Here is a 57,671-nt window from a genome sequence, read left to right on the forward strand (position 1 = left end):
GCCAGCGGCAGCGGTTCGCCGCCCTCCAGCATGCGCGTCCACATCGGCAGCTCGGCCTCCAGCGCCGGATCCACGGCGCGCTCCCGGAGTCGCTCCGACCAGCGGCGGAACGACGTCTCGACCGGCGGCGGCGAAGGCGTCCCGCCCGCCGCTACGTCCCTCCAGGCGGCGGCGAGGTCGGGCAGCAGGACGCGCCAGGACACCCCGTCGACGACCAGGTGGTTGACCATCAGCAGCAGGCGCCCCGGACGGTCGCGCCCGGCGTCGAACCAGACCGCGCGCACCATGACGCCCGCCTCCGGATCCAGGAGCGAGCGAGCCTGGAGCGCCTGCTCGACGTAGAGCGCCCGCAGCGCCTCCTCGTCGCCGGACGTCTCGACCCGCACGATCAGGGACGCCGCGTCCACCGTCCCGGGCGCGGCCACCCGCAAGGTCCACAGCCCGCCGTCGTCCTTGCCGGGGGCCCGTTCGAGGCGGGCTCGCAGCATGTCGTGGCGGTCGACGACGGACTGCAGCACCCGGCGCAGCCCGTCGAGGTCGAGGGAGGCGGGGGTCAGCACGAACGCGGCCTGGTGGAACCCCGCGATCGGCCCGCCGCGCTCCAGCGTGGCGCGCATGATCGGGGTCAGGGGAACCGTGCCGGTGCCGTCGTCGTGCGTCGCGGCCGCCGTCTCGGGGCCGGCCATGACGGCGACGGCGGCCAGGGCCGCGACCGTGCGGTGCCGGAACACCTGGCGCGGGCTGAACCGGACGCCCGCCGCGCGGGCCCGGGCGGCGAACCGGATCGCGACGATACTGTCCCCGCCGGAGGCGAAGAAGTCGTCGTCGGCACCGACCCGCGGCACGCCGAGCACCTCGGCGAAGACGGCCGCGAGGGCGCGCTCGGCCTCGCCGGAGGGTTCACGCCCGCCCCCGGTGCCATAGTCGGGCGCCGGGAGCGCCCTGCGGTCCAGCTTGCCGTTGGGCAGCAGCGGAAGCGCGTCGAGGACGACCACCGCCGCGGGGACCATGTAGTCCGGCAGCGCGGCGGCCACGAAGGCACGCAGCTCCGCCGGATCGGCGTCGAGACCGGTGACGGGGCCGGTGACGGGGCCGGTGACCGGGGCAGTGACCGGGCCGTCGACCGAGGCAGTGACGGCGACAGGGCCGGTCACAGGGCCGGGGGCGGGACCGGGGGCGGGAGTCGTGGTGGGGCCGGTGGTAGGGACGACGTAGGCGACCAGGCGGGTGACGTGGTCGTCCTCGCGCGGGGTGACGACGACGTGGGCCACCGACGGGTGCCGGTCCAGCACGGCCTCGATCTCGGCGGGCTCGACGCGGAACCCCCGGATCTTCACCTGGTCGTCGGCGCGCCCGCCGTACTCCAGCCGCCCGTCGCGGGTCCAGCGCGCCAGGTCGCCGGTCCGGTACATGCGCGTGCCGGGCGGGCCGTACGGGTCGGCGGTGAACCGTTCGGCGGTCTGACCCGGGCGGCGGAGGTACCCCCGGGCCAGGCCCGCACCCGCGAGATACAGCTCTCCCGTGACGCCCGGGGGCACGGGCCGCAGCCGGGCGTCGAGCACGTAGGCGCGGGCCCCGGCGACCGGACGTCCGACCAGCGGGCGCTCACTGTCGCCGACGCGGGCGACGAGGGCGTCCACGGTGGCCTCGGTGGGGCCGTAGAGGTTGAACGCCTCGGTGGAGCGGAGGGCGGCCAGTCGCCTCCACAGCGAGTCCGGCACCGCCTCGCCGCCGACCCCGACCACGGCGAGCGGGCCGTCGCCGTCCGCGAACAGGCCCGCCTCGGCCATCTGCGTGAGGAACGACGGCGTGACCTCGATGAAGTCGATCCCCTCGCGCCGCACGGCCTCGGCGGCGAGCTCGGCGTCGCGGCGCGTCTCGTCGTCCAGGATGTGCAGGGCGTGCCCGTCCAGCGACCAGAGCTGCGGCTGCCAGGAGGCGTCGAAGGAGAACGACCATGCGTGGCCGACGCGCAGGGCCCGGCGGCCGGTGGCGCGCTTGGCCGGGTCGTACAGGGTCGCGCGGTGGCTACGGAAGAGGTTGACGACGCCGCCGTGGCAGACCACGACGCCCTTGGGGCGGCCGGTGGAGCCGGAGGTGTAGATGACGTACGCCGGGTGCAGCGGGTCCGGTCCCGTGGCGAGGTCGTCCCCGGGCAGGGCGGCGAGCAGTGCGGCCGTCTCGGCGGTGTCCAGCCTGACCGTCGGCACCTCCGCGTCCGGCAGCCCGGCGGCGGCCTCTCCGGCGGTGACGGCGAGCAGGGGCCGGGCGTCGCCGAGCATGGCCCGCACCCGCTCGTCCGGCAGATCCGTGTCGACGGGCAGGTAAGCGGCGCCGGCCTTCATCACGGCGAGGATCGCGAGCACGAAGTCGGCCGAGCGGGGCAGCGCGAGGGCGACGACCCGCTCGGGCCCCGCGCCTCGGGCGGCGAGCAGACGGGCGAGCCGGTTGGCGCGCTCGTTCAGCTCGGCGAACGTCCAGCGGACCGCCCCCGAGACGACGGCGACGGCGTCCGGGGTCGCCGCCGCCTGAGCCTCGAACAGCGCGGGCACCGTGCCGGGCTCACCGCCGCGCTCGCCACCACGGACGGCGGCCGCGTCACGGGCGGCGGGGAGGGTGGTGTCGTTCCAGGTCGTGAGGATGGTGTCGCGTTCGGCGGCGCCGAGGACCTCGATGGCGCCGACGGGCAGCCCGGGGTCGGCGGCCACCTGTTCCAGCACGCGCACCAGCCTCTCGGCGAGCCGTTCGACGGTCTCGTGGTCGAACAGGTCGGCGCTGTACTCGATATAGCCCTCGATGCCCCGGCCCTCGCCCCGCTCGATGAAGTCGAAGCTGAGGTCGAACTTCGCCGACTCCTGGCCGAGCGGCTCGGGGCGGGCGGCGAGCCCCGGGAACGCCGGGCCCCCGTCGCCGCCGGTCAGGTAGGCGACCATCACCTGGAACAGGGGGTGCCTGGCCAGCGAGCGGGCGGGGTTCAGCACCTCCACCAGCCGCTCGAACGGCACCTCCTGGTGCTCATAGGCGGCCAGGTCCGCCTCCCTGACGCGGGCCAGCAGTTCGGCGAAGGTCGGGTCGCCGGACAGGTCGGTGCGCAGCACCAATGTGTTGATGAAGAACCCGACCAGGTCCTCCAGGCGCTCGTCGGCGCGGCCGGAGATGGGCGCGCCGAGCGGGATGTCGTCCCCCGCGCCGAGCCGGTGCAGCAGCGTCGCCACGGCGGCCTGGGCGACCATGAACATGCTGACGCCGTGCTCGCGGGCCAGGCGGCGCAGCCCGCGCTCCAGGCCGGGGCCGAGCGACAGGCCGACGGCGCCGCCACGGTGGCTGCTCTCGGCCGGGCGGGGACGGTCCGCGGGGAGCGCCAGTTCCTCGGGCAGCCCGGCCAGGGCCCGCTTCCAGTAGGCGATCTCGCGAGCCTGGCGGCTCCGCGGGTCGCCGGGGTCTCCGAGCCGGTCTCGCTGCCAGAGGGTGTAGTCCGCGTACTGCAGCGGGAGCGGCGCCCACGCGGGCGCGCGGCCGTCCAGCCGGGCCCGGTACGCGGCGGCCAGGTCACGCCACAGCGGCGCGTCGGACCACTCGTCCCCCGCGATGTGATGGACGACCAGCAGCAGCACATGCTCGTCCGGGCCGAGCCGGAACACCCGGGCGCGAAGCGGCGGCTCCCGGTCGAGCTCGAACCGGTACCCGGCCGCCTCGGCCAGCCGTCCGGGCAGCTCCCCCTCGGTGACAGGCTCGGGCGCGGCGGTGACCCGGACGGCTCCGTCCCCGGCGGCGCTGCTCCCGTCCCACTCGCGGCCTGCGGCGACGTGAACACGATCCGACCCGGGGACGCTTCGACCGTCATCAGAGCCCCTGCCCGCGGACGGCTGGACACGGTCCGACGCGGGGTGTCTCCGGCCGTTGCCGCGCTCGTGGCCGGGGATGGCGCCGATCCGCTCGGGGGTGAGGACGAGCTGGTACGGGTCGCCGTCCCGCTCGGGGAAGATCGTGCGCAGGCTCTCGTGCCGGACGGCCAGGTCGAGGACGGCCGCCTCCAGCGCCGCCGCGTCCAGGGGGCCGGTCAGGCGCCAGGCCATGGGGATGTTGTAGGTGTCGCTCGGCCCCTCCAGCCGGTACAGCACCCACAGCCGCCGCTGGGCGAACGACAGCGGAACCGGGTCCGGCCGTTCCGCGACGGCGGGAACGGACCCCCAACCGCCAGCCTCCCCCAGCCTGCGGGCGAGCCGGGCCACGGTAGGAGACTCGAAGACCTCGCGCAGGGTGAGCTCGGCGCCGAGTGCCGCGCGCACGCGGCTGACCAGCCGCATCGCCAGCAGCGAGTGCCCGCCGAGCGCGAAGAAGTCGTCCTCGACGCCGACGTGCCCGGTCCCCAGGACGGCCGCGAACAGCTCGGCCAGGATCTCCTCGCGCGCGTCGCGGGGCCGTCGTCCGGAGAGCGGAGCCGGAGAGCCGGGCGGAGCGGGCAGCGCGCGGCGATCCAGCTTGCCACCGGCCGACTTCGGCAGCGTGGAAAGCTCGACGTACACCACCGGGACCATGTGCTCGGGCAGCACCTCCGCGACGTACGCCCGCAACGCACGGTGGTCCAGCACCTCTACTGTGCCGGCCCCGCGGACGACGGCCCCCTCGACGATGCCTCCCTCGGCGCCGACCCCGGCAGCAGCGGAGGGCGAGTCCGCGCCGAAGGACGAAGCACCGCCGAAAGACGAACCGCTCCCGGAGGACGGACCACCGCTGGAGGGCGATTCGGACACGACGCCCCCCGGCGCACCCGAGCCGGACGCCGGGACCACGTAGGCCACGAGGCGGGGGGCGCCAGGGGTGTCCTCGCGGAGGGCGACGGCGGCGTGGGCGACGCCGGGGTGGGTCGCGAGGACCGTCTCGATCTCGCCCGGCTCGATGCGAAAGCCGCGCAGCTTGACCTGGTCGTCCGCGCGGCCGAGGAAGACGAGCGTGCCGTCGGGGCGGCGCCGTGCCAGGTCGCCGGTGCGGTACATGCGCGTGCCGGGCGGCCCGTACGGGTCGGCGACGAACCGCTCGGCGGTCAGCCCGGGACGGCCCAGGTAGCCCCGGGCCAGCCCCTCCCCCGCCAGGTACAGCTCGCCGGCCACACCCGCGGGCACCGGCTGGAGCACCGCGTCAAGCACATGCGCGCGAATATTGGCGACCGGCGCCGCCCACGAACCCCGTGCCCGACCGGACCTGGGGACGGCCCCGGCGGCGTGGTCGCCCGGCCTGTCCGGCACGGGTACCGGCCCTGGAAGGTGGTCGCCCGCGTGGCGGCCGTAGGCGTCCACCGTGCACTCGGTCGGGCCGTACAGGTCGTGGACGAGGGTGCCGGGGAGCGCGGTGAGCCGGTCCCACAGGGCGGCGGGGGCGGCCTCGCCGCCCACCGTGATGACGCCGGGCACGTACCCGCCGGGCGCGAGGAATCCGTGGTGGGTCAATTCCTGCACGTAGGTGGGGGTCAGGTCGACGTAGTCCAGACGCTCGTCCTCCACGTAGCGCAGCAGGGCGGCCGGGTCGGTCATCGTGGTCTCGTCGAGGACGTGCAGCTCGTGCCCGGCCAGCAGCCACAGCAGCGGCTCCCAGGAACCGTCGAAGCCGAACGACGCGGCGTGCAGCGCGCGCAACGTCTCGCGTCCTGAGGCCGACCGCGCGGGCTCGATGACGTCCTCGCGCTGCCCGCCGAACAGGTTGCTCAGACCGCCGTGGATCCCGACCACGCCCTTCGGCCTGCCGGTCGACCCGGAGGTGTAGATGACGTACGCGGCCGCCGACGCCGGCACGCGCTCGCCGGGCAGCGGAGGAACGCCGGGGGCCTCAGGTCGGATCGCGCCGGAGAGCGGCACGCCCCGGCGCCGGTCCCGACGTGCGTCCCGGCGCCGGTCGGAGAGCGCGTCTGCGATCGTGTCCGGGAGTGGGGCGGGGAGCGCGTCCGGGAGTGGGGCCGGGAGGGCGTCGGGCGTGCCGAGGGGCAGGGTCGGTGTGGCGGAGGGCAGGGCCGGGGTGAGGGTGGGGCTGGTGAGGACGACGGCGGGGGCGGCGTCGTCCAGCATGTACGCCAGCCGCTCGGCCGGGTACCCCGGGTCCAGCGGCAGGTAGGCGGCGCCGGTCGCGAGCACGCCGAGGATCGCGGGCACCATCTCGGCCCGGGGAAGGGCCAGCCCGACGACGTCCCCCTCGCCCACCCCGCGCCACAGCAGCAGCCCGGCGATGCCGTTCACCTTGGCGGACAGCTCGGCGAAGGTCAGCCTGCGGCCCCCGGCGACCAGGGCCACCCGCTCGCCGTACGCGCGGACGGTGTCGGCGAAGATCGCGGGCACGGTACGCGGCTCGACGGGCCGGGCGGTGTCGTTCCAGGCGCCGAGGGCGTCGCGGCGTTCCTCCTCGGTGAGGATCGGCAGCGCGCCGACGCGCCGATCAGGGTCGGCGGCGAGCAGGCCGCACACCGCGACGGTCCGCTCCAGCAGCGTGCGCGCGGTCGCCTCGTCGGCGAGGTCGGCGGCGTACTCCAGCAGGACGACGACGCGGTCCTCGCCGGTGTGGTCGACGAACGTGAAGTCGAGGTCGAACTTGGCCGTCTCGACGCGGGCCGGCAGCCATTCGGTGGGCATGCCGAGCACGTCGGGGTCGCCGTCGGGGCGGTGGTGGTAGCCGAGCATGACCTGGAAGAGCGGGTTGCGTCCGGGCACGCGCGGCGGGTTGACGGCCTCGACGATCCGCTCGAACGGCAGGTCCTGGTGTTCGAAGGCGGCGAGGTCCGCCTCCTTCACGCGCGCCAGCAGCTCGGCGAAGGTCGGGTCGCCGGACAGGTCGGCGCGCAGCACCAGCGTGTTCACGAAGAAGCCCACCAGGTCGTCCAGCGCGGTGTCCGTGCGTCCGGCGATCGGGGAGCCGAGCACGATGTCGGTGCCCGCGCCCATCCGATGCAGCAGGACGGCGACGACGGCCTGGAACAGCATGAACATGCTGGTCCCGGTCTCGGCGGACAGGGCGCGCAGCGCGCGGGCGGTGCCGGCCGGCAGCTCGGCGCGCACGGTGCCGCCCCGGCCGGTGGGCTCGGCGGGGCGGGGACGGTCGAGCGGCAGCGCCATCTCCTCGGGCAGACCGCTCAGCGCCGCCGTCCAGAAGGCGAGCTGACGCGCGCCCTCGGCGGCGGAGTCGGCGGGGTCCGCGGGGTCGCCGAGGAGGCTGCGCTGCCAGAGGGTAAATCGGCGTACTGGACGGGCAGCGGCGTCCACGCCGGCGCCCGGCCCTCGCGGCGGGCGTGGTAAGCGGTGGCGAGGTCGGCGAGGAAGGGGCGGTCGGACCACTCGTCGGTGGTGATGTGGTGCAGCACGATGGCCACGACATGGTCGTCCGGCGCGACCCGGAACACCTCGGCGCGCACCGGCAGCCCGGTGGCGAGGTCGAACGGCCGCGCCACGGCGGCGGCGACCCGGTCGTCCAGTTCCCCCGCCGGGCAGTCCACGACGGCGAACTCCGGCTCGGCCTCCTCCACGGGGACGACGAGCTGGTACGGCTCGCCCTCGTGCACGACGACCTCGAAGCGCGCCTCGCCCTCCTGAGGAGAGAAGGGGCCGGAGGACGCGGCGGACGTCGGGGAGACGGACGGCGTCGCGGATATGGCGAGCCGGGGGAAGCGGGTCCGGAGGGACTCGTGGCGGGCCACCACGTCGCGCAGCGCCTGGCGCAGGGAGTCGGTGTCCAGGGCTCCGCGCAGCCGGAAGACCAGCGGGAAGTGGTAGGCGTCGCCGCCGCTCAGCCGGTCGGCGAGCCACAGGCGGCGCTGCGCCGGGGACAGGGGAACGCGCTCGGGACGGTCGGCCACGGGCGCGACGGGGGGACGGGCGGGCCGTCCCGCACCGGCCCGCGCGGCCAGCAGAGCCGGGGTCGGGGCCTCGAACAGGTCGCGGATGGCCAGTTCCGCGCCCAACTCGGTACGGGCGCGGCTGACGAGCCGGGTGGCGAGCAGCGAGTGGCCGCCGAGGTCGAAGAAGTCGTCGTCCGCGCCGGCCTCGGGCAGTCCGAGCAGCTCCGCGAACAGGCGGCAGAGCACCACCTCCTCGGGGGTGCCCGGCTCGCGCCCGCCCGTGGCGGCGCGCGGCTCGGCGTCGGGCAGGGCGCGGACGTCGAGCTTGCCGTTGTCGTTCATCGGCAGCCGGTCCATGACGACCAGCGCGGCCGGGACCATGTAGTCGGGCAGCAGCCCGCGCAGGTCCTCGCGCACGCGCCGGGCGAAGTGGCCCGCGTCGCGCGCCGCCGCCGGGGCGTTGGCGTACGGCTGCGCGCCGCCGCCGGGGCCGTCCGCGCGTGGTGGACGAGGTTCGTCGCCGGGACGCCCGTGATCGCCTGCGAGCGGAGCCGGTCGATAGAGGCCGCCGGTCACCCGGAAGTCGCCGCGCAGGAAGACCGCGTCGAAGTGGCCCGGCTCGGCGGAGGGGGTGGTGAGCAGCCGGTATCCGTGCTCGGCCGCGAGCGCGTGCAGCGCCTCGGGCTCCACTCCCCCGAGAAGGGCCGAGCCCCGCTCGGACGCGGCCCGCGCGTCGGGCACACCGGTCACCCGCACCCGCTCGGGCCGGTGCTCCCGCAGATAACGGTCAAGCTCGGTCGGGTTCGAGGTGCTTTCTTCCTCGGCCGTCGGCTTGGCCATGGAGTCGCCGGTGTGGGCTGAAGGCCATCGCAGGGTCGGCTCGCCGGCGAGGTGGACGTCCGGGGCGTGCTTGTAGAGGACGACGTCGTAGCGGTGGCGGGTGAGTTCGTCGTGGTGGTGGCCGCGCTTGGTGCGCAGGTCGACGCCGTAGCCGAGCGTGGTGAAGAAGTCGGGGTGGACCAGCAGTTCCTTCTCCAGCGCGAGGCTACGGTCCACGGCCCGGCGCACGGCCTCGGGGTCGGCGTCGCCGAGCGGGACGGGGCCGGCGCCGGTGCGGGTGAGGTCGGCGGCGCCGTGGCCGGCTCGGGTGAGGTGGATGGCGGTGTGGAAGGCGCGGGCCGTTCTGAGGTCGCGTACGTCGCCGATGAACAGGGCGCCGCCGGGGGCCAGCAGGCGCATGGCCCCGTGGATCACCTGGGCGAGGTGGCCGGCGCTCGGGAAGTACTGGACGACCGAGTTGACGACGATCGTGTCGAAGTACCCCTCGGGGAGCCCGGTGGTGTCGTGGGCGGCCTGGCAGCGCAGCTCGACCCTGGCGGCCGGCTCCGGGGCGTGCGGCAGGTCCCGGCGGAGCTTGCGGATCACGGGGGCGGCGAAGTCGGTCGCCCAGTACGCCTCCGCGTCCGGGGCCAGGCGCGACAGCAGCAGCCCGGAGCCGACGCCGATCTCCAGGACGCGGCGCGGGCGCAGCTCGCGGATGCGGTCGACGGTCCGCTCGCGCCACTCGCGCATGTTCTCCAGCGGGATCGGCCGCCCGTCGTAGCTGCTGTCCCAGCCCGCGAAGTCCTCGGTGAGGACGGCGGTGCCGATGCGCTCGTACTCGTCGGAGTAGACGTCCCGCCATTCGCCGATCTGCTCCCGCTCCGCGGACTCCCGCGCCGCACCGGTCGGCTCGGCGGGCACCACGTACCCGACGAGGCGGCGGGTGCCGGGAGCCGACGGGTCGTCGCGGGCGACGACGGCGGCCGCCGCCACCTCGGGGTGGCGGGCCAGCGCGGACTCGACCTCGCCGGGCTCGACCCGGTACCCGCGGATCTTGACCTGGTCGTCCGTGCGGCCGAGGAAGTCCAGGTTGCCGTCGGCGCGGCGCCGCACCAGGTCGCCGGTTCGGTACATGCGCTCGCCCGGCCGGCCGAAGGGGTCGGCGACGAACCGCCCCGCGGTGAGGCCGGGCCGGTCGAGGTAGCCGCGGGCCAGGCCGACGCCCGCGATGTACAGCTCGCCGGGAACGCCGTCCGGGACGGGCCGCAGCCACGGGTCCAGGACGCGGACGCGGGTGGCGCGGATGGGACGGCCGACGGTGGGGGTCGCGCTGTCGCCCGTGCCGCCGCCGAGGGTGTTGATCGTGTACTCGGTGGGGCCGTACAGGTTGTACCCGTAGGTGCCCTCGGTGTCGCGCAGCCGGTTCCACACCGTCTCCGACACCGCCTCCCCGCCGAGCAGCACGAGCGGCGGGCGGTGCCCTTCGAGCAGGCCCTCCTCGATCAGCAGGTGGGCGTAGGTGGGGGTGACGTTGACGACGTCCACGCGGTGGGCCTCGCAGTAGGCGACCAGCGCCCGCGCGTCGCGCCGCAGCTCCTCGTCGCACACGTGCACCTCGTGGCCCTCGACCAGCCAGAGCAGCTCCTCCCAGGACATGTCGAAGGCGAAGGACACCGTGTGCGCGACGCGCAGCCGTCGTCCCCCGGCGGAGGCGACGGCCGGGGCGAAGATCTCCTTCTGGTGGTTGAGGCGCATGTTGGTCAGGCCCCGGTACGGCGTGACGACGCCCTTCGGCCGCCCGGTGGACCCGGAGGTGTAGATGACGTACGCCGGGTGGTCCAGGCTGAAGGCGGGACGGTCGGCGCCGGTGACCGGCCCGGCGGGCAGCGCGGCGAGCGCCCCGGCCACCACCGGGTCGTCGAGCATGACGCGCCGGTCGCCCGGGACGCCGCCGTCCAGCCGCGCCGAGACGGCCGAGGTGCACAGCATCAGCGCGGGACGGGCGTCGGCGAGCGTCGCCACCAGCCGGTCGGCGGGGTGGTCGAGTTCCAGGGGCAGGTAGGCGGCGCCGGTCCGCAGGACGGCGAACAGCGCGGCCACCATCTCGATCGAACGCGGCAGTCCCAGCGCGACGACCTTCTCCGGGGCCGCGCCGCGCGCGATCAGCAGCCGCGCGAGCCGGTTGACGCGGGCGTCCAGCTCGGCGTAGGTGACGGTCAGGCCACCGAAGACCAGGGCGGTCGCCTCGGGGGTGCGCGCGGCCTGGGCGGCGAGCAGGTCGGAGATGGTCTCGTCGGGGACGGGCACCCGGCTCGCGGCGTCCTCGCGCGCCAGCGCGGCGCGTTCCGCCGGCAGCAGCGGGTCGAGGCGGCCGGCCGGCGCGGCGAGGTCGTCCGCGAGCCGTCCGAGGAGGGCGGTGAAGCGGTCCAGCAGCGTGCGGGCCTCGGGGCCGCCGACGAGGTCGGGCCGGTGGGCGAGCGTGACCCGCACCCGCCTGCCGGGGGTGACGATGAGGGTCACGGGGTAGTGGGTCGCGTCCACGTTGGCCACGGCCGTGACGCCGTGGCGGGCGGACAGCTCGGCGAGGCGGTCGTCGGTGTCGGTGTCGCGCAGGACGAAGAGGGTGTCGAACAGCCGCCGGTGCCCGCTCTCGGCCTGCAGCACGCCCAGGCCCACGTACTCGTACGGCATCAGGTCCAGGCGCTCGCGCTGGACGCGGCGCAGCAGGCCCAGCACGGGTTCGGCGGGGTCGAAGGCGATGCGGGCGGGCACCGTGTTGAGGAACATGCCGATCACGTTCTCGACGTCCGGCACCTCGCTCGGCCGCCCGGCGACCGTCGTGCCGAAGACGACGTCGGCGCGGCCGGTCGCGGCGGCGAGCGTGAGCCCCCAGGCGGTGGTGAGCAGCGTGTAGAGGGTCAGGCCGTTGCTCCGGGCGAGGTCGCGCAGCCGCTCGCCCAGGGCGGCGGGCAGCTCGTCGTCCAGGCTCTCCGGGATGACGGGCTCCAGGTCCTGGGCGGCGTGCCCGGCGATCAGCGTGGGCTCCTCCAGGCCCGTGAGCGCGTCACGCCAGGCGCGCGTCGCCATCCCGGCGTCCTGGGACTCCAGCCAGGTCAGGTAGTCCCGGTAGGAGCCTGGGCGCGGGAGGTCGCGCGCGTCGCCGCCCGACTCGTACAGGGCGAACAGCCGGCCGAGGAACACCCAGGCGGACCAGCCGTCCCACAGCAGCAGGTGACGGCCGATGACGAGCCGGTCGCCGCGCCCCTCGCCGAGCCGGATCAGCAGCATGCGGAACAGCGGCGGCCTGGCCAGGTCGAACCCGCGGGTCCGCTCCTCGTCCATCAGCGCGCGCAGCCGCGCGTCCCGCTCGGGCTCGGGCAGCCCGGATAGGTCCGCCACCTCCAGTGGGACCTCCGGGCCGGCCGCGACGAACTGCACCGGGCGGCGCAGGCCGTCGCTGGTGAAGCCCGCGCGCAGGCTCGGGTTTTGGGCCATCAGCACCCGGACGGCGGCGCGCAGCCGTCCCGCGTCGAGCCCGGCGGCGACGTCGAATGACTCGTGGACGGTGTAGACGTCGAGGACGCCCTGGTCGTAGGTCGAGTGGAAGAACAGACCCTCCTGAAGCGGCGCCAGCGGCCAGATGTCCTCCACCGGGCCGCCGAGCCGGTGGACGCGGGCGGTCTCCTCCTCTGTCAGGTCGAGGGCCGGCCCCGCGCCGGTCCTCGCCGTCGCCGTGCCGGACCTGGCCGCGGCCGCGAGCGCGAGCGCGGCGGGGGTGCGGTGCTCGAAGACGTCGCGCGGGTCCAGCTCCAGGCCGGCGCGGCGGGCGCGGCTGGACACGCCGATCGAGCTGATGCTGTCGCCGCCGAGCATGAAGAAGTCGTCGTCGGGACCGGCGCCGTCGATGCGCAGCACCGCGGCGAAGATCTCGGTGAGGACGCGCTCGCGCTCGTCACGTGGCGCCCGCGCCTCGGCCCGCACGACGTCGGGAGCGGGCAGCGCGTCCCGGTCGAGCTTGCCGCTCGGCGTCAACGGCAGCGCGTCCAGCACGACGTACGCCCCGGGCACCATGGACGCGGGCAGCGTTTCGGCGAGCGCCGTCCGCACCGCGTCCGTGTCGAAGGCCACGCGCGCCGCGTCCGTGCCGGCCTCCGCACGGACCGCGCCCGCGTCCCGGAGCGCGGGGACGACGTAGGCGGCGAGCGTCGTCCCTCGGACGGCCACGGCCGCCTGGGCGACGGCGGGCAGCGCGGTCAGGGCCGCCTCGATCTCGCCGGGCTCGACGCGGATGCCGCGCAGCTTGACCTGCCGGTCGGTGCGGCCGAGGTACTCGACGGCGCCGTCCTCGCGGCGGCGGACCAGATCGCCGGTGCGGTACATGCGCGCGCCCGGCTCGCCGTACGGGTCGGCGACGAACCGCTCGGCGGTCAGGCCCGGCCGCGCGTGGTAGCCCCGGGCGAGCTGGACGCCGGTCAGGTACAGCTCGCCGGGCACGCCGGGCGGCGCGGGACGCAGGCAGGCGTCCAGGATGCGCAGGCCGGTGTTCCAGACCGGGCGGCCGATCGGCACGGTGGTGCCGGCCGAGCCGTCGCACGGGTGGTAGGTGACGTCGACCGCCGCCTCGGTGGGCCCGTAGAGGTTGTGCAGTGGCACACCGGTGAGCCCGTGCCAGCGCGCGGCCGCGGCGCCGGGCAGCGCCTCCCCGCTGCTGAAGACGCGGCGCAGCGACGCGGCCCACGACGGGTCGGCGGTGATCTCGCCCGCCGCGAGGAAGGCTTCGAGCATCGACGGCACGAAGTGCATGGTCGTGACGCGCCGCTCGCGGATCAGACCGGCCAGGTAGGCGGGGTCGCGATGCCCGTCGGGGCGCGCCAGCACGACCGCGGCCCCTTCGCACAGCGCCCAGAAGAACTCCCAGACGCTGACGTCGAAGCTGGACGGCGTCTTCTGCAGCACCCGGTCGCCGGCGCGCAGCCCGTACTCGCCCTGCATCCAGGCGAGCCGGTTGACGATGGCCCGGTGCGTGACGACGACCCCCTTGGGCCGGCCGGTCGAGCCGGAGGTGTAGATGAGGTACGCGGCGTCGTCCGGCCCCACGTCCCGGCCCTCCAGGGCACCCGTGTCCGGGGCGTCCGGCGGCTCGGCCCGCGTCGCCACCGGAGTGGAAACGGTCTCGTCGCGGCCGGCGGGAGTGTCGGGGAGGAAGAGGGTGAGTGCGCCGGTGGCGGGGAGGCGGGGCGCGGACGCGGGGGTGGTGACGACCGTGCTCGCGCCGGAGTCGGTGAGCATGTACGCGATGCGGTCGGCCGGGTAGTCCAGGTCCACGGGCAGGTAGGCGGCACCGGACTTCAGGACGCCGAGCAGGGCGACCATCAGCTCCGCCGAGCGCGGCACGGCGACGGCGACGATCCGCCCGGCGCCGGACGCGCGCAGGCGGGCGGCCAGGGTCTCGGCGCGGGCGTCCAGCTCGCGGTAGGTCAGGGTCTCGCCTTCGTGGACGACCGCCGTGGCGTCGGGGGTCCTGGTCACCCGGGCCTCGAAGGCGGCGGCCAGCGTGGTCTCTCGGACGTCCACGGTGTCCCCGGCCAGGACGGAGGCCGCCAGATCCTCACCCGACGGCGGGTCGACGCGTGCGGCCGTCCGTCCCGGGGCCTCGGCGATGGTCTGGAGGATGCGGGTCAGCCGGTCGGCGACGCTTTGGACGGTCCGCCGGTCGAGCTTCTCGGCGTGGTGCTTGAGGCGCAGGTCCAGGCGGCGGCCCGGCTTGACGATCAGGGCGAGCGGGTAGTGGACGGCGTCGTGGAACTCGTGGCCGGTGATCCGCACCGTGCCGGTGGCGTCGGTGAGACCGGCGGCGGACGGGTAGTTCTCGACGACGACCAGGGTGTCGAACAGCTCGCCGCCGCCCGCGAACCCGGCGACGCGCTGGATCTCGGCGAGCCCGAGGTGCTGGTGGTCCAGCAGGCGGGTCTGCTCCTCCTGGAAGCGCGTCAGGAGGTCGGCGAGGGTGTCGGCGGGCCGCCACCTCACGCGCGTCGGCAGGGTGTTGATGAACAGGCCCACCATGGACTCGATGCCGTCCACCTCGGCGTCGCGGCCGGAGACGGTGGTGCCGAAGACGACGTCCTCGCGGCCGGTCAGGCGTCCGAGCAGCAGTCCCCACGCGGTCTGGACGATCGTGCCGAGGGTCACCCCGCGCTCGCGCGCCACGGAGGTCAGGCGCGCGGTGAGACGCTCGGGCAACTCGACGCGCACCTGCTCGGGCCGCGCGGGCGCCCCGCCCATCACGACACCTGCCACCGCCGTACCGCCCGAAGCCGCGGGACCAGCCGCCACACCGCCCGCGGCCGCGAGAGGGACCGTCGCATGAGCCGCCGCCGCAGGACTCGCCGCCGCACCGCCGGTCGTCGCAGGATCCGGTGCCGTGCCGGCCAGCCGGGCGGGCTCGGCGAGACCCGCCAGCGCCGCCCGCCACGCAGCGCGGGCGGCGCCCCTGTCCGCTCCCGCCAAGCGGCGCAGGTACTCGCGGTACGGAGCCGGCGTGGTCGATAGGGCGGAGCCACGACCGGCGCGCACGGCCTCGCCCGCGCTGCCGGAGGCGTCGTCGACGCCCCCGCTAGGGGAAACGCCTGTCCCGCTCGCGAAGTTCGTAATGGTCTTGGGCTTTTCGCCGGGTTCAGTACTCTCGTGGGCGTCGCGCCCGGAAGCGGTGGGCGCGTAGAAGGCCATCAGCTCGCGGTGCAGGATCGGCAGGGACCAGCCGTCCGCGACGATGTGGTGGAACGTGAGCAGCAGGCGGGCGCGTCCGGAGCCCATTCTGACCAGGGCGCAGCGCAGCAACGGCGGGCGCGCCAGGTCGAACCCGCGGGCGCGCTCCTCGGCGGCGAGGGACTCGGCCCGGGCCTGCCGGTCGGCGGCGTCCCGCGTGGACAGGTCGACCTCCCGCCACGGCAGCTCCAGGCGCGCGGCGATGAGCTGGACGGGCCGATCGTCCGGCGTCCTGCGGAAGAAGGCGCGCAGCGGGGCATGCCGGTCCAGCAGGCGCTGGGCGGCGCGGCGCAGCGCCTCCGCGTCCACCGCGCCCTCCAGGTCGATGGCCTGCTGGACGACGTACGCGTCCCCCGCCGGGCCGTCCACCAGGGAGTGGAAGAAGAACCCCTCCTGGAGCGGGCCCAGCGGCAGCACCTCCTCGACCGCAAGCGGATCGCCGCCCGGCACCTCCGCGACCGAGATCCCGTCGCCGTCCAGAACCTCCCCGCCCCAGAACGCGTCGCCGCCGGGCACCTCTGCCGACTCCGGCCCGCTCGCCCCCGCGCGCGGGCCGTCATCGGATCCGCCGTCACGCTCCTTCACCACCGGGGCGAGGGCGGCGACCGTCCGGTGGCGGAAGACGTCGCGGACGGTGAGCCGCAGGCCGGACTCACGGGCGCGGACGAGCAACCGGATGGCGACGATGCTGTCGCCGCCGAAGGCGAAGAAGTCGTCGTCCACGGTGACGGACGGCAGGCCCAGCACCTCGGCGTACAGCGCGCACAGCAGCTTCTCGCGGGGATCGCGCGGGGCGCGGCCGGAGCTGAGGGCGGCGGGGTCGGGCACGGGCAGCGCGGCGGCGTCCAGCTTGCCGCTCGGCGTCACCGGGAGACGGGCGAGCGGGACGAACGCGGACGGCACCATGTACTCGGGGAGGTACTCGGCCGCGTACGCGCGCAGCCCCTTCATCAGGACGGCGACGTCACGGAACGGCGCGGGCCGGTTGGCGTGCGGGAACGCCCCGGCGGTCCGGTAGATCCCGCGAACCGGCGCGCCGGAACGCGCCTCGCCGTCCCCCGCCGCGACAACCTCACCGTCCGCCCTGGGCGGGCGACCTCCCGGTACCTCCGCGACAGCGCGCTCCCCGCCGGACGCGTCGTCCTGATCGGCGAGCCTGCGACGCGTCGAGCGGCCGACGGGGGTGAAGGCCACGTCGAGTGCGCCGTCGTCCGCGTGGCCGTTCCAGGTGACCACCACGTGGTAGCCGTGCCGGGCGCCCAGGTCGTGCAGGGCCTCGGGGTCGGCGCCCGGGTCGGGGACGGCCGGGCCGCCGTCCTCCTCGACCGCGTAGAGACCGGCGAGGTCGTCGGTGAGCCGGGCGTTCGGCACGCCGGTGACGCGGAGGCCCGCGGGACGGCCCGCCAGCCGCGCGCCCAGCCCGTCCAGGCCGCCGAGCCCGGCCCACCGGACCTCCTCGACGTGCATCCCCGCCATACGGCCTTGAGTCTCGCCGTCAGCGGGCTCGACGCCCGCGACCGCGCCCGCGCCCGGCACCGAGGCAAGCACTGTGGCCCGCCTGCGCAGGACCGCGTCGTACCGGTAGCGGGTCAGTTCGTTGTGGTACGTCCCCCGCTTGACACGGATGTCGGCGTCGAAGCCGGCGAGCGTCGCGAAGTAGTCGGGGTCGAGCAGCAGCTCGCCCTCCCAGGCCACCGACCGGTCGACGGCCGCGCGCAGGGCCTGCTTGTCGCCGGCGCCGGCGCCGGCGCCGCGCCGGGTCTCGACGGCGGCGCGCAGGCAGCGCAGCAGCCGCAGATTGCGCACGTCACCGACGAAGACCGCGCCTCCGGGGGCGAGCAGGGCCTCGGCCTGGCGCAGGACGCCGGTCAGATAGCCGGCGCTCGGGAAGTACTGGGCGACCGAGTTGAGGACGATGGTGTCGAAGTAGCCCACCGGCAGACCGGTGAGGTCGTGGGCGGGCCGGGCGCGCAGCTCGACCCGTCCCGCCAGCTCGGGCACCGCGCCGACCTGTGCGCGCAACGCCTCGACCGCCTCCCGCGACAGGTCGGTGCCCCAGTACGCCTCGCAGCCGGGAGCGACGCGCGACAGGATGAGCCCGCTGCCGACGCCGATCTCCAGCACCCGGCGCGGCCCGAGCTCCCGGATCGCGGCGACGGTCGCGTCCCGCCACTCGCGCATCTGCTCGACGGGGATCGGCAGCCCGTCGTACATGCTGTTCCAGCCCGCGAAGTTCTCCAGGAAGCCGTCGGAGCCCGCCGCCGCGTAGAGCAGTTCGTGCAGGTCCTTCCACTCCTCCACCCGTCCGGCGTCGCCGGGGCCCGCCTCGGGCGACAGGGACGGGACGACGTACGCGGCGAGCCGCCGGTCGCCGGGCCGGTCCTCGCGGACCACGACCGCGGCCTGATCGACGGCGGGGTGCCCGCGCAGCACGGACTCGATCTCGCCGGGCTCGATGCGGAAGCCCCGGATCTTCACCTGCGCGTCGGCCCGCCCGAGGAAGTCGAGCCGCCCGTCGGGCCTCCACCGGACGAGGTCCCCCGTGCGGTAGAGCCGCTCCCCGGGCGCGCCGAAGGGGTCGGCGACGAACCGCTCGGCGGTCAGCGCGGGCCGTCCGAGGTAGCCGCGCGCCAGCCCCGCCCCGCCGAGGTACAGCTCGCCGGTGACCCCGGCGGGGACGGGACGCAGGCGGGCGTCCAGCACGTAGGCGCGGGTGCCGGGGTCGGGGACGCCGATGGGGACGGTCGACCCCGGCGGGGTGGCCGGGTCGCACAGGCCCAGGGTGGAGTTGGTGGTCGCCTCCGTGGGGCCGTACGCGTTGAACATCCGCCTGCCGCGCGCGTAGCGGGCGACGAGCTCGGGCGAGACGCGTTCGGTGCCGGCGAGCAGGGTGGCGGGCGGCAGCTCCGCGTCGTCGGGCATGGCGGCGAGCAGCGCCGGGGGCAGGATCATGAAGGTGACGCCGTTGGCGTGCGCGTAGTCGGCCAGCGGCCTGCCGGGCACGCGCAGCTCGGACGGGACGACGACGAGGCGTCCGCCGGAGAGCAGGCCCAGGCACAGGTCCCAGAAGGCGACGTCGAAGCTCGGCGAGGCGAACTGCAGGACGCGGCTGTCCGGCCCGACGCCGAAGCGCTCGCGCTGCGTGGCCACGAGCTTGGCCACACCGGCGTGGGACAGCACGACGCCCTTCGGACGGCCGGTGGAGCCGGAGGTGTAGATGACGTAGGCGGCGTTCGGCGCCGACAGCGGCCCCCGGTCGGCCTCGCCCGGGTCGCGGCGGGGACGTTCTGTCAGCTCGCGGACGGTGGCGGGCGCGTCAAGGACCACGACCTCCAGGCCCTCGGGAAGGTCCTGGAACTCGGCGGCCGGCTCGGCGGTGGTGACCAGGCAGGCGGGCCGGGCGTCGTCCAGCATGTAGGCGACGCGCTCGGCCGGATAGTCGGTGTCGACGGGCAGGTAGGCCGCGCCCGACTTCAGGACGGCGACCTCGGCGACGATGAGCTCGGCCGAGCGGGGCAGGGCGAGGGCGACCACGCGCTCGGGCCCGGCGCCTCGCGCGATCAGCGCGTGGGCGAGCCGGTTGGCGCGTTCGTCCAGCTCCGCGTAGGTGAGGCGGGCGTCCCCGAAGACCAGGGCGACGGAGCCGGGGCGCAGGCGCACCTGCTCGGCGAACATCTCCGGCCAGGTCAGCGGGGGGACGTCGTGGGCGGTGTCGTTCCACTCGACGAGGATGCGGCGGCGCTCCTCGGGGGCGAGCGGCTCCAGGTCGCCGACGGGGGTGTCCGGCCGGGCCAGCCCGCCGGCGAGCAGGGCGTCGTAGTGGGCGAGCATCCGCTCGGCGGTCGCGGCCTCGAACAGCTCGGGCCGGCAACGCAGCCGCGCCTCACCCCCGGCGACCTCGAACACCACATCCAGCTCCGGGTCCTCGTCGGAACGGCCGGCCGTGTCGGAGGCGGTGGTGAAGGCGGTGTCGAAGGCGGTGGTGAACGCGGTGTTGAAGAAGAGGCCGCCGCCGCGCATGGCATCCGGGCGCAGCGTGGTGGCGAGGGTCGTGAGCGGGACGCGGTGGGCGCGAGCCTCGGCGCGGACGGCGTCCACGTGTCGTACCAGCTCGGCGAAGGTCGTGGCTCCGGTGAGGGTGACGCGCAGGGGCAGCCCGTCGTACCCGACCGTGATGTCGCCGGAGCCGCCGTACCTGTGCAGCAGCGCGACGTACGCGGCGAGCAGCACGGGTTCGGTCGCGGTGGCGGCCGTCCGCGCGGGGCCGGTCGCGGGGGTGGTCTCAGGGGCGGGGGCCGTCGCGGGTTCGCCAGCGGTCACCGGTTCGGGGGCGGTCACGGATCGGAGGGCGGTGAGCGTGCGGGTGTGCGTCACTCGGGGGCCGGTGGGCGACGGCGGGTACGGACGGTCGAGCGGCAGGGCGGCTTCCTGCGGGAGCGGGGACAGTCGCCGGTTCCAGTACGCGGTCGCTTCTTCGATGCCGAACACAGGTGACGAACCCTCCCATAGGTGGACGAAACCGGCCGGACCCCGACCGTGATCGGCGCTCATACTAAGGTAAGGTTTACCTAAGTTACATCCCCGGGGGCATGGTTTCCGGCCTGAAAATAAGGTTCGCCTAACCTAAGGAAGTCGTAAGTGGAGACAGTTCGGTGACCCGCGCCGGAGGGCTTCGGCCCGTGCTCCTTCTGGCGTCGCTCGCCGCCGTCCTGCTCGTGCTCTGCCTGCTCTCGATCGCCCTCGGCGCCCGGGGCGTGCCTCTCGACCAGGTGCTGCGCGCCCTGTCCGGGCACGCCGACAGCCGCCTCGTCGAGAACATCGTCTGGACGGTCCGCGTGCCGCGCACGGCGCTCGGGCTCGCCGCCGGAGCGGCCCTCGGGCTCGCCGGCGCGCTGATGCAGGCCCTGACCCGCAACCCGCTCGCCGATCCCGGCGTGCTCGGCGTCAGCGCGGGAGCGGCCTTCGCCATCGTCTTCTCGGTCGCGGTGCTCGGGCTCGGCTCGCTGTACGGATACGTCTGGTTCGCGTTCGCCGGCGCGCTCGCCGCCGGCGTCCTGGTGTTCTTCCTCGGCAGGCTGGGACGCTCGGGGCTGACGCCCGTCAAGCTCGCCCTCGCCGGCATCGCGGTGACCTCGCTGCTCACGTCGCTGACCAGCGCCGTCGTCCTGACCAACCCGGACGCGCTGAACCGCTACCGCTTCTGGAACGCCGGCTCGCTCGCCGACCAGACCGGCGCCACGGTGCTGCGCGTGCTCCCCTTCGTCGCCGCCGGCGCGCTGCTGGCGCTGGCGTGCGCGCCCGCGCTGAACAGCCTCGCCCTGGGCGACGACGTGGCCGCCTCGCTCGGACGACGGCTCGGCCTGGTGCGCCTCCAGGGCGTGGCCGCGGTCACACTGCTGACCGGCGCCACCGTCTCGGTCATCGGCCCGGTCGTCTTCCTCGGCCTGGTCATCCCGCACGCCGCGCGGGTGCTCGCGCAGCGGGCGGGCGTCGGGCCGGACCACCGCTGGCTGCTGCCGCTGTCGGCGCTGCTCGCGCCGTGCCTGCTGCTCGCCGCGGACATCGTGGGACGGGTCGTCGTGCGTCCCGTCGAGATCCAGGCCGGGGTGCTCATCGCGTTCATCGGCGGGCCGTTCTTCATCGCCATGGTGCGCCGGCGCCGGCTCGCGGAGGTGTGACGTGGCACGCGCCTCCGGCACCGGGAAACCCTCCGTCCTCGCGCGGCGCCACTTCCGGCTCGCCGTGCCGCCCGTCTCCGGCGTCCTGCGTCCGCGCCTCGTCGCGGTGTGCGCGGCGCTGACGGCCGCCGCCTTCCTGGTGTTCTGCTGGGGCGTCTCGATCGGCGAGGTGCCGATCGGGCCGGTGGACGTGATGAAGGCGCTGGCCGGCCAGGGCGACCCGGGGACGCTGCTGGTGGTGAGGGAGCTGCGGCTGCCGCGCGCGGTGGTCGGCCTGCTGGCGGGCGCCGCGCTCGCCGTCTCCGGCGCGCTGTTCCAGACGATGACGCGCAACCCGCTGGCCAGCCCGGACATGATCGGCCTCACCGCGGGCGCGGGGACGGCGGTCGTCGCGGGCATCGTGCTCGGCTGGGACGGCGGGCCGGGCGCGCAGGCGCTGGGGCTGCTCGGCGCGCTGGCCACCGCCGTGCTGGTGTACGCGCTGGCGTGGCGGCGCGGCACGACCGGGTACCGCATCGTCCTGGTCGGCATCGGCCTGTCGTGGATCTGCACCAGCGCCACCGACTTCCTGCTGGCCAGGGGCGGGCGGTTCCAGGCGCAGGCGGCGCTCGGCTGGCTGGTGGGCAACCTCAACGGACGGTCGGCCGCGGACGCGGTGCCGCTCGCCGCCGCCGTGGCGGTGCTGGTACCCGCGGCGCTGGTCCTCGGCCGCCTGCTGCGCACGCTCCAGCTCGGGGACGACGTCGCCGCCGCGCTCGGCACCCGCGTGCAGCCGGTCCGGCTCGCGCTGATGCTGACCGGCGTCGGGCTGGTGGCGTTCGCCACCGCGGCGGCGGGGCCGATCGCGTTCGTGGCGCTCGCCGCGCCGCAGATCGCCCAGCGGCTGGCCGGCGCCGCCCACCCTCCCCTGGTGGCGTCGGCGCTGGCCGGGGCCCTGGTGGTCCTGTCCGGGGACCTGGCCGCCCGCACGCTGATCTCCGGCACCGAGCTCCCGGTCGGTGTCGTCACGGGCGTCCTCGGGGCGCCCGTCCTGCTCTGGCTGCTCATCCGCGCCAACCGCGCGGGCTCAGGAGGCTGAACGCATGCCCACCACCCATCCGGCCCCCCACCCGGACCTCCGGGCGAGCGGCCTGCGCCTGGCGTACGGCGGCCGTCCGGTCGTCGAGGACCTGGACGTGGCGATCCCGCCGGGGCGCGTTACGGCGATCGTCGGCGCGAACGCCTGCGGCAAGTCGACGCTGCTGCGCGCGCTGGCCCGGCTGCTGGCGCCCGTCCAGGGGACGGTGCGGCTGGACGGCCGGGCGCTGGGGTCGATCCCGACGCGGGAGCTGGCCCAGCGGCTCGGCATCCTGCCGCAGGGCCCGGTCGCCCCGGAGGGCCTGACCGTCGCCGACCTGGTCGTGCGGGGCCGCTCGCCGCACCAGACCTGGTGGCGGCAGTGGTCGGCGGCCGACGAGCGGGCCGTCCGGGACGCGCTGGCCGCGACCGGCATGACGGCCCTGGCCGACCGGCCGGTGGACGAGCTGTCCGGCGGGCAGCGCCAGCGAGCCTGGATCGCAATGGCCGTCGCGCAGGGCACCCGGGTGCTGCTGCTCGACGAGCCGACGACGTTCCTGGACCTCGCCCACCAGATCGACGTGCTGGACCTGGTGACCGACCTCAACCGGCGTGAGGGGCGGACGGTCGTGATGGTGCTGCACGACCTCAACCAGGCGTGCCGGTACGCCGACCACGTGATCGCCATGAAGTCCGGCCGGATCGTCGCCGAGGGCGCGCCCGCGGGCGTCATCACCGAGGAGACCGTGCGGGACGTCTTCGGGCTGCGCTGCCAGGTGGCGACGGACCCGGTCAGCGGCACGCCCCTGGTCATCCCGAAGGGCCGTCACCACGACGGCGACACGGCGATGACAGAGTGACGGCCTGGACGGCGGCCCGGGGACACGCGCCCCGGGCCGCCGGGGTGAGGGGCTAGGGGTGCGCGGTGAGGTAGCCGCCCATGCCGCGGAAGTACTCCAGCGCGGGGTACTCCGCGCCGTCGTCGGTGCGCACCCGCCGGACGACCAGCCCCGGCCGCCGTCCGGTACGGGCGTCCGCGCCGGCGACGATGACCACGCCGTCGTCCTCGCGGATGAACACCCGCCCGGGGGTGCCGCCGTAACGGGCGCGGGAGACGGCGGCGGACACGATCCGGATCCGCTCGCCGCCGTGGTAGGTGAACGCGTTGGGATAGGGGTCCGACTGCGCGCGCACCAGCCGCTCCAGGTGCTCGGCCGGCCAGTTCCAGTCGATGCGGCTGTCCTCGACCGACCGCTTGTGGAAGAAGCTCGCCCGGTCGCGGTCCTGCGGCGTCCACCGCGCCCGCCCGGTGGCGATGAGGTCGAGCGACTCGCGCACGACCGGGCCGATCAGGTCGACCGTCCGGTGGAACAGGTCGGTCGCGGTGTCGCCGGGCCGTACGGGCACGGCGCGCTGGAGCACGATGTCCCCGGCGTCGAGCTCGGCGTCCATCCGGTGCGCGGTGACGCCGACCTCCTTCTCGCCGTTGATGAGCGCCCAGATGATCGGCGAGAACCCCGCGTACGCGGGCAGCAGCGAGTCGTGGACGTTGAGCGTGCCGTGCGGGGGCAGGTCGAAGATCTCCGGCGGCAGCCAGGTACGCCAGTTGTTGGCGACGATGATGTCGGGCGCGGCGTCCCCGAGCGCCTGGAGCAGTTCGGCGTCGCCGGGGCGGCGGCGCAGCAGGACGGGGACGTCGTGCTTGGCGGCGAGCTCGGCGACCGAGTCGTCCCAGATCCTCTCGTAGACGTGGTCGCTCCTGGGGTGGGTGACGACGAGGGCGACCTCGTGGCCGGAGTCCAGCAGCGCCTGCAAGGTGCGATGCCCCCAGGTCTGGTAGCCGAACATGACGACCCGCATAGACGATCCCCTCTCCACCACATGAACAGCTTAGGTTAGCCTTGCCTCATGATTGCAAGGTAAGGCTAACCTTATCTAGCACGTGGCAGCCGGAAATAGGAGGAGATGCCGCGGTGAAAGCACTGCGCAGTGGGCCGGACCTCGTCTATGACATCCTGGGCGTCGGTTTCGGACCGTCCAACCTGGCGCTGGCCATAGCCGTCGAGGAGCACAACGCCAAGGCCCCCGCCGCCGACCGGCTGGTGGCCGGGTTCCTGGAGAGGCAGCCGCGCTTCGGCTGGCACCGGGGCATGCTCATCGACGACGCGACGATGCAGGTCTCCTTCCTGAAGGACCTCGTCACCATGCGCGACCCGTCGAGCGACTTCAGCTTCCTGTGCTACCTGCGTGAGCGCGGCAGGCTGGTGGACTTCCTCAACCAGAAGACCCTGTTCCCGCTGCGCGTGGAGTTCCACGACTACTTCGAGTGGGCCGCCGCCCGGGTGTCCCACCTGGTCGACTACGACGCCGAGGTGCTCGCCGTGGAGCCGGTGACGGCCGAGGACGGCGAGGTGCGCTGGTTCGACGTGCGCGGCCGCGTCCCCGGCGACCCGTCGCGGACGGTCGTGCGCCGCGCCCGCAACGTCTGCCTGGCCGTCGGCATGGAACCCCACCTGCCGCCGGGCGCCGTGCCGTCCGGCCGCGTCTTCCACACCAGCGAGCTGCTCCCCCGCGTCGCCGAGCTGGCCGCCGCGGGCACCCCCGTACGGCGGGCCCTGGTGCTCGGCGCGGGGCAGAGCGCCGCCGAGGCCGTCGACTACCTGCACCGCACGTTCACCGGCGCCGAGGTCTGCGCGGTGTTCGCCAAGTACGGGTACACCCCGGCCGACGACAGCCCGTTCGCCAACCGGATCTTCGACCCCGAAGCGATCGACGTCTTCTTCAACTCCCCGCCGCAGGTGAAGAGGTCCCTGTTCGACTACCACCGCGGCACCAACTACTCGGTCGTCGACATGGAGCTCATCGAGGCGCTGTACGCCACGACCTACCGCGAGAAGGTGCGGGGCCGGGAGCGGCTGCGGATGCTGAACGTCTCCCGCATCCGCGACGTGCGCACGCTGGACGACGGGCTGGAGGTCGCCGTCGAGTACCTGCCCACGGGTGAGCTGGAGGTGCTCACCGCGGACGTGCTCGTCCACGCCACCGGCTACCGCCCTCCCGACATCTCCGGCCTGCTCGGCGAGACGGCCAAGCTCTGCCTGCGCGACGAGGAGGACGGCGTCCGCGTCGGGCGCGACCACCGGGTCGAGCTGTGCTCCCCCGTCACCGCGGGCATCTACCTGCAGGGCGGCACCGAGCACACGCACGGCCTCACCTCGACGCTGCTGTCCACCACGGCGATCCGCGCGGGCGAGATCCGCGACTCGCTCCTCGCCCGCCGCGCGGCGCGGCGCCCGGCGACCGCGTCGGCTTCGCCGGCACCCGCGTCCACTGGGTGACCGACCCCGCGGCGGCGTGGACGCTGCTCGTGGGCGACGAGACCGCGCTGCCGTCCATCGCCGCCATCGCCGAGCGGTCATCTTTCCATTAACTTGCCGGACTCCCTGTGATTCACTCGTGCTCATCGGGCCGAGCCCGGGACGATCTACCGTCTGGGGCCCCACCCCCCGTGCACGAGGAGCACGCACATGTTCCGACGCAAGGCCTTCACGGCGGTGTCAGCGGCCGCCGCCGCCGGCGCGGCGCTGATCACCGCCGTGACCCTGTCGGGTGGCGTCGCCAACGCGGCGACGACCACCTTCACCCCCGTGGCCGACACCTACGTGGACAACAGCACGACCGGCACCAACTACGGCACCTCCGCCCAGCTCGGCGTGGACAACTCGCCGGTCAAGCGGCTGTTCCTGCGCTTCACCGTGTCCGGTGTGTCCGGCACGGTCACCAGCGCCAAGCTGCGCGTCCACACCGACGACGTGGCAGGCGCCGAGAGCCCGAGCGGCGGCACGTTCAGGCGGATGAGCAACACCACGTGGTCGGAGACCGGCACCACGTGGAACGCCCAGCCGTCCATCGACGGCGCCACGCTCGGCACGCTCGGCTCGGTGGCCCGCAACGCCTGGTACGAGGTCGACGTGACGTCCTATGTGACGGGCAACGGGACCTACAGCATCGGCGTCACCTCCACCGCCACCGACGGCGCCGACTTCGACGCGCGCGAGAGCGGAAGCGCGACCGCGCCGCAGCTCGTGGTGACCACCGGCACCGTCTCCAGCCCGTCCCCGACCGTCACCACTCCCCCGCCGTCCGGCGACCCGGTGCTGGTCGGCGCGGGCGACATCGCCGACTCCGGGTCGGGCGACACCGCCACGGCGGCGCTGCTCGACAACATCCCGGGCACGGTGTTCACCCTCGGCGACAACGTCTACACCAACGGGACCGCCTCGGAGTTCAACTCCTACTACAACCCGACCTGGGGCCGTCACAAGGCGCGGACCAGGCCGGTGGCGGGCAACCACGACTACAACACCTCGGGCGCGACCGGCTACTACGGCTACTTCGGCTCCTCCGCGGGTGACCCGACCAAGGGCTACTACTCGTACAACGTCGGCACGAACTGGCACGTCGTCGTGCTGAACTCCAACTGCTCGGCCATCGGCGGCTGCAACGCCGGCTCCGCGCAGGAGCGGTGGCTGCGCTCGGACCTCACCACCAGCGGCAGGCCCTGCACCGTGGCGATGTGGCACCACCCGCGCTACACCTCCGGCGCCAACCACGCGCCGGACACCTCGGTGGCGCCGCTCGTGCAGGCCCTGTACGACAACAACGCCGACCTGATCCTGACCGGCCACAACCACCAGTACGAGCGGTTCGCGCCGATCAACCCGTCCAACCAGCTCGACACCACGCGGGGCATCCGTCACTTCGTGGTCGGATCCGGCGGGGCGGGCCACTACAGCTTCGGCACGATCCTGGCCAACAGCGAGGTCCGCAACAGCGACACCTACGGCGTCCTGAAGCTAACGCTGCACGCGAGCAGCTACACCTGGCAGTTCGTGCCCCAGTCGGGCCGGACATTCACCGACAGCGGCACCACCAACTGCCACTGACCGTGTACCTGACCACTCTGGACAGGAGCGGTGCCGCCGGCGGCCCCATCAGGGCCGTCGGCGGCGCCGTGCTCGCGCTCGGCACGGTGTTCTTCCTGCTGCTCGCCGCGTCCTCGCCCCGGAGGTCACGATGCCTCTCAGCCTGAGCCGGAGGTCGCGATGACCCTCAGCCTGCGCGCCCGTGTCCTCGTGACCGTCCTGGCCGCGCTGGTGCTCGCCGGGGCCGCCGTCGCCTACGCCGCGTCCGCCAGGTCGGCGAAGGCGGCCAAGGACAGGCTCGCGGCCGTCCCCTCCGCCCCGGTCGGGAACGGCCCGCGCCTGCAGGTGCTGACCAACGGCCGCCTGTCGACGGTCTCCAGCGCCGACCCGGGCGGGCCGCGCGAGGTCACCGCGCTGGCGTGCGACCGCGCCTACGCCGCCGCCGGCACGGTCGCGTGCCTGAAACCGGCGGGCCCGCTCAGCGCGACCTCGCTGTCGGTCATGGACGCGTCCCTGAAGGAGCGCGCGTCCGTCCCGCTGCGGGGCTTCCCGAACCGGCTGCGCGTGTCGGCGTCGGGGCGGATGGTGGCCTGGACGCTGTTCATCGACGGCCACTCCTACGCGACGACCGGCTTCTCGACCCAGGCCGGGATCCTGGACACCCGCACGGGACGGCTGGTGAAGTCGCTGGAGGAGTTCACGATCACCCTGGACGGGCGGACGTACCGGAACCCGGACGCCAACTTCTGGGGAGTCACGTTCGCCGCCGACGACAACCGCTTCTACGCGACCCTCTCCACCGGCGGGCGCCGCCACCTGGTCGAGGGTGACTTCGCGGCGGGCACCGTGCGGACGCTGCGGGACAACGTCGAGTGCCCGTCCCTGTCCCCCGACGGCACCCACATCGCGTACAAGTCGGCCATCGGCGGCGACCCGAAGAAGGGCTGGCGCCTGTCCGTCCTCGACCTGACGTCGCGGCGCGTGACGCCTCTGGCCGAGACGCGCAGCGTGGACGACCAGCCGACGTGGCTGGACGACCACACGATCGCCTACGCCCTCCAGACCGGCGACGGCACCAACAACATCTGGTCGGTTCCTGCCGACGGCTCGGGCACCACACGCCTGCTGGTCCCCGGCGCGAACTCGCCCGCCCCCTCCGGGAGCCCGGCGAGCCGGTAGGACGGCCCGGCGCGGAGCCGCTCCCCGGCCCGGGACGGCTCCGCGTCCGCCATCCGCGACCTCTCCCCCGCCGACCTGCTCGACGTGAAGACCATCGTGTGGATCGTCGGCGACCCGGCCACGGGCCCGGCCGAGCTTCGCCAGGACAAGCTGCACGCCGACCTGGACGTGGTCACGCAGGCCCGCGAGGTGTTGGTCAAGGAGAGCGGCGACTACGGCAACGCGCTGTCGTTCGTCTCGGTGCTGAGCCTGCCGTACACCCTGGACCGCCTCGTCCCCCAACTCGCCGCCGCCGTGGACGGCGACCCCGCCACCGAGGTGTCCCAGCCGCAGTCCTGAGGACGACCACGTCGCACCCCGGTGGACGGGAGGACGGTCATGCCGTCAGCGGCTCCATGGCGGAACCCGGGCGCATGCGCCGCCAGGCCACCGCGATGAAACCGACCAGGAACAGCAACGGGATCGTGGTGATCGACCAGGACAGCGCGAGCGGCGGGCCGGGCTGTTGCAACGCCGTGAAGGGTGTGGCCAGTGAGCCCTCTCCACGTCCCTGGGGGCCGTCGATGACGAAGCCGAAGCGCCACTGCCCCGGGCTCGGCAGCGCGGTGGTGTCCAGGCCCCACACCCCCCGCTTCCGGGGATGGCGTGCCAGCGGTTGAACGCGTTCGTCCGCTGGCATGTTCGGGCCGTCCACGTGGAGTTGACCGGACTTGCCCTGGATGCCGCCGTCGGGGATGAAGCTGAAGTCCATGGACTGCATGGCATGGACCGGCCACACGCTGAAGCCGATGGTCACGCCATAGGGGCCGGCCTGGACCCGCTCGGTGTGCACGATGTTCACCGGAGCGTAGGTGGTGCCGGGGGGCGTGGTGGGCGTGACCGGAGCGTGGGCGAGGGCGGGGGACGCGGTGAACCCGCCGAAGGCCAGGGCGACCAGCGCGGCCGCGGTCAGATTCCGCGAGCGGGCGAAACGTCGCATCGGTCAGATCCCTTCGATGAGCGGACGGGTGGTGGACGCGGCCGTGTTCGGCGTCGCCGTGGTACCGCGCATCATGGTGCCGAAGCGCCAGCCGAGGAACCCGGCCAGTACGCCGAAGGCGGCGCTGCCGATGGTGGTGGCGACGAGGGGGGGCATGTCGAATCCGCCGTGCCCGGTCATCACGAGGTCTTGGAGCGGCGCGCACACGGCGACCACGGCGCCGCCCAAGGCGCCGGCGGCCAGGGGAGCCCAGCGCATCGGCCATCGCCGCGACCGCGCCCGCCACAACACGAGTTCGACCGAGGCGGCCGCGAGGACCAGGAACATCGGCAGTTTGGAGGGGAACGCGGGCACGGGCTCGACGTAGTCCCGCAGCGGCAGTCCCACGAAGCCGGCGTAGACGTGCGCGGCCCAGGGCGAGTAGACCCACAGCACGCCCTGCATGGCGGCGAGCACGAGACCGATGGCCAGCGCCCCACCGGGACGGCGAAGGCACGCCGCCGCGGTGATCAGCAGCATCAGCGACAGGAAGGCGGACCCGATGGTCTGCGGGTTCACCACGCCGGGCAGATCCTTCACCGGCGCCAGGGTGATCATGCTGAAGGCCACCATCACCGGCATGGCGATGATCATGCCGATGCGGCCCCAGCGCTGTTCCCGCGCCGCACCGTAGACGATCACGGAGCCGGCCATGGTCACCGTGATCGACAGGAACAACGACACGTGCGGCGGCGAGCTGAGCGTGGCGTCGAAGCCGTAGAGCGTGTGCCACCACATGTCCCACAGCCCGGTGAGGAGGAACATGGCCGCACCGGTACCGGAGACCAGATAGCCCACAGGTGCGGCGAAAGCGCCCCCGAGCACGCGGACGTGCCGTCCTCCCACGAGCGGGTCGATCAGCCGGCCGGCGCGCTGCCGGGCTGTGGTCATCAGCACCACGGCCAGGCTGGTGAGGCCCGCGATCGCGCTGCCGGCGTAGAGCACCAGGTGAGGCAGGGTGAAGAAGGTGTCCGGGCCGACGTCGATGTGCCATTGGACGTCCCAGCTGATGCCGAACAGCGACGAGAGGGTGCCGAGGGTGACAAGGGCCGCGGGCAGCCACGGCCGGGTCACCCCCTGATCGATGGCCTTGTCCGCTGTGGGCAACGCGAAGGCCGGCCTGTTGGCCATGGAATGGTCCATTGTGTACTCCTTTCTGGCTGAGAGTGGCTGTTTGTCTCGTGAATTTCGGTCTGTATGACTGCCCGCGTGCGAGTTTCCGGCTGGCGATCGTGACCGCGTGAAAGCGGCGGGCAACTGCGAGCGGGGAGCACCGTTCGACGTGGATCAGCCGGTGACCGGCAGCGCCAGCACGACCTGCTCCGTGCCGCTCGCGGCGCGCAGCCCGACGTCCAGCTCCCACTGACCGGCCATGGAGAGCTCCACCCCCGTGGCCCGGTAACGGCCGGGACCGGCGGCGGTCGCGGTGACGACCCCGGTCGCGTGCCCCATCGTGGGCATGATCGGGGTGATGGTGACGGCGCTCAGCCGCGCGGGCGCGCCGTGACCGTCGGTCGCGGTGACCGTGAGCGCCGTCGTGCCCACGCGCGGATCGTCCACCGACACGGTGACGCGGTAGCCGGCCGTCCGTCCGGTGAGGACGTTCGTCGGCGTGCCGCCGCGCGAGGACAGCAGGACGACGGCGAGGATCACCACCGCGACGACAACGGCGATCAGCATCACCGTGGCGCGCGGCCGGGCCGTCCTGGGCAGAGTGGTCATGACGTTCCTCCTGGGGTGGCCGGTACGTCCAGCACGACGGGAATGGTGAGGATCGAGTAGTCCCGTTCGACCTGGATCCACAGCCGGTACCGTCCGGGCAGCGGAAAGGTGTAGGTGAACGGCACCTGCGGGCCGTAGCCGGCCACGGTCTCGTCGGGCTGGCCGCCGAAGGCGCCCGGATTGTTGATCGCGGCCATGCCGGCGGACGTCATCGAATGCACGTGCGCCCACACCTGGGCCTTCTCCGCGGCTGTGCTGGTGACCGGGCCGTCGTCCAGGGGACCTGTCACGATCATGTGGCCGAGCATGCCCAGCCACGGCTGGAGGTCCGCCGAGTCGCCGACCTGTGCGGTGATGGTGGCCGGTGTCCCGGCCGACAGGGGCGACGCGGCCAACCGCACCGGTATGCCGGCGACCACCCGCTCGCCCAGCCCGGGCGCCGGCGCCGCCGCGTCACCCGGTACGGCCTGCGGCCCGGTCGGCGCGGTCGCGTCGCCCTGTGCGACGTCCAGCCCGGTCGGCGACCGCAGCAGCTGGTCGCCGCCACCGCGGCGGGCCAGTTCGGCGGACACCGCGTAGTGGCCCGGCTCGGGCGGCACCAGGTGTGCCTGGTAGACCGCGGGCCCGGTGCGGATCGGGTGCAGGTGCCACAGCTGCCCCGAAGGGCCGACCACCACGAGATGGATCAGCGCGTCGTCGTGGACCAGCAGGTCGTCGACAGGGTGTCCGGTCGCGCCGTCGGACAGCTGCAGCGTGACGTCCGCGGGCCGGCCGACACGCAGCGGCGCGGAGCGCAGCGTCAGCACGGCCGCAGGCCGCGAGAAGTCGGTGATGGGAGGTTGCAGCCCGGCGTAGGGGTTGGTCATGTTCGCGACGGTCGGGTCCAGGTGGAGACCGGGCTGCGGTGGTGGCGGGGTGCTGCCCGACAGCACCGCACCCGTGGTGCTGACCGCGATGGCCGCCACCATGGCGCCGCCCGGGATCAGTGCCGGCCAGGAACGACGCGAGCGCACCGCGACGCCGAGCGCGACGAGCAGCAGCGCGCCGGCCGCGAAGAATCCGGCGTAGGCGGCCTGTTCGGCCGGGGACGACACGACCGGCTTCACCAGGAACGGGATGCGCGCGGTGCGCCGGCCGTCGGAGATGGCCAGCTCCCAGGGGCCCACCTGGTCCACCCGCATCGTGCCGGAGTAGGGGCCGGGAGCCTGGCCGAGGACCAGCGTGGTGGTGTCGGCCGGGGTGGACGTGCCGTTGCCGGGGGTGACCGCGAGCGCGAGGGCGCCGGGTGCGGTCCCGGCGTGGGCGACGACGTCGACCTGCACCGGTCCCGGGACATCGGCCACCCGGCGGATCACCACGGTCAGCTCGCGACTGCCCAGCGTCTGTGCGATGTGGACGTCCCCGCCGCCGGGCGCGCCGTCCGCAGCGGCCGGCAAGGCCCCTGCGCACGCGAGCACGACGGCGCACAGCACGGTGAGCACCCACCGGTACCGGAGCACCCATCGGCCGAACAACTCCACGATTCCTCCGCGAACAACGTCACCGGTAGTGGTTCGCAACTGTAGGAATCACTAGCTTTCAGTTCGCTTACGACCGTGAGCGGCGGCCCGCGATCGGCCCGCCGCGCTCCAGCGTGGCGCGCATGATGCTTGCCGCTCGGCGTCGATGACCTGACCGGTCTCTTCGCCGGATTCAGCCCGCTGGTAGTCATCGCGCCCGGAGCCGGTGGGCTCGTAGAAGGCCATCAGCTCGCGGTGCAGGATCGGCAGGGACCAGCCGTCCGCGACGATGTGGTGGAACGTGAGCAGCAGGCGTGCGCGATCGGAACCCAGTTCGACCAGGGCGCAGCGCAGCAAGGGCGGGCACGCGAGGTCGATCCGGCGAGCGCGCTCCTCGGCGGCGAGGGACTCGGCCAGGACGTCCCGGTCGGCGGCGTCCTGAGTCGACAGATCCACCTCCCGCCGCGCACGACATGCACGACGCCGGCCTCGCGGTCGGCCCGCTCACGCTCCAGCCGGCCGGCCAGGGCGTGCAGGCGGCGGGAAAGGTCGTTTCCTGCGGGCACCGGCATGCTGGAGGTCGTCTCCAACGCGCCGCCGTCCCCGCTCGTGCGCCGCATCGTCTTCCGCCTGCACTGCGACGTCCCCCTACCCGTCGAGGAGCCCGCCGAGATCGTCACCCTCATCTGGCCCGCGCCCGGCGCCTCCGGGGTCGTCCCCCTGGGTCGTCAGCAGGCCGGCCTCCAGGGGGCTGCGTCTGCTCGGGGTGAAGCCCAGCAGTTCCTTGGCCAGTTCCTCGTTGCCGGAGAAGCCCGCCGCGGAGTCGACCAGCTCGCAGCCGTCCCACAGGACGAGCATCGCCGACACCGTGTGCGACGCCTTGTCGCTGTGCATGTCGTAGTGCGCCGCCGCGGGCACCGTCTCGTAGCGCGCCCACAGGTCGTGGCCGGTCATGAAGACGTCCAGGTCGTAGCGGACGGTGAGCCCCAGCAGGTCCGGTTTGTACACGTCGTCGATGCCGGCGAACGCCTCGTCCAGCGCGATCATGCGGGGGCAGCCGCCGGACGCCGACGAGTACAGCGCGTTCGCCGCGGCGAACAGCGGCAGGTGGATCGCGGCCGACTTCTCGCCGCCCGACATCTGGGAGTGGCGTTTCTTGCTCAGCCGCACCTCGTCCTCGCCGGGCACCTTGAGCCGCAGCTCGAACGAGCGCCAGGCCCGGTAGTCCAGGACGGCGAACAGGACCTCCTTGTACGTCGCCCGGGGATGCCCGGCACGGTACTCGCGGATCATCTGCCGGATCAGGCGGCGCAGCTCGGCGAGCCGGTCGGCGCCGTGCCCGTCCTGTTCCAGCAGCGCGGAGACCTCCCGCTGGAGGTCGGTGATCCTGTCGGAGACCACCCAGCGGATGCCCACCGTGGTCCCCGTGGACATCGGACGGGACCTGGTGTCGGCGTCCATGCCCTTGACCAGGTCCTTCGCCACGAGGACGCGGTCGAAGATCTGCTGGGCCAGCCCGGCGAGCAACTCGTCCTCCAGGACCGTCCGCTCGCGCTCCTCCAGCAGGACGCCCTGCTCCTCCGCGCGCTCGGCGACCCGCCGCGCGAACTCGGCGACGGGGTGGCGGCCGTCGGCGTCGTGCACGCGCACGATGACCACGGACTCCCCCTGCTCCCAGTCGACCCGGTAGTCCTCCTCGCATCCGGTGAGCGCGTCGTCGAACTCCTTCAACGCCTCGGACATGCGCTCGCGGGCGGCCTTGCGCGCGGCCTCCCCCGCCTGACGGCCCGCGGTGGCCGCCTCGCACAGCGCGAGCAGCTCCACGGCGCCGTCCGGCAGGATCGACCGGACGGCCTCGGCGGCCTCCGCGGGATCGGCGGCCTCGGCTGGGGCACGTCCGGAGAGCCGCTCGACGATGCCGGCGACGGCCCGTTCCGGCTCCTCCCAGCGGGTGCGGTCGGGCCAGGACGGGCCGGGGTCCACGCCGAGCACCGGCCGCAGGTCCGCCTGGACGAACGGCGCGAACGACGCGAGCTGCTCGAACAGCTCCGCCACCGCGGACACGAGCGCGCCTCTGCCGTGGTCGTAGGCGGCCCTGGCCGTGACCAGCGCGTCGTGCTCGGCACGGGCCCGCTCCTCCTCGGCCCGCACGGCGGCCTTGGCGGCGGCGAGCTTTCGCTCCACCTCGTTGATCTGGGCGAGGATCTGCTTGAGCGGCGCGCTCAGCGCGTCCTCCAGCGCGGCCAGGCGCGCGGCCGCGGCGAGGTGCGCCTCCTCCTTCTCGGCTAGCTCCTCGGAGGCGGTGCGCAGATCGGCGGCGAGCCGCTCGATCGTGCGACGCCGGCCGGTGAGGTCCTGCTCAAGCAGGGCGATGCCGTCGCGCTCTCGCAGGAGGCGTTCCGCGGCGGCGGCGTAGTCCGCGACCGCGCGGGCGACCGCCTCGACCTCCTCCTCGCCGGACGGCATGCCCCGCTCGGCCGCCGCGTGCCGGAGCCTGCGCCGCTCGGCGTCCAGCTCGGCCGTGGCGGCGTCCAGCCCGGTCGCGGCCTCGGCATGCTGCCCGCGGGCGGCGGCCAGCAGCGTGGACCGCTCGGCGAGCGCCGCCACGGCCCCGGGGACCTCCCTGCCGAGGCGCCGCAGCTCGGACCTGGCCCGGCCGATGTCGTCCAGCCGCTCCCGGAGGGTCGCCCGCTCGGCCTCGGCGGCGACCCGGTCGCGGTCCACGTCCTCCAGCGACCGCTCGTACTCGGCGATCCTCGCCCGCCGCCGGGCCGCGCGGTTGGTGGCGCCGATGTACTCCGCGGCGGGTTTGGGCCCGGCGCCCACGTGGACGCCGAGGCTGAAGTGGCCGCGGGTGCTGATCGCGGGCGCGGGGGTGGTGAGGGTGAGGTCGCCGGTCAGCGCGATCGAGCCGAGCACGGCCGACACGACCGCGACGGGCACGAGGTCCTGCTCCTCGGGCACCAGCACGCTCGCCAGGGTGCGCCCGGCGGTGGGCGGGGGCGACGGTGACCCGTCCGCGACGTCCGCGGCCGGTGGCGCGCCGTCCACGCCCGGCGCATCCGCGGCCGCCCCGTCCATGCGCGCCACGGCTGAGGTCTGCCCGTCCGTGCCGGATTCGGACGAGGATGGCGCGTTCAACCCCGAGCCGGGACGCGGGAGCAGGTAGGCGTCCGGTTCCGCGCGGTCCAGGGCCTGGGCGGTCTGCCGAAGGTCGGGGTGGATCCATGCGGTGAGCAGGCCCGCCGCGTCCAGGGCGCCCTCCACGGCTGCCGCCTCGTCGCCGGACACCGCGTCTGCGAAGCGGACGAGCCGCCACAGCGGCGCACCCGGCCGCCCGTCCCGGCCCGCGTGACGGGCCGCGGCGAGTGGAGGGGCGTCGTCGCGCTCGGCCGCGACCTCGTCCCGCAGCGCGGTCAGCCGGCTCGCCTCGGCGGCGATGCGCTCCAGCCTGGCCTCGACCGCCGCCACGCCCGCGGCGAGCGTCGTGCGCCGGGCCTCGGTCAGGTCGCCGAAGACCTCGGCCAGGCTCGGCGCTCCCGCCTCCCCCGCGCGGGCGAGGGCGGCGGCGAGGGCCTCGGTGTCGGCGGCGCGGACGGTGCCGACGCCGACGGTGCCGATGTCGGAGCCGCCGACGGAGCCGATGCCGGCGCCGCCGACGGTGCCGGTGATGGGGGCCGTGTGCCCCGCCGACCACCTGGCGGCCCAGGCGCGCAGTTCCTCGTCCGCACGGACGCGCGCCCGTCCGAGTTCCGCCTCGGCCTCCGCGCAGGCCAGCTCGGCCTCGTCGGTCCTCTGCCGCGCCCTGCGCGCGGCCTCCTCGGCGCGCGCCCGTTCCCGCTCGGCCTCGCGCGCCTTCCCCAGCCGCAGCCGCACGTCCTCGACGTCCTGCGCCCGGGCGGCGGCCTGCGCCCTGACGACCTGAAGGGCGGCGGCCCTGTCGACGGCCTTGCCCTCCGTACCGGCGGTGTCGTCGGCGGGGGCTTCGGGGGCGACGTCCGGCGTGATCCCGGCGAGCTCGGCCGCCTCCGCCCTGGCGGTGGCCAGCCGGAGTGCCGCCTCACGCGCGTCCCCCAATCGGCGCTCGACCTCCTCGGCCTCGCCGCGAAGCTGGGCGATGTGCTCGGCGGCGCGGGCGTTCGCCTCCCCGGCCCGCGCGATCTCCTGGGCACCCTGGGCGACCAGCCGGCGCGTGCTCTCCAGCTCGCCCTGCGCGGTGTACGCCTCGTGCCGCTTCAGGCCCTCCAGCGTGCCCTCGAGCGTGTTCCGCTCGGCGGCCGCGGCCCCTGCGGCCTCCTCGGCCTCGCGCTGGGCGGCGTCCGCGCGCCGCGTCTCGGCGCTCGCCTCGCTCACCGCGGCCGCGTGCCGTACCGCCTGGTCGGTGCGGACCCGGACGCGGTCGAGGTGGGCGCGCGCCGCGACCCGCAGGTAACCGCTGTAGCGCTCCAGGAACACGCGGGCGGCGCCGTCGGCCGCCGCGAGGTCGTCCATCAGGCGCTGCACGGCCGCGAGGTTCTCGAAGTCGCGCGAGGCCTGCTCGACGAGCTCGTCCGAGACGGGGCTCAGCCCGGCGGTGAGGGTGTCGGACACCTTCGCCGGATCGAGGTCCTTGGCCAGCAGGGGACGGCGCAGCGCGAGCAGCAGGTCGAGGAGCTGGGTGTACCGCTCCCGGCCGAGGCCGAAGAGGGCGGCGTCCACGGCCTCCCGGTAGTCGGTGGGGTTGTTGTGCCAGGCCCCCGGCCCGAGCACGGCCTTGAGCTGCCGCTCGGTCAGCGGCCGGGAGTCGCCGGTGAGCAGCCCGAAGTCGACGCCGAGCCGCTTGTCCGTCACGAAGTAGGCCCGCTTGACCTCGGGGCGGTCCTTGTGGGCGTGCAGGGCGATGACCAGCGTGACGGTCCGCGCGCCGTCGGCGAACTCCATCCACACGAAGCCGTGCTCCGACTCCTGCCCCCGGTACAGCAGGTTGGACTTCATGGTGCGGTTCTCGCCACTGAACGGGTCCAGCCGCCGGGCGTCGACCACACCGTCCAGGACGAACGGGAACAGCACCTCCAGCGCCTTGGTCTTGCCCGAGCCGTTGTGCCCGCGCAGCACCAGCCGGCCGTCCGCGAACACGAACTCCTCGTCCGTGTAGTCCCAGATGTTGATCAGGCCCGCGCGGGACGGCTTGAACCGCTTGACGCCCTCCCCGGCGGTTCCCCCCGCGCGGCCCCTACGAAAGTCCCCGATCCGCACGTCGAACACATTAGCGTCTTGCCGGCGTGTCAAGGGCCGGGAAGAGACGCGGGCGACGGGAACCGGGCCGGGGCGCCGGACGACTACCTGAGTCGACCAGCGACGAGCGGGCGGAGCGCCGGTCGGCGCACGTCGCCACGGCTCCGGGCCGGTGCCGGCCGGGGGTCTCGTGGCGCGGACGCCCGCGTCGTCGCCGTACTCGGATTGGAGTCCCGGGTGACCATCGCCGTACTGGAAGCGCTGACCTTCGGGCTGGGCCGCATGGTGGCGGCGGCCGGGAAGGCGGGGGAACGCCTGTGCCTGCTCACGGGGAACCGCGGCATCTACAGGTACGAGCTCGAACGCCTGGCACCCGGGGCCCTGGACGTCGTCGACGTCGACACCCGTGACGCGGCCGGGTGCGCGAAGGTGCTCGCGTCCCTGCCCGGCCTGCGCGGCCTGATCAACTCGACGGACACGTGGATGCTGCCCGGAGCCGACCTGGCCGCCCGGTTCGGGCTGCCAGGACCCGGGCCCGGCACGGCCCGCCTGCTCCGCGACAAGCTCGCCGTCCGCACGCTGCTGCACCGGCACGGCCTCTCCCGCGGCACGGCCGTCGCGGTGTCCCCCGGCCCCGGCGCCGCCGAGTCGGTACGCGAGGCGGTCGGCCTGCCCGCCGTGGTGAAGGACACCGCGGGCACCGGATCGCGCAACGTCTGGCTCGTCCGGAGCGCCGGGCAGCTCGACGCGGCCCTCGCCGAGGCGGCCGGCCGGTCGCTGATGGGGGGTCTCCTGGCCGAGCCGTTCGTCACCGGCACGCTCTACAGCGCCGAGACGCTGAGCTGGGACGGCCGGACCCGCCTCCTGGGCGTCACCGGGCGGCTGCTCTCCGCGCGCTGGTTCGGCCGGGAGGAGCTGCTGTCGTTCCCCGCGGTGCTGCCCGGCCCCGAGGTGACGGCCGTGGAGGAATGGGTGGCGCGGGTGCTGGCAACGGTCGGGCACACCCAGGGGTTCGCCCATGTCGAGTTCGTGCTGACGCTCGACGGGCCCGAGCTGGTCGAGATCAACGCCAGGATCGGCGGCTGCCTGGCGGGCGAGGCTATGTGCCGCGCCCTCGGCGTCAACGTGTACGAGGCGATTATCGACATCGCCCTGGGCCGGGCCCCCGAACTGCTCTACGCGGCCTTGGAAGGCGTGTCCCGGGCCCGTCCGACCGCCACGGTCCTCGTCTACCCGGACGAGACCGGCGTGTTCACCGGAGTGGAGGGCGTCGAAGACCTGTCCCTTCATCCCGGCACGCCCGAGTGGTACCCGACCATGGCGGCGGGGACCCGGGTCGAGGATCTCGGGGACCAGCGCGCCTCCACCGGCCTGCTGCTGGCCGAGGGCCCGACGACCGAGGTGGCGGTGTACAACGCGCTCAGCGCCGCCCGGGGCGTGCGTCCCGTGATGAGGGACGGGCGTTGACCCGACCACGCGCGTTCACCGGCGCCCGGCGGGCCGGCCGGTGCGCGCTCCTGCCAGTACTGCTCCCCCTCGTGTGGCGAGCCTCGCGCGGACTCCCGCGCCCGGCGGCCGGCGACGACTCTGTGAGGACGGCATGAAACCTGAGGAGATCCGGGACGCGGCCACGGAGGTCGCCGCGGTGTTGCGGAGCGACGCCGCCGACCGGGACCGCGCGAACCTTCCCCCGGTACGCGAGATCGACCTGCTGCGACGGTCCGGGCTGCTCGGCGTCCCGCCGCACGACCATGCCGCGACGCACCTGGCGACCCGGATCGTCGCCGCCGCGGACGCGTCGATCGGCCACCTGCTCGGCTACCACTACCTGCACCTGTGGCGGGTGGGCCTGTTCGACCGCCCCGAGCCGACCTCGCGGATCTGGCGGGAGACAGCGGAGCGGGGCCTGTTCTGGGCGGCGGCGAGCAACCCGCAGGACACGCTGCGGCTGACCTCCGTGTCGGGCGGCTTCGCGATCAACGGCGGCAGGGCCTTCGCGACCGGGGCCGCCGTCGCCGACCGGCTGGTGGTCAACGCCACCCACGACGACACCGGTGAACGGCTCACCCTGGTCGTGGACGCCCGGGCGCCCGGCGTCGGCCATCCGGCGGACTGGGACAACATGGGGCAACGGCTCTCGGCCAGCGGGAGCGTCACGTTCGAGAACGTGCGCGTCACCGCCGACCAGGTCGTCGGCGCGCTGCCGCCCGGCGAGAGCGACCCGAAGATGATCCGGCTGTCGCTGTCCGCGCTCGCCTACCAGTCGGTCCTCACGCAGGTGTGCGTCGCCATCGCCGAGGGCGCGCTGGCCGAGGCCGCCGCGTACACCCGCGAGCACGCCCGGCCCTGGCCGCTCAGCGGCGTGGGCGGCGCCGATCGGGATCCGTACATTCTGGCCGGCTACGGAGAGCTGGTCGCGAGCGTGCGCGCCGCGGGCCTGCTGGCGGACCAGGCCGTGGACGCCCTGCGGAGCGCCTCGGACCTCGGCACGGCGCTCACCGCCGAGCGGCGGGGCGAGACGGGCGTGACGATCTCCTCGGCCAAGGTGGTCGCGACCAGGGTCGTCACCGAGACGACGAGCCGGATCTTCGAGTTCATCGGCGCGCGGGGCACCGCCGCCCGGTTCGGTTTCGACCGGTTCTGGCGGAACGCCCGCACGCTGACGCTGCACGATCCGGTGGCCTACAAGGCGCGGGAGGTCGGCGCGCACTTCCTGTCCGGCGAGCTGCCCCCGTCCACGGCCTACAGCTGAGCGCCCGCCGAGGTCAGCGGACGGCGACCAGCACCACGTCGTTGCCGGACTGCCAGACGGTGCCGACCTCGGCGAAGCCCGCCGCCCGCAGGAGTTCGGCGTGCCGGCGCACCGACAGCTCGGTGATCCCGCCCCGAGCCCCGCGACGCCCGCGTTCGGCGACCGCGCCGGCGAGGGCGGGATCGGCCGACACGGCGCGCCACCACGTGGCCCAGTCCTCGTGACCGCCCACCCCGGCCCGCGCCGCCCGCGCCTCCAGGACCGCGGCCGCCAGCCCGGCCACGGCCGGCTGCTCGTCGTAGAGGTTGTCGGCGTTCACCAGCACGCCCCCCGGGCGCAGCAGGGCGGCGACCTCTTCGTACACCGCGCCGAGCCTCTCCTCGGGGATCCAGTGCAGCGCGGTGGTGGACACCGCGGCGTCCACGGGCCCGGTGAGCTCCAGCGCCGCGGGCCAGCCCGGCGACGCCAGATCGGCGTCGACGAACCGGGCGAGGTCGTGGTAGCCGCCGCGCGCCAGGGCCAGCAGCACCGGGTCCTGGTCCACGCCCACGATGGCGGCCTTGGGGAGACGGGCGGCCAGGCGCGCCGCCATCGACCCCGGGCCGCAGCCCAGGTCCAGGATCAGCGGGTCGGGGCTGTTCGCGGTCACCTCGGCGACCACGTCGGCGACGACGGTGAAGCGTTCCTCGCGGTCGGCGATGTAGTTCTCCTGCTGGCGGTCCCAGCGCTCCACCCAGGCACGCGCCCTGCTCACGTCGCCCACGTCGCTCACGTCCTTCATGCCCAACGAACTGACCTCCTCGGCTTCGGTCCCCTGCGGTTCCCCCACCTAGTCGTCGCGGACGGCGCCCGGGTTCCGCGCTCACGGGTCCTCGTCGCCGGAAGGCCCGCGCGCCGCCACACAGATCACCACCGGCCGGGAACCGCGGGCGCCGTCCGGACGACTTCTGTTGCAGACGACCACGCGGCTCCACCCCAGGAGGTCAGCAGGCATGGACTGGTACGAGGACGAGGACCTGTGGACCGGCTTCTCGGAGGTGATGTTCTCCCCGGAACGGTCGGCGCAGGCGGCCCGGCACGTGACCGGCTCCCCGCTCCTCCGGTTCCCCGCCGGGGCCCGCGTGCTCGACCAGTGCTGCGGGATGGGCGTGTTCACCGTGCCGCTCGCCCGGCAGGGGTACGCCGTCACCGGCGTCGACCTCAGCCCGGTCATGCTGGCGCGGGCCGAGCGGGCGTGCGCCGACGCCGGGGTCAAGGCCGAGCTGGTGCGCGGCGACATGCGCGAGTACGTGCGGCCGGGCGCGTTCGACGCGGTCATCAACCTGTACACCTCGTTCGGGTACTTCGAGGCCCCGGAGGAGAACCTGCGGGTGCTGCGCAACGCGCACGACTCGCTGGCGCCCGGCGGGAGGCTCGTGGTCGACGTCATGGGCAAGGAGACCTACGCCCGCTGGGCCGGTCAGCCGAAGGTGGTGGAGGTTCCCGGCGGCCAGGTGTTCATGGCGGACACGATCCTCGACGACTGGACCCGGTACCGCACCGAGTGGACGCTGGTGCGCGACGGGACGGCCAGGCGCGCGGCGCTGACCTGCTTCGTCTACAGCGCCGCCGAGCTGCGCGCGCTGTTCGAGGCGGCGGGCTTCACCGGCGTCGAGTGCTTCGGCGGGTTCGGCGGCGAGCCGTACGACAACCTCGCGACGCGGCTGATCGTACGCGGCACGCGATCCGGCTGAACCGGTGGGAACTTTCCGGCGTCCGCACCCGACTAGTGAGATTGCTGAGGGAGAAAGGACGGCCATGACGGAGAACGCGGACGTGGTCTCCGTCATGGCCGCCGCGCCCGATCCACGCGGGGCCGCCGAAGGCTCCGGGAGGGAGGGCCGGGGCCGCCTGCCGGTGACCGTGGCGGTGCTGGCGGCGGCCCTGCCGGTGACGATCCTGCTCGGGGTGGCGCTCGGCGCGACGGTGATCCCCGTGGGCGATGTCGTCCGGTACGTCGGCGCGGCGCTCACCGGCGGCACGATCACCTCCGGCGAGGTCCCGGCCTACAGCATCATCTGGCAGGTCCGCGTCCCGCGCGTGCTGCTCGCCGCCGTGGTCGGCGCGGGGCTCAGCGTCGTCGGCGTGGCCGTCCAGGCCATGGTGCGCAACGCGCTGGCCGACCCGTTCGTGCTGGGCATCTCCTCGGGCGCCTCGGTGGGCGCGTCCCTGGTCGTGGCGTTCGGGCTGTTCACCGGCCTCGGCATCTACGCGGTCTCCACGGCCGCGCTGCTCGGCGCGCTCGGCGCGTCGGTGCTGGTCTACCTCGCGGCGCGCGGCCGGGCGGGGCTGTCCCCCCTGCGGCTGGTGCTGACCGGGATCGCGCTGGCCTACGGGTTCCAGGCGATGACGAGCCTGGTCGTGTTCCTGGCGCCCAACTACCAGGCGGCGAGCACGGTGCTCTTCTGGCTGCTGGGCGGCCTCGGCGCGGCCACCTGGGGGTCGCTGCCGCTCCCGGCGGCCGGGGTGCTGTGCTGCGTGGCCCTGCTGCTCAGGTACGCGCGGGCGCTGGACGTGCTGGCGATGGGCGACGAGACGGCGGCGAGCCTCGGCGTGGACGCGATGGCGACGCGGCGGTGGACGTTCGTCCTCACCTCCGTGGTGACCGGGCTGCTGGTGGCGGTCAGCGGCCCGGTGGGCTTCGTGGGGCTGGTCATGCCGCACCTGGTGCGGATGCTGGTCGGCTCCACCCACCGCCGCGTGCTGACGGTGGCGCCGCTCGCGGGGGCGTGCTTCATTGTGTGGGCCGACGTCGTCTCCCGGACGTTCTTCTCGCCGCAGGAGCTGCCGCTCGGGGTGGTCACCGCGCTGGTGGGGGTGCCGGTGTTCGTCGTCATCCTGCGCCGCCGCGGCTACCTGTTCGGTGGGGGCCGCTAGATGGAACTGCGCCTGGACGGGGTCTCGGTCGCCGTCGCCGGCAGGGCGCTGGTCCGCGAGCTGCGCCTGGACGTGCCGAGCGGGCGGATCGTCGGACTGATCGGCCCCAACGGCAGCGGCAAGTCGACGGCGCTGCGCTGCGTCTACCGCGCCCTGCGGCCCACGGCCGGGGCCGTGCTGCTGGACGGGGCGGACGTGACCGCGATCCCGCTGCGCGAGAGCGCCCGCCTCGTCGCCGCGCTGACCCAGGAGAGCCACAGCGAGCTGGACTTCACCGTCGAGGAGGTCGTCGCGCTGGGCCGGACGCCGCACCTCGCCCACGGCCGGGCGCTCGGCCGCGAGGAACGCGAGCTGTGCCGGTGGGCGATGGCCCGCGTCGGCGTCGCCCACCTCGCCGGGCGCAGCGTGCTCACCCTGTCCGGAGGCGAGCGGCAGCGGGTGCTGATCGCCCGCGCGCTGGTGCAGCAGCCCCGCGTCCTGGTGCTGGACGAGCCGACCAACCACCTCGACGTGCGCCACCAGGTCGAGCTGGCGGCGCTGCTGCGCGCGTCCGGGCTGACGGTGCTGGTCGCGCTGCACGACCTCAACCTCGCCGCCGCCACCTGCGACCGGCTCGGCGTTCTCTCCGGCGGCTCCCTGGTGGCCGCCGGCAGCCCCGCGGACGTGCTGACCCCCGAGCTGATCAGGCGGGTGTTCGGCGTGGAGGCCACGGTCGTCACCCATCCGCGCACCGGCGCGACCCAGCTGCTCTACGACCTCACCGACGAGACCGGACGCACCGGCGGCGAAGACCGGACGCGCGGCGTCCAGTCGACCGGCACCGCCGGCACCGCCAAGACGGCCAAGGCGGCCAACACCGTCCACACGAGCGACGCCATCGCGAAAGGTGCCCCCACATGAGGCGTTCCCCCCTGCGCCGTACCCTGACGCCGCTGCTGGCCGCGGGGCTGCTGGCCACCGGATGCGGCGCGACGGTGCGGACGGCGGCCGACCCCGGCCCCGCGCCGGTCACCGTCACCGACTGCGGCCGTCAGGTCACCTATCCACGGCCGCAGCGGCCGGTGGCCTACGACGTCAGCGCGATCGAGAAGATGTTCGCCCTCGGCCTGGCCGGCCGGATGCGCGGCTACGTCATGAACACCCTCTTCGACAACGCCATCGCCAGGTCGCCCTGGAGCGAGGACTACAAGCGGGTGCCCCGGCTGGGCAACGGGCGGATCAGCAAGGAGATCGTGGTCGCCGCGAAGTCGGACTGGGTGATCTCCTACTGGGGCGGCGGCTTCAGCGAGGACCGCGGGATCACGCCCGAGCTGCTCCGGCAGGTGGGCGTCCACAGCTACGTGCAGACCGAGAGCTGCTTCGGGTACGGCGACATGAAGCCGGTGCCGCCGATGGAGTCCGTCTACACCGACCTGACGAACCTCGGCAAGATCTTCGGCGTCGAGGAGCGGGCCGAGGCCCTGGTCGCCGACCTGCGCGGGCGCGTCGACAAGCTGAAGGGTTCACGTCCGGCCGGGGCCGAGCCGCCGGGCGTGTTCGTGTACGACTCCGGCACCGACCAGCCCTACACGTCCGGGAGGTACGCCTCCCCCAGCGCCATCATCGAGGTGGCCGGGGGCCGCAACGTCATGGACACCGTTCAGAAGGGGTGGACGACCGTGGGCTGGGAGTCGGTCGTCGCCGCCAAGCCCGAGGTGATCATCATCGTGGACTACGGCGACCAGCCTCTCGCGGACAAGAAGGCCTTCCTGGAGTCCAGCCCCGCGCTGCGCTCGGTACCCGCCGTCCGCGACCACCGGTACTTCGTGCTCGACTATGGCGCCGCGGTCAGCGGCCCGCGCAACGTCACGGCGGCAGAGGAGTTCGGCGCCTACCTGCGTTCGATCGGCCGGTGAGCGATGTCCGCGTTGTCCGGTCTTCCCGCGGCCGCGGTCCGTGCCGGCGCGGGGACGGCCCGCACGGCCTCCGGCGTGTGCAACGGAACGCTCGGCGAGCTGTTCCAGGGACCGGTGACATACCAGGGGACGGACGCCATCGGCATCGTCTCCTTCCCGGTGGACCGCTACGCCTGGGCGTACTTCACCGAGGACGACGGTGACGGCGACCCTCTGCCGGCGCTGCCCAAGGCGGCCCAGAGCGCGCGGCTCTTCCTGCGCCGCTACGGGCTCCGGTTGCCGCGCGGCCGCTGGAGCAGGCACAGCGAGCTCGACATCGGGGTCGGCATGGCGAGCTCCACCGCCGACATCGTGGCCACGGTCCGGTCCCTGTTCCAGTTCTTCGGCCTGCCCTACGACCAGGACGTGATGATCGACATCCTTTCCGGGATCGAGCGCGCCGACAGCGTCTTCCTGGACGAGTTCGCCCTCTACCTCAGCGACCGCCACCGCGTGGCCGAGCGCCTCGGCGCCTCGGTGGGGTTCCACACCTGCTTCGTGGTCGAGTCAGGGCCCGTGGACACCCGCGCGGTGACGCCGCTGCTCCTAGAGCACTACGGCGCCCACCGGGACGCCTACCAGGCGTGCCTGGACGAGGTCCTCGCCGCGTTCCGGGCCGGGGACCCCACCGGGGTGGCCCGCGCCGCGACGACCAGCGCCGCCCTGTCCCAGCGGGTGCTCCCCAAGGCCACGTACGAGGCGGTCGCCGCCGGCCGCGGCCGCTTCGGCGCGGACGGGATCTTCGTGGCCCACACCGGCGGCGTGATCGGCTACCTGTTCACCGGCCGCCTCGCCCGCAGGCGGATGGACGAGCTGTCGGCGTTCTTCCGGGACCTGGGACACCAGTGCTCGTTCGCCTGGGGCGGCTATGGCGGTGCATGAGCACATCACCGACGCGCTGAAGACGCCGCAGCTAGTGCGGCTCGGCGGCAACCTCGTCGTGGCGAGGTTCGAGACCCTGAAGATCTACTCGGCGCTCGCCGCCGTCCGCACGCTCCTGGAGCGCGGCACGGTGTCGCCGGGACAGACCCTGGTCGACAGCTCCAGCGGCATCTACGCCACGTCCCTCGCGCTCGCCTGCCACCGGTACGGCATGCGCTGCCACATCATCGCCTCCACCACGGTGGACGCGACCGTCCGCGCCCAGCTCGACATCCTCGGCGCGACCGTGGAGCAGATGCCGCCGTCCGCGTCGCTGCGGCTCGACCAGGAGGCCCGGGTGCGCCGTGTGCGGCGGCTTCTGGCCGAACGGCCGGACGTGCACTGGATGCGCCAGTACCACGACGACATCCACTATCTCGGGTACGAGGAGTTCGCCGGCGTGGTCGCCTCCGACCTGGGCGTGGACGCGCTGACGGTGGTCGGCGGTGTCGGCTCGGGGGCCTCGACCGGAGGCGTGACCGAATATCTGCGCCGCGCGAACCCGGCCGTGCGGCTGGTGGGCCTGCAACCGTTCGGCAGCGTCACCTTCGGCAGCGAGACGTTCAGCGACCCCGACGCGATCATCGCCGGGATCGGCAGCTCGATCCCCTTCGACAACGTGCGCCACGAACTGTACGACGCCATCCACTGGCTGGACTTCCGCCACGCGATGGCGGGCGCGGTGGCGCTGCTGCGCGAGCACGCGGTGTTCGCCGGCCTGTCCACCGGCGCGGCGTACCTCGTCGCCCGCTGGCTCGCCGCCCGCTCCCCGGAGCGGACCCATCTGGTGATCGGCGCCGACACCGGCCACCGGTACGTAGAGCGGGTCTTCGCCCGCCATCGCGAGGCGCTCGACCCGTCGGCGCTGAAGCCCAGGGAGATCTTCTCGCTGGACGAGCTGGAGATGCCGTGGTCGGCCATGCGCTGGGACCGGCGCGCCTATGATCCTGGGCCTGGGCAACCGCTCTCCATCTGACAGTATGGCAGTCGTGTCCGCGGAAGAGCCGCTCCTACGCCTGGCACGGGCCGCCGTCTTCGCGACGGTGTGCGTCGTCGTCTCCGCGGCCGGACACGTCTTCGCGGGCGGCGGCGAGGTGGACCCCGCGGTTCTGGCGGCCGGGGCGGCGGGCGCCCTGGGGCTGGCCTACCCGCTCAGCGGACGCGAACGCGGGCCCGAGGTCGTGCTCGGCACGTCGATCGCGGCGCAGATCCTCCTGCACGAGCTGTTCACCCGCACCTCGCAGCCGGTGGCGACCCTCCTCGGATCCCCCCACGGTCACCTCACCTTCGGCATGCTCGCCGTCCACGTCACCGTCGCGATGGTGACGGGGTGGTGGCTGTACCGCGGCGAGAGCGCGGTGTGGCTCATGCTGCGCCTGCGGGCCGCGGCTCCCCTGCCCCTGCTGCGGTGGCTGTTCGCCGCCGGCACCCGGGCCCTGCCGACGGCCCCGCCGGTCGTCCCGGCCTCCAGCCCCCAGCCGCCCCCGGCGTGGGAGATCCCTGCGGCCATCCCCCGGCGCGGACCGCCCGTACCGGCCGTCGCCGGCTGAAGGCTTTTCCCGGCCCGGCCGGCGCACCTCGATGAGCAGGCGCTTCGCACTCCCGCGCGGCGTCGATCCGGTCATGCCCGGCGACGGCCCGGGACCTCCCCACGGGAGACCCGCGCCGGCGGAGTGCGCCCACCCACACACCACCGCAGGGAACGATCACCATGAGCTCTGTCACCAGGGAGCACCGCACCCCGGACGACGACCGGCGGCTGACCGTGCTCGCCTTGGCCGCCCGGGAGGGAAGGCCCGCGGACATCGAGGCCTTCGCCCGCGCGATCTACCCCGACGTCCAGCGCTTCACCACGTACCTGACCGACCCGCAGGCGGCGGAGGACCTGACCCAGGAGACCCTCGTCCGCGTCCTCGGCAGCCTGCCGCGGTTCGCCGGACGCTCCTCGGCCCGCACCTGGCTGCTGTCGATCGTCCGCCGGGTCGTGGTCGACCGCTTCCGCACCGCGGCCGTGCGTCCCGTCATCGCCGACGTGCCCGACTGGCAGCTCGCCGCCGAACGGCGCCAACTCCGCGACCTGCCCGGCGCGGAGGACGGCGTCGCCCTGGCCGACCTGCTGGACAAGGTCCCGCCCGACCGGCGCCAGGCGTTCGTCCTCACCCAGCTCGCGGGCCTCCCCTACGCCGAGGCCGCCGACCTGATCGGCTGCCCGATCGGCACCGTCCGCTCCCGCGTGGCCCGAGCCCGCGCCCAGCTCATGGCCTCTCTCCTGGAGGCCGACGCCGCAGGGGGCACCCGGGCCACTGTGGCACCAAGTTGCCGGGCAGCTCGCTGCCTGGGTTTACCACTTTCATGATCCGGACCAATGGGTCGTGCCCAAGCCGCACCGATTTCGCGCTCGCCAGAAATAGAGGAACACATATGTGCCGCACTAGCTCGCCGGGGTGAACAGCACGTCCACCCAGTAGTTCGCGCCGTTGAAGCCGGTGGCCGGGAACCCCGAGGACGTCCCGTACCGGTAGACGCCGTTGCGGCCCATCGGCCCGTTGTCCGCCAGGGCCCGCAGCGGCGGGTTGTCGTAGGGCCCGGAGGCGAAGTAGCCTCCGTCCCCCGCGTAGTTGCCGTTGGGCGCGAAGTACGAGGCCACGTAGACCTGGCCGGCGGTGACGCCGACGGGGGTGGCGAAGTTCAGCGTCTGCCAGCCCGAGGCCGTCTCGCCGGTGAACGTGCCGGTGGCCAGCAGCGTGCCGGTCGAGCTCCACAGGTTGCCCACATGGGTCCCCGTGTTGCCCGCGCCCTTGTAGAAACGGACGCCGGTTACCGTGCCGTCCATCTGCGCGGTGAACTTCACGCCCAGCTCCACCGAGCCGGAGTCGGCGTTCGACGGGGTGGCGGGGGCGGCGTTGCTCGCCCAGATGGAACACGGGCAGCTCGCCGGGCCGCCGGTGGTGAACGACCACGAGGTCGTGGTCATGCCGTTGCCGGCGTCGTCCTTGGCGCCGCTCACCGTGACCGTGTAGGTGGCACCCTGCGCCAGCGGAGCGCCGGGGGTGAAGGTGAGCAGCGTCCGCGCCTCGTTGAGCGACCGGGTCCCGGCCACGGTCTGGCCGGCGGCGTTCGTCAGGGCGATCGTCGCGGTGCCGTCCTGGATCGGCTCGCTGAACGTCGAGGTGACCGCGGTCCCGGTGGCCACGCCGATGCCGCCGTGGCCGGGCGTCTTGAGCGTGACGTACGGGGCCGTGGTGTCCGCGAGCCTGCTGAAGACCACGTCCACCCAGTAGTTGGTGGCCGACCACGAGGACGTCGGGAAGGACCGCGCGCCGTACTTGTAGACGCCGTTGCCGCCGCTCGCCGAGCTCGCGAGCGTGCGCAGCGGGGTCGCCGTCACGGCCGAGGCCAGCCCGTTGTAGGTGGCCGCGTAGTGACCGTCCGGGGCGTGGTACGACGCGACGTAGGTGGTGTCCCTGGTCACCGGCACCGGGGTCGGGAAGTACACCTCCTGCCAGCCCTGGGCCGACTCGTCGGTGAAGGTCGCGGTGGCCAGTTCCTGGCCCGCGCCGTTCCACAGCGTGCCGGTGTGGGTGCCGGTGTTCCCGGGGCCCTTGTAGAACCGGATCGCCTCGACGAAGCCGTCCACGGCGGGCTGGAACTTCACTCCCAGCTCCAGCGAGCCGGCGTCGCCGACGGCCGGCACTTCAGGGACGGTGACGTCGGGCCACAGGGTGCAGGGGCAGACGCCGGCCGTCCAGGTCCTCGCCGTGGTGAAGGAGAAGGTGTACGGCCGCGCCATCGTGTTACCGGCGTCGTCCTTCGCCCCGGACACCGAGACCGTGAACCGCTCCCCCGGAGCCGGCGGCGCGGCGGGCGCGAAGGTGAGCGACGTGCGCGCGGCGTCGAGCGATGCCGTGCCCGCGACGTTCGCGTTGGTGGAGTCCTTGAGCGTGAACGTCGCCGTGCCCGCCTGGACCGGCTCGCCGAAGGTGACCTTCGGCTGGACGGTGACCGGCACGCTGGAGGAGCCGGGCACGGGCGCGGCCGCCGTCACCGCCGGCGGGAAGGTGTCGACGGTCGTGAACACCACGTCGACGTAGTAGTTCCCGCCGTTGTAGGTCTTGTCGGGGAAGCCCGCGCCCGATCGGTAGACGCCGTTGCCGGCCGCGGCGGTGGCCGCGGGCGCGGTGAGCGGCGTGTTCACCGTGGGCCGGTAGCGGAAGAAGTTGGCGTCGGCCGCGTACCGCCCGTTCGGCGCGTAGTACGAGGCGACGTACTCGGTGCCGGCCGCGATGTGAACCGGCGAGGGGAAGGTGAGCGTCTGCCACCCGCTCGGGGTCTCCCCGGTGAAGGTTCCCGTGGCCAGGAGGGCGCCGCCGGCCGTCCAGAGCGTCCCGGTGTGCGTGCCGGTGTTCCCGGTGCCCTTGTAGAACTTCACGCCGGTCACGTAGCCGCCAACGGCCGAGGTGAAGCGCACCCCGAGCTCCAGCGCGCTGGTGTCGTTCTCGGCGGGGTTGGCGGGCACGGTGGAGGAGGCGAAGAGGCCGCACGGGCATTCGACGGTGACGTTCCTCGACGCCTCGGCGCCGACGTTGCCGCTGTCGTCGCTCGCCCGCGCCTTGATGGTCGTCGCGCCCGCGCCCGTGACCTTCCAGGAGTAGGTCCAGGTGCCGCGGCCCGTGGCGGCGTGCCAGGTGACGCCGCCGTCGGTGGAGACCTCGACCCCGCCGACCTGGCCGCCGGTGTCGGCGGCGGCGCCGCTGACGGTGACGGTGGAGCCGCTGGCCACGGTGGTGCCCGCCGCCGGGGCGCCGATGGTCACGCTCGGCGCGGTGGTGTCGGCGGACCTGGTGGCCGCGCTCAGCCCGGCGGTGAGCGATCTGGGCTGCACGCCCATGTCGGCGAACAGGTTGACCGTCGCCTGCCTGACGCGCGTGTCGGCGAATCCGGTCTGGCTGTAGGTGTCGTGCCCGTCGTCCAGGCCCCAGGACCACTGCACCGTTCCCGCGCCGAACACCAGCGCGCCGCTCGCCGCCCGGTACAGCGTCAGACGATGCGTGGCGCTCTTCTGCGCGACGTTGGTGCCGTGGTCGATGAGCACCTGCTCGGCCGTCGCCGTCGTGCTCGACATCGGTACCAGGCCCTTCGGCCGGAACCCGTTGTCGCCGTCCTCGTCCCACTCGTAGCCGACGAGGCCGGGGATGCTCACCGACCCCGAGACCTGCTCGGCGACGGACGTGCCGCGCCAGAAGCGCATCCTGCCGTCGGCGGCCGGCACGGTCAGCGGGATCGCGGCGCAGCCGTCGGCGGACGTGGTGCAGTTGACCGCGAAGGAGGTGCCGGTGAGGGCGTTCTCGGGCTTGCCGCCGTCGGCGGGAGGGCTGAACCGCGGGTCGCGCCAGGTGCCCGTCCACACGTTCGGCGCCGGGTCGATCTTGGCGTTGGCGTGCGTCTCCTTGTAGGAGACCAGCGTCCGGTAGCCGTTCTCCCAGCGGGTCTTCCAGTACACCTCGTTGCCGCTGAAGAAGGCGAGGCTCACGCCGCTGTCGCGCGCGTTCTCGAAGGCCGCGCGCTCCTCGCCCGACCAGTACTCGTCGTGCCCGACCGACAGCAGCGCCTTGTGGTTCAGCAGCGTGGACGGCGCCCGCGCGGCGTCTATGGAGGACATGTACGACACGTCGTAGCCGTTGGCCTCCAGCCAGCGCACCATCGGGTACTCGTTGGCGAACACGAAGTCGCGGCCCCATGGCGTGGACTCCCGCGTGTTGAACGGCCGGTCGTAGCTGACCTTGACCGCGCGCCCCGGCGCCGCGGCGCTGTCGCCCCGGTACAGGCTGTTCAGCACCTTGTCCGGGTTGGCCTGCGTGGCCGTGATGTCGCCCCAGGAGTTGTACGCCTGCCAGGTGCTGTCGGAGGTCCGGAACAGCAGGTCCGAGGTACTGGCGTCGTCACGGACGACGAAGACGATGTGCGTGTCGTCGCCGGTGTCGGTGCGGGTCACGTGGGCGAAGTAGATGCCCGAGACCGCCGTCGCCGGAACGCTCCAGCTCGCGACCGTGCCCCAGGCACAGGCGACCTCGCCGGTGGTGGCGTTCGCCGGGCAGCCCGGCTGGGTGCGGGACACCGACGTGGTCGCGGGCACCGAGGTGACGAAGCGGGCGCCCTTCCCCTGGTAGTAGCCCATCCGGTAGATGTCCACCCGCAGGGCCAGGGCCGATGACCGGACCTTGAAGTTCACGGTCCCCCCGAGGCCGACGCTCATCGTGTCGCCGTAGCCCTCGACGGTGCCCTGCGGGTCGGCGTCCCACTCGCCCGGGTCGGTCCCCGTGTTCTGGTTCTCACAGGTGATCTTGTTGCCCCCCGCGTCACACGGGCCGACCGCCCGCGCGGGCGCGGCCGGCACGGCGAAGAGTGCGGCGAACGTCAACGCCACCACGATCCCCGAGAGGCGTCGGCGTGCGGCACTGCGCGATTTCATGAAGCTCCCACGTGATCCAGGGGGTCGGCCACCCCGTCGGGCCCAAGCCCCGGAGCGTGGTCCCAACGAATCGACGTCCGGAAGATGATCTCGGTTTACGCCACGCCACCAACTTTCGTCACATCCGTAACTGCGATACCTGGCCGGGCAGGCGCGAGGACCGGGCCACTTTCGCCGCCAAAGACAAAAGTTTGTGCGTTCTCGGTAGAACTATCTTCACAATCAACCCAAAGCGCCGTATCTTCGGGACACTCACCGCGTCTGCGGAGGAACTGTGAAGCGAATGCCCGTCCTACGAAGGAACTTCCGCCGTCCCGGCCCGCAGGCCCGAAACCCCCACCGCCCGTGACCCCGCCGGGTCCGCCGCCCGGCGAGACCCCCGCGGCTCCTCGCATTCCGCCCGGCCGATCCTGCGCCGGGCCGCACCACACCGCACCGAAGGAAAGGAACGCCCCGCCAATGCCCCCCAGGCGGCCGACCGCTCGCATCAGAAGATGGATCGCGCAGACCTGCGCCCTAGCCCTCAGCCTCACGGGCCTGACCGTACTGACCCTGACCGGCCCCGCCCAGGCGGACACCGCGGCCATCGACCCCGCCGACTACCAGCGCGTGGAGATGGCCAAGGGGGTCGCCGACATGGGCGAGCCGATGACCATGACCGTGCTGCCCGACCTGTCGGTGCTGCACACCTCGCGCGACGGGACCCTGCGGCGTACCGACGCGCGCGGTGACACGGCCGTCGTGGGGACCCTGAACGTCTACACCCACGACGAGGAGGGGCTCCAGGGGGTCGCCGCCGACCCCGGCTTCGCGGCCAACCGGTTCGTCTACCTGTACTACGCGCCCCGCCTCGACACCCCCGCCGGCGACGCCCCGGCCAGTGCTGCCGACTTCTCCGCCTGGAAGGGGGTGAACCGGCTTTCCAGGTTCACGGTCAAGCCCGACTGGACGCTCGACATGGGCAGCGAGGTCAAGATGCTCGACGTGCAGGCCGACCGGGGCATCTGCTGTCACGTGGGCGGCGACATGGACTTCGACGCCGCGGGCAACCTCTACCTGAGCACCGGCGACGACTCCAACCCCTTCGACTCGGCGGGCTACTCCCCGATCGACGAGCGGCCGGACCGCAACCCCGCCTACGACGCCCAGCGCACCTCGGCGAACACCAACGACCTGCGCGGCAAGATCCTGCGGATCAAGGTCAAGCCGGACGGGACCTACGACATCCCGCCGGGCAACCTGTTCCCGCCGGGGACCGCCAACACCAGGCCGGAAATCTACGCCATGGGCTTCCGCAACCCGTTCCGGCTGACCGTCGACAAGGAGACCGGGGTCGTCTACGTGGGCGACTACGGCCCCGACGCGGGAAGTGGCGACCCGGCCAGGGGGCCGAGCGGCCAGGTCGAGTTCAACCGCGTCACCGCCCCGGGCAACTTCGGCTGGCCGTACTGCACGGGCGCCAACACGCTGGCCGAGACCTACAACGACTTCACCTTCCCCTCCGGTCCCTCCGGGCCGAAGTACGACTGCGCCGCCGGCGGGCCGACCAACGACTCCTTCCGCAACACCGGCCTGCGCACGTTGCCGCCCGCCCAGCCCGCCTGGATCCGGTACGGCGGCGACGCCGGCTCGCCGCCGGAGTTCGGCGGCGGCTCCGAGTCCCCGATGGGCGGACCGGTCTACCGGTACGACGCCGCCCTGAAGTCCGAGGTCAAGTTCCCCGAGGACCTGAACGGCCACTTCTTCGCCGGCGAGTTCGGCCGCCGCTGGATCAAGCCGATCGACGTCAACGCCGACGGGACGCCCGGCGGCATCTCCGACTTCCCGTGGACCGGCACCCAGGTCATGGACCTGGCGTTCGGCCCGGACGGCGCGCTGTACGTCCTCGACTACGGGGCGGGCTTCTTCGGCGGCGACGAGAACTCCGCGTTGTACAGGTTCGAGTACATCAAGGGCCGCGACCGTTCACCGGTCGCCGTGGTGAAGGCCGACAAGACCTCCGGCAGGACCCCGCTGACCGTGACGTTCTCCTCCGCCGGATCCGCCGATCCGGAGGGCGCCGCGCTCACCTACGCCTGGGACTTCGGGGACGGCACCACCTCCACCGACCCGAACCCGGTCAAGACGTACACGACCGACGGCGACTACAGCGCGAAGCTCACCGTGAGCGACCCCGCCGGCAACACCGGCACCGCCAGCGTGCTGATCACGGCCGGCAACACGGCGCCCGCCGTGGCCGTGGAGACGCCCGGCGACGGTCAGCTGTTCCAGTGGGGCGACACCGTCCCCTTCAAGATCAAGGTGACCGACCCGGAGGACGGCGACATCGACTGCGCGAAGGTCAAGATGACCTACGTGCTCGGCCACGACAGCCACGGTCACCAGATCACCTCGAAGAACGGCTGCTCGGGCGACCTGACCATCCCGGTGGACGGTGAGCACGACGACGCGGCGAACATCTTCGCGGTGTTCGACGCCGAGTACACCGACAAGGGCGGCCTGACCACGCACACCCAGCACATCCTGCAGCCGCGGCACCGGCAGGCCGAGCACTACTCGGCCTCGCAGGGAGTGAACCCCATCGGCAAGGCGCCGGCGCACGGCGGCAGGACGGTGGGTGACATCAACAACGGCGACTGGATCGCGTTCAAGCCGTACGACCTGACCGGCGCGAAGGGGATCACCGCCCGCGTCTCCTCCGGCGGAAAGGGCGGCACCATCGAGGTGCGCGCCGGATCGCCGGCGGGCGCCCTGCTGGGCAAGGTGAGCGTGCCGGTGACCGGCGGCTGGGAGACCTTCACCGACGTCTCCGCCCCCCTGTCCAACGCACCGGCGGGAACCACGCAGCTCTCCCTGGTGTTCAAGGGCAACGACGGCGCGCTGTTCGACGTGGACGACTTCACGCTGACGGCCGAGCCGCCAGCCGGAAGCCCGATCGGCACCATCGTCAGCGCCGGCGGCCGGTGCCTCGACGTCGCCGGAGCCAACCCGGCCAACGGCACCAACGTGCAGCTCTGGGAGTGCAACGACACCGGCGCCCAGGTCTGGACCCTCAGCGGCTCCACGATCCGGTCACTCGGCAAGTGCCTGGACGTCGACGGCGGCCGTACCACCGACGGCACCAGGGTGCAGATCTGGGACTGCGTCGCCGGCGTCGGCGCGCAGAACTGGACCATCGGGGCGGACGGCACGGTGAAGAACCCGCAGTCCGGCAAGTGCCTCGACGGCTCGAACGCCGGGCAGATGGTCATCAGGACCTGTGACGGCGGCGACGCCCAGAAGTGGAGGACACCGACCCCGGCCGGCGACGGCGGCCCCGGCGGCGGCCAGGGCGACCTCCTGGTCTTCTCGGCCACGGCCGGCTTCCGGCACGACTCGATCCCGGCCGGCATCCAGGCGATCAAGGAGCTCGGCTTCAAGGTCACCGCGACCGAGGACGCGAGCGCCTTCACCGCCGCGAACCTCGCCAAGTACAAGGCGGTGGTCTTCCTCAGCACCACCGGCGACGTGCTCAACGACGCCCAGCAGGCCGCCTTCGAGTCCTACGTCAAGGCGGGCGGCGGCTACGTCGGCGTGCACGCCGGGGCCGACACCGAGTACGACTGGCCCTTCTACGGCGAGCTCGTGGGGGCGTGGTTCGCCTCCCACCCGGCCATCCAGCCGGCCACCATCAAGGTGGAGGACCGCGCCCACGCGGCCACCGCCCACCTCGGCCCCACGTGGAACCGCACCGACGAGTGGTACAACTACCGCTCCAACGCCCGCACCACCGCTCACGTGCTGGCCACGCTGGACGAGTCCTCCTACTCCGGCGGCGGCATGGGTGCGGACCACCCGATCGCCTGGTGCAAGGAGTACCAGGGCGGCCGGTCGTTCTACACGGGCGGCGGGCACACCTCGCAGTCCTTCTCCGAGCCGGCGTTCCGTCAGCACCTGCTCGGCGGCATCAAGTACGCGATGGGCGACGCCAAGGCGGACTGCCGTGCCGAGAACGGCTACACCACGATCTACAACGGCGGCACGACGGGCTGGTCGCAGGCCGGGCCCGGCGGTTTCACCAACGCCGACGGCACCCTCACCTCGCAGGGTGGCCTGGGCATGTTCTGGTACAAGGCGAAGGAGTACAGCTCCTACTCGCTGAAGCTGGACTGGAAGATGCGCGGCGACGACAACTCTGGTGTCTTCGTCGGCTTCCCCGCCTCCGACGACCCGTGGTCGGCGGTGAACAACGGCTACGAGATCCAGATCGACGCCACGGACGCTCCGGAGAAGACCACCGGCGCGGTCTACGGCTTCAAGTCCGCGGATCTCGCGGCCCGCGACAAGGCGCTGAACCCGCCGGGGCAGTGGAACACCTACGAGATCCGGGTGGAGGACGAGCGTCTGCAGATCTTCCTCAACGGCGTGAGGATCAACGACTTCACCAACACCGATCCCAGCCGGTCCCTGAAGCAGGGGTACGTGGGCATCCAGAACCACGGCGACGGCGACGAGGTCTCGTTCCGGAACATCCGGATCAAGGAACTCGGCCCCGCCACCGGTGACGTCACCGTCCAGGCCGAGGCCTGGACCGAGGCCAACGGCGTGCAGCCCTACCCGCACACCCCGGCCCACGGCGGCACGGTGCTCGGCTTCGTCAACCCCGGCGACTGGGCCGCCTACACCGATGTGGACCTCACCGGCGTCACCGGCTTCACGGCCCGGGTGGCCTCGCCCAACCCGTCCGGCGGATTCGAGATCCGCACCGGTTCACCGACCGGGCCCGTGCTGGGCGCCGTCACGGTTCCGAACACCGGCGGCTGGGAGACCTACGCCGACGTCTCGACGCCGCTCACGAACGTTCCTTCCGGAAACACCAAGCTCTACCTGGTGTTCACCGGAGCGGACTTCGACGTGGACGACTTCACGCTCGTCCGCGGCCCGAAGGACACCAAGGCGCCGGTGACCAAGGCCGCCCTGGACCCGGCGGAGCAGCCCACCGG

Annotated in this window: 29 protein-coding genes and 1 pseudogene (2 of these 30 running past the window's edge); 19 read left to right on the plus strand and 11 right to left on the minus strand. The window is 73.7% G+C overall.

The features are described 5' to 3' along the window. Window positions 1-7,244, minus strand: partial view of an amino acid adenylation domain-containing protein gene (locus DQ384_RS27475; RefSeq protein WP_425451520.1) — the 5' portion only. The gene continues 910 nt to the left of window position 1, outside the view; the window shows 7,244 of its 8,154 coding nt (coding positions 1-7,244); its start codon is at window positions 7,242-7,244; its stop codon lies off the left edge, out of view. 32 nt (window positions 7,245-7,276) lie between these two features. Then, window positions 7,277-19,957, minus strand: a pseudogene (locus DQ384_RS27480) (amino acid adenylation domain-containing protein); the annotation flags it as partial. A 101-nt stretch (window positions 19,958-20,058) separates the two neighbouring features. On the opposite strand from DQ384_RS27480, the gene DQ384_RS27485 reads away from it, so the two are divergent. The 3 genes from DQ384_RS27485 to DQ384_RS27495 are packed head-to-tail and all read left to right on the plus strand — an operon-like array spanning window position 20,059 to window position 23,000. Beyond that, on the plus strand, window positions 20,059-21,084 hold the full coding sequence (locus tag DQ384_RS27485; RefSeq protein ID WP_181871450.1) for a FecCD family ABC transporter permease: 1,026 nt from the start codon (window positions 20,059-20,061) through the stop codon (window positions 21,082-21,084). Window position 21,085: 1 nt separating this feature from the next. Beyond that, window positions 21,086-22,162, plus strand: coding sequence for a FecCD family ABC transporter permease (locus DQ384_RS27490; protein WP_114031788.1), 1,077 nt, complete (start codon window positions 21,086-21,088; stop codon window positions 22,160-22,162). A 4-nt stretch (window positions 22,163-22,166) separates the two neighbouring features. Beyond that, window positions 22,167-23,000: an ABC transporter ATP-binding protein gene (locus DQ384_RS27495; protein ID WP_114031789.1), complete on the plus strand. Its 834-nt coding sequence runs from the start codon at window positions 22,167-22,169 to the stop codon at window positions 22,998-23,000. 52 nt (window positions 23,001-23,052) lie between these two features. Here DQ384_RS27495 and DQ384_RS27500 read toward each other — a convergent pair whose 3' ends face one another. Beyond that, window positions 23,053-24,000, minus strand: coding sequence for a methionyl-tRNA formyltransferase (locus tag DQ384_RS27500; RefSeq protein WP_114031790.1), 948 nt, complete (start codon window positions 23,998-24,000; stop codon window positions 23,053-23,055). A 113-nt stretch (window positions 24,001-24,113) separates the two neighbouring features. Between DQ384_RS27500 and DQ384_RS27505 the strand changes: the two genes are divergently transcribed. From DQ384_RS27505 to DQ384_RS27520, 5 genes are all read left to right on the plus strand, one after another. Then, window positions 24,114-25,478: a lysine N(6)-hydroxylase/L-ornithine N(5)-oxygenase family protein gene (locus tag DQ384_RS27505; protein WP_114031791.1), complete on the plus strand. Its 1,365-nt coding sequence runs from the start codon at window positions 24,114-24,116 to the stop codon at window positions 25,476-25,478. A gap of 189 nt (window positions 25,479-25,667) precedes the next feature. Next, on the plus strand, window positions 25,668-27,086 hold the full coding sequence (locus DQ384_RS27510) for a CBM96 family carbohydrate-binding protein (protein ID WP_114031792.1): 1,419 nt from the start codon (window positions 25,668-25,670) through the stop codon (window positions 27,084-27,086). 2 nt (window positions 27,087-27,088) lie between these two features. Next, the gene (locus tag DQ384_RS41570) at window positions 27,089-27,232 is read left to right on the plus strand and encodes a hypothetical protein (RefSeq protein WP_181871451.1); all 144 of its coding nucleotides are present in this window, start codon (window positions 27,089-27,091) and stop codon (window positions 27,230-27,232) included. Window positions 27,233-27,245: 13 nt separating this feature from the next. Next, complete coding sequence (locus DQ384_RS27515; protein WP_114031793.1) at window positions 27,246-28,244, plus strand: TolB family protein; 999 nt, start codon at window positions 27,246-27,248, stop codon at window positions 28,242-28,244. An 84-nt stretch (window positions 28,245-28,328) separates the two neighbouring features. Next, a complete protein-coding gene (locus DQ384_RS27520) occupies window positions 28,329-28,583 on the plus strand; it encodes a hypothetical protein (protein WP_114031794.1) in 255 nt (84 codons plus the stop codon). A 37-nt stretch (window positions 28,584-28,620) separates the two neighbouring features. Here the strand turns inward: DQ384_RS27520 and DQ384_RS27525 are convergent, their stop codons facing one another. The 6 genes from DQ384_RS27525 to DQ384_RS43750 form a co-directional block, all read right to left on the minus strand. Then, on the minus strand, window positions 28,621-29,223 hold the full coding sequence (locus tag DQ384_RS27525) for a hypothetical protein (protein ID WP_220183159.1): 603 nt from the start codon (window positions 29,221-29,223) through the stop codon (window positions 28,621-28,623). A gap of 3 nt (window positions 29,224-29,226) precedes the next feature. Beyond that, window positions 29,227-30,405 (minus strand): hypothetical protein, encoded by a 1,179-nt coding sequence (locus tag DQ384_RS27530; RefSeq protein WP_181871452.1) that lies wholly within the window; start codon window positions 30,403-30,405, stop codon window positions 29,227-29,229. A 144-nt stretch (window positions 30,406-30,549) separates the two neighbouring features. Further along, complete coding sequence (locus DQ384_RS27535; protein ID WP_114031795.1) at window positions 30,550-30,984, minus strand: FixH family protein; 435 nt, start codon at window positions 30,982-30,984, stop codon at window positions 30,550-30,552. Further along, window positions 30,981-32,504: a hypothetical protein gene (locus tag DQ384_RS27540; RefSeq protein WP_220183160.1), complete on the minus strand. Its 1,524-nt coding sequence runs from the start codon at window positions 32,502-32,504 to the stop codon at window positions 30,981-30,983. The genes DQ384_RS27535 and DQ384_RS27540 overlap by 4 nt, the downstream gene beginning before the upstream one ends. 51 nt (window positions 32,505-32,555) lie before the next feature. Beyond that, the gene (locus tag DQ384_RS27545) at window positions 32,556-32,939 is read right to left on the minus strand and encodes a condensation domain-containing protein (RefSeq protein WP_114031796.1); all 384 of its coding nucleotides are present in this window, start codon (window positions 32,937-32,939) and stop codon (window positions 32,556-32,558) included. 192 nt (window positions 32,940-33,131) lie between these two features. Next, window positions 33,132-37,718 carry an SbcC/MukB-like Walker B domain-containing protein gene (locus tag DQ384_RS43750; RefSeq protein ID WP_281274116.1) on the minus strand — a complete coding sequence of 1,529 codons (4,587 nt, stop codon included), beginning with the start codon at window positions 37,716-37,718 and terminating at the stop codon, window positions 33,132-33,134. Window positions 37,719-37,934: 216 nt separating this feature from the next. Here DQ384_RS43750 and DQ384_RS43755 point away from each other — a divergent pair, with 216 nt between their 5' ends. Both DQ384_RS43755 and DQ384_RS27560 read left to right on the plus strand, forming a co-directional pair. Further along, window positions 37,935-39,164 carry an ATP-grasp domain-containing protein gene (locus DQ384_RS43755; RefSeq protein ID WP_114031797.1) on the plus strand — a complete coding sequence of 410 codons (1,230 nt, stop codon included), beginning with the start codon at window positions 37,935-37,937 and terminating at the stop codon, window positions 39,162-39,164. Window positions 39,165-39,297: 133 nt separating this feature from the next. Further along, complete coding sequence (locus tag DQ384_RS27560) at window positions 39,298-40,449, plus strand: acyl-CoA dehydrogenase family protein (RefSeq protein WP_114031798.1); 1,152 nt, start codon at window positions 39,298-39,300, stop codon at window positions 40,447-40,449. A 13-nt stretch (window positions 40,450-40,462) separates the two neighbouring features. Here the strand turns inward: DQ384_RS27560 and DQ384_RS27565 are convergent, their stop codons facing one another. Next, entirely contained in the window at window positions 40,463-41,230 is a 768-nt protein-coding gene (locus tag DQ384_RS27565) for a class I SAM-dependent methyltransferase (RefSeq protein ID WP_220183171.1), read from the minus strand. 211 nt (window positions 41,231-41,441) lie between these two features. On the opposite strand from DQ384_RS27565, the gene DQ384_RS27570 reads away from it, so the two are divergent. The 8 genes from DQ384_RS27570 to DQ384_RS27605 all read left to right on the plus strand — a co-directional run bounded on the left by DQ384_RS27570 (window position 41,442) and on the right by DQ384_RS27605 (window position 48,576). Further along, a complete protein-coding gene (locus DQ384_RS27570; protein WP_114031799.1) occupies window positions 41,442-42,182 on the plus strand; it encodes a class I SAM-dependent methyltransferase in 741 nt (246 codons plus the stop codon). Between the two features lie 64 nt (window positions 42,183-42,246). Beyond that, window positions 42,247-43,365, plus strand: coding sequence for a FecCD family ABC transporter permease (locus tag DQ384_RS27575; protein WP_245966824.1), 1,119 nt, complete (start codon window positions 42,247-42,249; stop codon window positions 43,363-43,365). Further along, entirely contained in the window at window positions 43,366-44,265 is a 900-nt protein-coding gene (locus tag DQ384_RS27580) for an ABC transporter ATP-binding protein (RefSeq protein ID WP_114031800.1), read from the plus strand. After that, complete coding sequence (locus tag DQ384_RS27585; RefSeq protein WP_114031801.1) at window positions 44,262-45,260, plus strand: ABC transporter substrate-binding protein; 999 nt, start codon at window positions 44,262-44,264, stop codon at window positions 45,258-45,260. The genes DQ384_RS27580 and DQ384_RS27585 overlap by 4 nt, the downstream gene beginning before the upstream one ends. A gap of 3 nt (window positions 45,261-45,263) precedes the next feature. Continuing rightward, window positions 45,264-46,181, plus strand: a complete 918-nt coding sequence (locus DQ384_RS27590; RefSeq protein WP_114031802.1) for a GHMP family kinase ATP-binding protein — start codon at window positions 45,264-45,266, stop codon at window positions 46,179-46,181. Then, window positions 46,174-47,196 carry a pyridoxal-phosphate dependent enzyme gene (locus DQ384_RS27595; protein WP_220183172.1) on the plus strand — a complete coding sequence of 341 codons (1,023 nt, stop codon included), beginning with the start codon at window positions 46,174-46,176 and terminating at the stop codon, window positions 47,194-47,196. The genes DQ384_RS27590 and DQ384_RS27595 overlap by 8 nt, the downstream gene beginning before the upstream one ends. Window positions 47,197-47,209: 13 nt before the next feature. After that, window positions 47,210-47,770, plus strand: a complete 561-nt coding sequence (locus tag DQ384_RS27600) for an MFS transporter (RefSeq protein ID WP_147268918.1) — start codon at window positions 47,210-47,212, stop codon at window positions 47,768-47,770. Window positions 47,771-47,931: 161 nt separating this feature from the next. Continuing rightward, the gene (locus DQ384_RS27605) at window positions 47,932-48,576 is read left to right on the plus strand and encodes a sigma-70 family RNA polymerase sigma factor (RefSeq protein WP_114031805.1); all 645 of its coding nucleotides are present in this window, start codon (window positions 47,932-47,934) and stop codon (window positions 48,574-48,576) included. A 75-nt stretch (window positions 48,577-48,651) separates the two neighbouring features. Here DQ384_RS27605 and DQ384_RS27610 read toward each other — a convergent pair whose 3' ends face one another. Then, window positions 48,652-52,689 carry a DUF4082 domain-containing protein gene (locus DQ384_RS27610; protein ID WP_147268919.1) on the minus strand — a complete coding sequence of 1,346 codons (4,038 nt, stop codon included), beginning with the start codon at window positions 52,687-52,689 and terminating at the stop codon, window positions 48,652-48,654. A 459-nt stretch (window positions 52,690-53,148) separates the two neighbouring features. Here DQ384_RS27610 and DQ384_RS43165 point away from each other — a divergent pair, with 459 nt between their 5' ends. Then, window positions 53,149-57,671: the 5' portion of a ThuA domain-containing protein gene (locus DQ384_RS43165; protein ID WP_181871453.1), read on the plus strand. It continues 769 nt past the right edge of the window; only the first 4,523 of its 5,292 coding nucleotides appear in the window; the start codon lies at window positions 53,149-53,151; its stop codon lies off the right edge, out of view.

It is taken from the genome of Sphaerisporangium album (assembly GCF_003323745.1).
Lineage (GTDB): Bacteria > Actinomycetota > Actinomycetes > Streptosporangiales > Streptosporangiaceae > Sphaerisporangium > Sphaerisporangium album.

Excerpts from the sequence above, each read along its gene's own strand:
- DQ384_RS27590 (WP_114031802.1), top strand. The coding sequence starts at position 45,264 with ATGTCCGCGTTGTCCGGTCTTCCCGCGGCCGCGGTCCGTGCCGGCGCG.
- DQ384_RS27610 (WP_147268919.1), bottom strand. The coding sequence starts at position 52,689 with ATGAAATCGCGCAGTGCCGCACGCCGACGCCTCTCGGGGATCGTGGTG.
- DQ384_RS27570 (WP_114031799.1), top strand. The coding sequence starts at position 41,442 with ATGGACTGGTACGAGGACGAGGACCTGTGGACCGGCTTCTCGGAGGTG.
- DQ384_RS27605 (WP_114031805.1), top strand. The coding sequence starts at position 47,932 with ATGAGCTCTGTCACCAGGGAGCACCGCACCCCGGACGACGACCGGCGG.
- DQ384_RS27585 (WP_114031801.1), top strand. The coding sequence starts at position 44,262 with ATGAGGCGTTCCCCCCTGCGCCGTACCCTGACGCCGCTGCTGGCCGCG.
- DQ384_RS27495 (WP_114031789.1), top strand. The coding sequence starts at position 22,167 with ATGCCCACCACCCATCCGGCCCCCCACCCGGACCTCCGGGCGAGCGGC.
- DQ384_RS27580 (WP_114031800.1), top strand. The coding sequence starts at position 43,366 with ATGGAACTGCGCCTGGACGGGGTCTCGGTCGCCGTCGCCGGCAGGGCG.
- DQ384_RS27500 (WP_114031790.1), bottom strand. The coding sequence starts at position 24,000 with ATGCGGGTCGTCATGTTCGGCTACCAGACCTGGGGGCATCGCACCTTG.
- DQ384_RS27510 (WP_114031792.1), top strand. The coding sequence starts at position 25,668 with ATGTTCCGACGCAAGGCCTTCACGGCGGTGTCAGCGGCCGCCGCCGCC.
- DQ384_RS27535 (WP_114031795.1), bottom strand. The coding sequence starts at position 30,984 with ATGACCACTCTGCCCAGGACGGCCCGGCCGCGCGCCACGGTGATGCTG.
- DQ384_RS27565 (WP_220183171.1), bottom strand. The coding sequence starts at position 41,230 with ATGAAGGACGTGAGCGACGTGGGCGACGTGAGCAGGGCGCGTGCCTGG.
- DQ384_RS27515 (WP_114031793.1), top strand. The coding sequence starts at position 27,246 with ATGACCCTCAGCCTGCGCGCCCGTGTCCTCGTGACCGTCCTGGCCGCG.
- DQ384_RS27525 (WP_220183159.1), bottom strand. The coding sequence starts at position 29,223 with ATGCGACGTTTCGCCCGCTCGCGGAATCTGACCGCGGCCGCGCTGGTC.
- DQ384_RS27530 (WP_181871452.1), bottom strand. The coding sequence starts at position 30,405 with ATGGACCATTCCATGGCCAACAGGCCGGCCTTCGCGTTGCCCACAGCG.
- DQ384_RS27560 (WP_114031798.1), top strand. The coding sequence starts at position 39,298 with ATGAAACCTGAGGAGATCCGGGACGCGGCCACGGAGGTCGCCGCGGTG.
- DQ384_RS27575 (WP_245966824.1), top strand. The coding sequence starts at position 42,247 with ATGACGGAGAACGCGGACGTGGTCTCCGTCATGGCCGCCGCGCCCGAT.